Origin of the sequence: Kitasatospora sp. NPDC048239 (assembly GCF_043202015.1) — a bacterium.
Taxonomy (GTDB): Bacteria; Actinomycetota; Actinomycetes; order Streptomycetales; family Streptomycetaceae; genus Kitasatospora.
Map to the genome: position 1 here is coordinate 453,124 of NZ_JBICZP010000001.1, position 55,500 is coordinate 508,623.

At 72.8% G+C, this 55,500-nt stretch carries 53 protein-coding genes and 3 riboswitches (1 of these 56 only partly in view); of the genes, 31 read left to right on the plus strand and 22 right to left on the minus strand.

Features of this window, described 5'->3' with window-relative positions:
- Window positions 1–51, plus strand: partial view of a pyridoxal phosphate-dependent decarboxylase family protein gene (locus ACGFZP_RS01980; RefSeq protein WP_392927603.1) — the final stretch only. Its footprint begins 1,317 nt before the window's first position; only the last 51 of its 1,368 coding nucleotides appear in the window; its start codon lies off the left edge, out of view; its stop codon occupies window positions 49–51.
- Window positions 52–136: 85 nt separating this feature from the next.
- Here ACGFZP_RS01980 and ACGFZP_RS01985 read toward each other — a convergent pair whose 3' ends face one another.
- Entirely contained in the window at window positions 137–1,006 is an 870-nt protein-coding gene (locus ACGFZP_RS01985) for a GNAT family N-acetyltransferase (RefSeq protein ID WP_392927604.1), read from the minus strand.
- A 245-nt stretch (window positions 1,007–1,251) separates the two neighbouring features.
- On the opposite strand from ACGFZP_RS01985, the gene ACGFZP_RS01990 reads away from it, so the two are divergent.
- Window positions 1,252–1,605, plus strand: a complete 354-nt coding sequence (locus ACGFZP_RS01990; RefSeq protein ID WP_392927606.1) for a HesB/IscA family protein — start codon at window positions 1,252–1,254, stop codon at window positions 1,603–1,605.
- 116 nt (window positions 1,606–1,721) lie between these two features.
- On the opposite strand, the gene ACGFZP_RS01995 is transcribed toward ACGFZP_RS01990, so the two are convergent.
- The gene (locus tag ACGFZP_RS01995) at window positions 1,722–2,462 is read right to left on the minus strand and encodes a hypothetical protein (protein ID WP_392927608.1); all 741 of its coding nucleotides are present in this window, start codon (window positions 2,460–2,462) and stop codon (window positions 1,722–1,724) included.
- A 114-nt stretch (window positions 2,463–2,576) separates the two neighbouring features.
- On the minus strand, window positions 2,577–2,774 hold the full coding sequence (locus tag ACGFZP_RS02000) for a hypothetical protein (RefSeq protein WP_392927610.1): 198 nt from the start codon (window positions 2,772–2,774) through the stop codon (window positions 2,577–2,579).
- 268 nt (window positions 2,775–3,042) lie between these two features.
- Between ACGFZP_RS02000 and ACGFZP_RS02005 the strand changes: the two genes are divergently transcribed.
- On the plus strand, window positions 3,043–4,020 hold the full coding sequence (locus ACGFZP_RS02005; protein WP_392927611.1) for a carbohydrate kinase family protein: 978 nt from the start codon (window positions 3,043–3,045) through the stop codon (window positions 4,018–4,020).
- Here the strand turns inward: ACGFZP_RS02005 and ACGFZP_RS02010 are convergent.
- A complete protein-coding gene (locus tag ACGFZP_RS02010) occupies window positions 4,013–5,458 on the minus strand; it encodes a cysteine desulfurase/sulfurtransferase TusA family protein (protein WP_392927613.1) in 1,446 nt (481 codons plus the stop codon). The two genes, ACGFZP_RS02005 and ACGFZP_RS02010, sit on opposite strands and share 8 nt — an antisense overlap.
- Before the next feature lie 337 nt (window positions 5,459–5,795).
- Between ACGFZP_RS02010 and coxB the strand changes: the two genes are divergently transcribed.
- From coxB to ACGFZP_RS02030, 4 genes are all read left to right on the plus strand, one after another.
- Window positions 5,796–6,650, plus strand: coding sequence for a cytochrome c oxidase subunit II (gene coxB / locus ACGFZP_RS02015; RefSeq protein ID WP_392927614.1), 855 nt, complete (start codon window positions 5,796–5,798; stop codon window positions 6,648–6,650).
- Window positions 6,647–8,425: a cytochrome c oxidase subunit I gene (ctaD, locus tag ACGFZP_RS02020; RefSeq protein WP_392927616.1), complete on the plus strand. Its 1,779-nt coding sequence runs from the start codon at window positions 6,647–6,649 to the stop codon at window positions 8,423–8,425. Before coxB ends, ctaD begins: the two co-directional genes overlap by 4 nt.
- Window positions 8,425–8,823 (plus strand): cytochrome c oxidase subunit 4, encoded by a 399-nt coding sequence (locus ACGFZP_RS02025; RefSeq protein WP_387940344.1) that lies wholly within the window; start codon window positions 8,425–8,427, stop codon window positions 8,821–8,823. Before ctaD ends, ACGFZP_RS02025 begins: the two co-directional genes overlap by 1 nt.
- 167 nt (window positions 8,824–8,990) lie before the next feature.
- Window positions 8,991–10,253 (plus strand): Ig-like domain-containing protein, encoded by a 1,263-nt coding sequence (locus ACGFZP_RS02030; RefSeq protein ID WP_392927617.1) that lies wholly within the window; start codon window positions 8,991–8,993, stop codon window positions 10,251–10,253.
- A gap of 17 nt (window positions 10,254–10,270) precedes the next feature.
- Here ACGFZP_RS02030 and ACGFZP_RS02035 read toward each other — a convergent pair whose 3' ends face one another.
- The 5 genes from ACGFZP_RS02035 to ACGFZP_RS02055 all read right to left on the minus strand — a co-directional run bounded on the left by ACGFZP_RS02035 (window position 10,271) and on the right by ACGFZP_RS02055 (window position 15,104).
- Window positions 10,271–10,654 (minus strand): GntR family transcriptional regulator, encoded by a 384-nt coding sequence (locus ACGFZP_RS02035; protein WP_392927619.1) that lies wholly within the window; start codon window positions 10,652–10,654, stop codon window positions 10,271–10,273.
- Window positions 10,655–10,758: 104 nt separating this feature from the next.
- Window positions 10,759–12,423 (minus strand): cytochrome bc complex cytochrome b subunit, encoded by a 1,665-nt coding sequence (locus tag ACGFZP_RS02040; protein WP_392927620.1) that lies wholly within the window; start codon window positions 12,421–12,423, stop codon window positions 10,759–10,761.
- Complete coding sequence (locus tag ACGFZP_RS02045) at window positions 12,420–13,478, minus strand: Rieske 2Fe-2S domain-containing protein (protein ID WP_392927622.1); 1,059 nt, start codon at window positions 13,476–13,478, stop codon at window positions 12,420–12,422. Before ACGFZP_RS02045 ends, ACGFZP_RS02040 begins: the two co-directional genes overlap by 4 nt.
- Window positions 13,479–13,486: 8 nt before the next feature.
- Complete coding sequence (locus ACGFZP_RS02050; protein WP_392927623.1) at window positions 13,487–14,296, minus strand: c-type cytochrome; 810 nt, start codon at window positions 14,294–14,296, stop codon at window positions 13,487–13,489.
- A gap of 187 nt (window positions 14,297–14,483) precedes the next feature.
- Complete coding sequence (locus ACGFZP_RS02055; RefSeq protein ID WP_387940355.1) at window positions 14,484–15,104, minus strand: heme-copper oxidase subunit III; 621 nt, start codon at window positions 15,102–15,104, stop codon at window positions 14,484–14,486.
- A 393-nt stretch (window positions 15,105–15,497) separates the two neighbouring features.
- Between ACGFZP_RS02055 and ACGFZP_RS02060 the strand changes: the two genes are divergently transcribed.
- The 3 genes from ACGFZP_RS02060 to ACGFZP_RS02070 all read left to right on the plus strand — a co-directional run bounded on the left by ACGFZP_RS02060 (window position 15,498) and on the right by ACGFZP_RS02070 (window position 18,759).
- Window positions 15,498–15,923, plus strand: a complete 426-nt coding sequence (locus tag ACGFZP_RS02060) for a hypothetical protein (protein ID WP_392927624.1) — start codon at window positions 15,498–15,500, stop codon at window positions 15,921–15,923.
- A 119-nt stretch (window positions 15,924–16,042) separates the two neighbouring features.
- The gene (gene trpD / locus ACGFZP_RS02065) at window positions 16,043–17,119 is read left to right on the plus strand and encodes an anthranilate phosphoribosyltransferase (protein ID WP_392927627.1); all 1,077 of its coding nucleotides are present in this window, start codon (window positions 16,043–16,045) and stop codon (window positions 17,117–17,119) included.
- 106 nt (window positions 17,120–17,225) lie between these two features.
- Window positions 17,226–17,343, plus strand: a riboswitch (SAM riboswitch).
- Window positions 17,344–17,394: 51 nt separating this feature from the next.
- Complete coding sequence (locus ACGFZP_RS02070; RefSeq protein WP_392927628.1) at window positions 17,395–18,759, plus strand: aminotransferase class V-fold PLP-dependent enzyme; 1,365 nt, start codon at window positions 17,395–17,397, stop codon at window positions 18,757–18,759.
- A gap of 9 nt (window positions 18,760–18,768) precedes the next feature.
- Here ACGFZP_RS02070 and ACGFZP_RS02075 read toward each other — a convergent pair whose 3' ends face one another.
- Window positions 18,769–19,050, minus strand: a complete 282-nt coding sequence (locus ACGFZP_RS02075; RefSeq protein ID WP_392927630.1) for an Lrp/AsnC ligand binding domain-containing protein — start codon at window positions 19,048–19,050, stop codon at window positions 18,769–18,771.
- A gap of 41 nt (window positions 19,051–19,091) precedes the next feature.
- Complete coding sequence (locus ACGFZP_RS02080) at window positions 19,092–19,874, minus strand: rhomboid family intramembrane serine protease (protein WP_392927632.1); 783 nt, start codon at window positions 19,872–19,874, stop codon at window positions 19,092–19,094.
- A gap of 235 nt (window positions 19,875–20,109) precedes the next feature.
- Between ACGFZP_RS02080 and ACGFZP_RS02085 the strand changes: the two genes are divergently transcribed.
- From ACGFZP_RS02085 to ACGFZP_RS02110, 6 genes are all read left to right on the plus strand, one after another.
- A complete protein-coding gene (locus ACGFZP_RS02085) occupies window positions 20,110–20,373 on the plus strand; it encodes a hypothetical protein (protein WP_392927634.1) in 264 nt (87 codons plus the stop codon).
- 131 nt (window positions 20,374–20,504) lie between these two features.
- On the plus strand, window positions 20,505–21,974 hold the full coding sequence (locus tag ACGFZP_RS02090) for an NYN domain-containing protein (protein WP_392927636.1): 1,470 nt from the start codon (window positions 20,505–20,507) through the stop codon (window positions 21,972–21,974).
- Between the two features lie 211 nt (window positions 21,975–22,185).
- A complete protein-coding gene (locus ACGFZP_RS02095) occupies window positions 22,186–23,226 on the plus strand; it encodes an NlpC/P60 family protein (RefSeq protein ID WP_392927637.1) in 1,041 nt (346 codons plus the stop codon).
- A gap of 370 nt (window positions 23,227–23,596) precedes the next feature.
- A riboswitch (cyclic di-AMP (ydaO/yuaA leader) is annotated at window positions 23,597–23,753 on the plus strand.
- A gap of 10 nt (window positions 23,754–23,763) precedes the next feature.
- A complete protein-coding gene (locus ACGFZP_RS02100) occupies window positions 23,764–24,927 on the plus strand; it encodes an NlpC/P60 family protein (RefSeq protein ID WP_392927638.1) in 1,164 nt (387 codons plus the stop codon).
- Between the two features lie 227 nt (window positions 24,928–25,154).
- Window positions 25,155–26,219 (plus strand): NlpC/P60 family protein, encoded by a 1,065-nt coding sequence (locus ACGFZP_RS02105; RefSeq protein ID WP_392927639.1) that lies wholly within the window; start codon window positions 25,155–25,157, stop codon window positions 26,217–26,219.
- A gap of 83 nt (window positions 26,220–26,302) precedes the next feature.
- Entirely contained in the window at window positions 26,303–27,460 is a 1,158-nt protein-coding gene (locus ACGFZP_RS02110; RefSeq protein WP_392927640.1) for a hypothetical protein, read from the plus strand.
- Window positions 27,461–27,595: 135 nt separating this feature from the next.
- On the opposite strand, the gene ACGFZP_RS02115 is transcribed toward ACGFZP_RS02110, so the two are convergent.
- Complete coding sequence (locus tag ACGFZP_RS02115; protein ID WP_392927641.1) at window positions 27,596–29,041, minus strand: glycosyltransferase 87 family protein; 1,446 nt, start codon at window positions 29,039–29,041, stop codon at window positions 27,596–27,598.
- Between the two features lie 245 nt (window positions 29,042–29,286).
- Here ACGFZP_RS02115 and ACGFZP_RS02120 point away from each other — a divergent pair, with 245 nt between their 5' ends.
- Window positions 29,287–30,423: a glycosyltransferase family 4 protein gene (locus ACGFZP_RS02120; RefSeq protein WP_392927643.1), complete on the plus strand. Its 1,137-nt coding sequence runs from the start codon at window positions 29,287–29,289 to the stop codon at window positions 30,421–30,423.
- Window positions 30,424–30,529: 106 nt separating this feature from the next.
- Here ACGFZP_RS02120 and ACGFZP_RS02125 read toward each other — a convergent pair whose 3' ends face one another.
- Window positions 30,530–32,323: an AMP-dependent synthetase/ligase gene (locus ACGFZP_RS02125; RefSeq protein WP_392927645.1), complete on the minus strand. Its 1,794-nt coding sequence runs from the start codon at window positions 32,321–32,323 to the stop codon at window positions 30,530–30,532.
- Between the two features lie 361 nt (window positions 32,324–32,684).
- Between ACGFZP_RS02125 and ACGFZP_RS02130 the strand changes: the two genes are divergently transcribed.
- From ACGFZP_RS02130 to ACGFZP_RS02150, 5 genes are all read left to right on the plus strand, one after another.
- On the plus strand, window positions 32,685–33,119 hold the full coding sequence (locus ACGFZP_RS02130; protein ID WP_392927647.1) for an SRPBCC family protein: 435 nt from the start codon (window positions 32,685–32,687) through the stop codon (window positions 33,117–33,119).
- A gap of 26 nt (window positions 33,120–33,145) precedes the next feature.
- Window positions 33,146–34,318: an ArsA family ATPase gene (locus ACGFZP_RS02135; RefSeq protein ID WP_392927649.1), complete on the plus strand. Its 1,173-nt coding sequence runs from the start codon at window positions 33,146–33,148 to the stop codon at window positions 34,316–34,318.
- 137 nt (window positions 34,319–34,455) lie between these two features.
- The gene (locus ACGFZP_RS02140) at window positions 34,456–34,815 is read left to right on the plus strand and encodes a DUF5304 family protein (protein ID WP_387940387.1); all 360 of its coding nucleotides are present in this window, start codon (window positions 34,456–34,458) and stop codon (window positions 34,813–34,815) included.
- A 192-nt stretch (window positions 34,816–35,007) separates the two neighbouring features.
- Window positions 35,008–35,952 carry an ROK family glucokinase gene (locus tag ACGFZP_RS02145; protein WP_392927651.1) on the plus strand — a complete coding sequence of 315 codons (945 nt, stop codon included), beginning with the start codon at window positions 35,008–35,010 and terminating at the stop codon, window positions 35,950–35,952.
- A 139-nt stretch (window positions 35,953–36,091) separates the two neighbouring features.
- Entirely contained in the window at window positions 36,092–36,898 is an 807-nt protein-coding gene (locus tag ACGFZP_RS02150; RefSeq protein WP_392927652.1) for an endonuclease/exonuclease/phosphatase family protein, read from the plus strand.
- A gap of 326 nt (window positions 36,899–37,224) precedes the next feature.
- Here the strand turns inward: ACGFZP_RS02150 and ACGFZP_RS02155 are convergent, their stop codons facing one another.
- Window positions 37,225–38,010 carry a hypothetical protein gene (locus ACGFZP_RS02155; protein ID WP_392927654.1) on the minus strand — a complete coding sequence of 262 codons (786 nt, stop codon included), beginning with the start codon at window positions 38,008–38,010 and terminating at the stop codon, window positions 37,225–37,227.
- A gap of 10 nt (window positions 38,011–38,020) precedes the next feature.
- A complete protein-coding gene (locus ACGFZP_RS02160; protein WP_392927656.1) occupies window positions 38,021–38,815 on the minus strand; it encodes an alpha/beta hydrolase in 795 nt (264 codons plus the stop codon).
- A 323-nt stretch (window positions 38,816–39,138) separates the two neighbouring features.
- Between ACGFZP_RS02160 and ACGFZP_RS02165 the strand changes: the two genes are divergently transcribed.
- The 3 genes from ACGFZP_RS02165 to ACGFZP_RS02175 are packed head-to-tail and all read left to right on the plus strand — an operon-like array spanning window position 39,139 to window position 41,910.
- Complete coding sequence (locus tag ACGFZP_RS02165) at window positions 39,139–39,990, plus strand: lysophospholipid acyltransferase family protein (protein ID WP_392928302.1); 852 nt, start codon at window positions 39,139–39,141, stop codon at window positions 39,988–39,990.
- A 29-nt stretch (window positions 39,991–40,019) separates the two neighbouring features.
- Complete coding sequence (gene macS / locus ACGFZP_RS02170) at window positions 40,020–41,216, plus strand: MacS family sensor histidine kinase (RefSeq protein ID WP_392927658.1); 1,197 nt, start codon at window positions 40,020–40,022, stop codon at window positions 41,214–41,216.
- Window positions 41,209–41,910: a response regulator gene (locus tag ACGFZP_RS02175; RefSeq protein ID WP_392927659.1), complete on the plus strand. Its 702-nt coding sequence runs from the start codon at window positions 41,209–41,211 to the stop codon at window positions 41,908–41,910. Before macS ends, ACGFZP_RS02175 begins: the two co-directional genes overlap by 8 nt.
- Before the next feature lie 44 nt (window positions 41,911–41,954).
- Here the strand turns inward: ACGFZP_RS02175 and ACGFZP_RS02180 are convergent, their stop codons facing one another.
- On the minus strand, window positions 41,955–43,889 hold the full coding sequence (locus tag ACGFZP_RS02180) for an anthranilate synthase family protein (protein ID WP_392927661.1): 1,935 nt from the start codon (window positions 43,887–43,889) through the stop codon (window positions 41,955–41,957).
- A 302-nt stretch (window positions 43,890–44,191) separates the two neighbouring features.
- Here ACGFZP_RS02180 and ACGFZP_RS02185 point away from each other — a divergent pair, with 302 nt between their 5' ends.
- Both ACGFZP_RS02185 and ACGFZP_RS02190 read left to right on the plus strand, forming a co-directional pair.
- Window positions 44,192–45,529 carry a class II 3-deoxy-7-phosphoheptulonate synthase gene (locus ACGFZP_RS02185; RefSeq protein WP_387940403.1) on the plus strand — a complete coding sequence of 446 codons (1,338 nt, stop codon included), beginning with the start codon at window positions 44,192–44,194 and terminating at the stop codon, window positions 45,527–45,529.
- Window positions 45,530–45,717: 188 nt separating this feature from the next.
- Window positions 45,718–46,011 (plus strand): bacterioferritin-associated ferredoxin, encoded by a 294-nt coding sequence (locus ACGFZP_RS02190; RefSeq protein WP_392927663.1) that lies wholly within the window; start codon window positions 45,718–45,720, stop codon window positions 46,009–46,011.
- Window positions 46,012–46,044: 33 nt separating this feature from the next.
- On the opposite strand, the gene bfr is transcribed toward ACGFZP_RS02190, so the two are convergent.
- Window positions 46,045–46,524 (minus strand): bacterioferritin, encoded by a 480-nt coding sequence (gene bfr, locus ACGFZP_RS02195; RefSeq protein ID WP_392927665.1) that lies wholly within the window; start codon window positions 46,522–46,524, stop codon window positions 46,045–46,047.
- A 217-nt stretch (window positions 46,525–46,741) separates the two neighbouring features.
- Between bfr and ACGFZP_RS02200 the strand changes: the two genes are divergently transcribed.
- Window positions 46,742–47,371 (plus strand): sulfite oxidase-like oxidoreductase, encoded by a 630-nt coding sequence (locus tag ACGFZP_RS02200; RefSeq protein ID WP_392927667.1) that lies wholly within the window; start codon window positions 46,742–46,744, stop codon window positions 47,369–47,371.
- 35 nt (window positions 47,372–47,406) lie between these two features.
- Here ACGFZP_RS02200 and ACGFZP_RS02205 read toward each other — a convergent pair whose 3' ends face one another.
- The 5 genes from ACGFZP_RS02205 to thiO all read right to left on the minus strand — a co-directional run bounded on the left by ACGFZP_RS02205 (window position 47,407) and on the right by thiO (window position 52,991).
- Window positions 47,407–48,774, minus strand: coding sequence for an FAD-binding oxidoreductase (locus ACGFZP_RS02205; RefSeq protein WP_392927668.1), 1,368 nt, complete (start codon window positions 48,772–48,774; stop codon window positions 47,407–47,409).
- Window positions 48,775–48,923: 149 nt separating this feature from the next.
- Window positions 48,924–50,696, minus strand: a complete 1,773-nt coding sequence (gene pknB, locus ACGFZP_RS02210; protein WP_392928303.1) for a Stk1 family PASTA domain-containing Ser/Thr kinase — start codon at window positions 50,694–50,696, stop codon at window positions 48,924–48,926.
- A gap of 106 nt (window positions 50,697–50,802) precedes the next feature.
- Window positions 50,803–51,621 (minus strand): thiazole synthase, encoded by an 819-nt coding sequence (locus ACGFZP_RS02215; protein ID WP_392927670.1) that lies wholly within the window; start codon window positions 51,619–51,621, stop codon window positions 50,803–50,805.
- A 3-nt stretch (window positions 51,622–51,624) separates the two neighbouring features.
- On the minus strand, window positions 51,625–51,834 hold the full coding sequence (gene thiS / locus ACGFZP_RS02220; RefSeq protein ID WP_392927672.1) for a sulfur carrier protein ThiS: 210 nt from the start codon (window positions 51,832–51,834) through the stop codon (window positions 51,625–51,627).
- Window positions 51,831–52,991: a glycine oxidase ThiO gene (gene thiO, locus ACGFZP_RS02225; RefSeq protein ID WP_392927673.1), complete on the minus strand. Its 1,161-nt coding sequence runs from the start codon at window positions 52,989–52,991 to the stop codon at window positions 51,831–51,833. The genes thiS and thiO overlap by 4 nt, the downstream gene beginning before the upstream one ends.
- Window positions 52,992–52,993: 2 nt before the next feature.
- Window positions 52,994–53,106: riboswitch (TPP riboswitch) on the minus strand.
- 120 nt (window positions 53,107–53,226) lie between these two features.
- Between thiO and ACGFZP_RS02230 the strand changes: the two genes are divergently transcribed.
- The 3 genes from ACGFZP_RS02230 to thiE are packed head-to-tail and all read left to right on the plus strand — an operon-like array spanning window position 53,227 to window position 55,488.
- Window positions 53,227–54,423 (plus strand): NAD(P)/FAD-dependent oxidoreductase, encoded by a 1,197-nt coding sequence (locus ACGFZP_RS02230; protein WP_392927675.1) that lies wholly within the window; start codon window positions 53,227–53,229, stop codon window positions 54,421–54,423.
- Between the two features lie 52 nt (window positions 54,424–54,475).
- Window positions 54,476–54,841, plus strand: coding sequence for an Rv2175c family DNA-binding protein (locus ACGFZP_RS02235; RefSeq protein WP_392927677.1), 366 nt, complete (start codon window positions 54,476–54,478; stop codon window positions 54,839–54,841).
- On the plus strand, window positions 54,841–55,488 hold the full coding sequence (thiE, locus tag ACGFZP_RS02240; protein ID WP_392927678.1) for a thiamine phosphate synthase: 648 nt from the start codon (window positions 54,841–54,843) through the stop codon (window positions 55,486–55,488). The genes ACGFZP_RS02235 and thiE overlap by 1 nt, the downstream gene beginning before the upstream one ends.
- The last annotated feature ends 12 nt before the right edge of the window (window positions 55,489–55,500 follow it).

A 55,500-nucleotide genomic window follows, 5' to 3' on the forward strand; every position in this document is an offset into this window, starting at 1 on the left:
CCGGGCACCACGATGGAGATGGTCCGGGAGATCCTGGACACCATGGTCTGACCGGGAGCCCCCTGCGGGCTCCGCGCACACCCCCGCCGGGCCCGCCCGGCGGGGGTGCCGCCGTCCGTCCAGGGCCGGACAACGCCTAGCACAGCGCGCCGTCCGGCAGGTACGGCGCCGGCGGCCGCATCCCGCGCAGCCCGAGGTAGCCCCGGGTCTGCGGGGTGAGGCCCAGCTCCAGGCCCACGTCCAGCGCCCACTCCTGTTCGGCGGTCAGGTGCTCCACCCGCGCCTCCACCCCGGCCGGCACCCGGGCCAGCGCCTCGCGCAGCAGCCGGGCCGCGATCCGCTTCGAGGTCGCGGCCAGCAGCCGCACCTCGCCGCCGTCCCGGTAGCAGTAGCCGCTGCCGGCCAGCGCGTCGGCGACCAGCAGCTCCTCGCAGTGGGCCAGCATCAGCTCGTGGTCCGGGCCGTGCGCGGCGCCGCGCAGCCGTCGGTCCACCGAGTCCAGCAGGTGCCGGTGGGCGCGGTTGCCGGGGTGCACCGGGATGTCCCCGGGGTCGAGCAGCCCGGAGCGGTCCACCTGCCCGCTCAGCCGCATCGCCGGGTACAGGGTGAACCCGGCCAGCCGGTGGCGGCGGGCCGCCGCAGGGGACGTCGAGCCGCACAGCATCCCGCGCAGACAGCCCCGCCCGTACGCGGCGGCCCGCTCCAGTAGCAGCCGCCCCACCCCCTTGCCCTGGACCTCGGGCCGCACCGCGAACAGCGCCAGGACCCACAGGCCCTCGCGGCGCAGCGACAGCACCGTGCCGACCGGCTCGCCGTCGCGCTCCGCCAGCCAGCAGCCCTGCGGGTCGGTGCCCACCAGGTGTCTCGTCCGGGCCAGCTGGTAGACCGGCGGCGCGTCCGCGGACGCGCCGCCGGGCGGATCCGCGAGCGGGGCCAGCGCGGCGCGGGCGATGGACTGGACGGCCTCCGCGTCGGCGGCGGTGTCCTGGACCTGGCGCAGGAGCATGCCGTCCATCCTGGCCGTCCGGGCCCCCGCGCGGGGCCGGTTCGCCCGGATCCGGAGCTCGGGCGGTGACCGTGCCCCGCCGGTTGTGCGAGCATGGGGAGCGTAGGGGAGCGGGTGGTACACCCGGCCCACGAGAAATTCCGCCGCCGAAGTCGTGCGAAACACACCCGCCGTCCGGGAAATGAATCCGGGCGGTCGTTGGTTGGCACTGGCGGCAGACCGTCGTCAAGACCGGGAGAAAGCAGATGACCGTCCAGGACGAGACCACCGTCGAGAGTGGCATCCTCCTTACCGATGCCGCCGCGGCCAAGGTCAAGGGCCTGCTGGAGCAGGAGGGCCGCGAGGACCTCGCGCTGCGCGTCGCCGTCCAGCCCGGTGGCTGCTCCGGCCTGCGTTACCAGCTGTTCTTCGACGAGCGTTCGCTCGACGGCGACGTGATCAAGGACTTCGGTGGTGTCAAGGTCGTCACCGACCGGATGAGCGCCCCGTACCTCGGCGGTGCCACCGTCGACTTCGTCGACACCATCGAGAAGCAGGGCTTCACGATCGACAACCCGAACGCCACGGGCTCCTGCGCCTGCGGCGACTCGTTCAGCTAGGCAGCCGACCAGCCTGGCGGCCGAGAGGCTGAAGGGCTGAGCGGTACGACGGAGGCGGCCCTGGGTGATCCCGGGGCCGCCTCCGTCGTTTCCGTCGTACCGTCGCGCGTCCGCCGCTACTGCGGCCCGCCGGCGACCTCGGGACCGACCGGGTCCGGGCCGATCCGCGGGTCGGCCTCCAGCGGGACGGGCTGGCCGGTCGACAGGTCGGTCACCGCCCGGCCCATCAGCGGCTGCTTCAGATCGGCGCTCACCGTCTGCCGCTTCGCGATCTCGTTGCAGGCCTGCCCGGCCGGGATCGGCGCCGCGATCACCACCCGGATGTCCACCCGGCCCGGGTGGGACTCGTCCGCCTTCAGCGCGTACTTCTCGCAGATCCCGCCGTAGAACCAGACCGTCAGCCTGCTGCCGTCCGCCCGGTAGGTGATCGCCGGATGGGTCGACGGCCCGTTCGGCGCCGGCTCGCCGACCGCGATGCCGTTGCCCGGGGGCGTGGGCGCCGGAGTCGGCGACTGGGGCGGCGTCGGTGGCACGGTCGCCGGTGAGGGGCTGGCCGGCCGCGGATCGGGGGTGGGCGCCGAGGGATCGGCCGGCGGGGTCGACACCGGCGGGGAGCCGGGGTCGGGCGTCGTGGCCGGTGCCGGGGCCGACGCCGAGCCCGAAGCAGAGGGCGTGGCGGCGGCGGACGCGGTCGCGCTCGCGGCGGCCGAGTCCGAGGCGGACTTGCCGTCCCCGTCACACCCGGCCACCGCGGTGACCGCGGCCAGCACCAGGGCGGCCAGTGCCGCCGCCCGCCGTCCGCGGGGCCGGCCGGCCTGCGGACGACCGGTACGCCGGGGCATCGTCTCCAGATCCATCTGAACATCCTCCCGAGGGTTCAGCGGCACCGCCTTCACGGCCGCACCGCGGGGATGTGACGTGCCCCGGACCATTCCGGTTCCCGCCGCGCCCCCGGACCCCCGGATCACGCCCTACAGCCCGTATTCGGCCATTCCCGCGACCACCCGCTGGGCCCCCGAGGACACCCGGAAACCGGGGCCGGCGGGCGCACTGGGCTCCGGCCCGGTCGCCAGCAGCGGCCAGAACCGCCGCAGCTGCCGGGAGGAGTCCACCAGCGCGTCGAGCGTCTCGCCGTCCGCGTCACCCCGCAGAGCTGCGGGAACACGCATCGGGTGCTGACTGGGCATCATCGGCCATCGCTCCGATCCACCGTGCCGTGGCCGTGGCGCCACGGTCCTGTGAGGGCTCGAACCGGCCCCTGTCAGCGACCCTAGGCCGCCCGTCGGGCCGCCACCAGGGCTACCCGGAGGTAGTACACCTTCGAGCCCCGGCAGTGCCGAAAGAGGCGGTCTTGCTGCCGCCCGCCCCCGGCCCGGTACCGTGGGTGGGTTCGCCCCCGCTGTCCAGTGGCATGCCGCCATCCTGAGGAGACCTTCCGTGCGTATCGCCGTTGCCGGCTCGATCGCGACCGACCACCTGATGACGTTCCCCGGTCGCTTCGCCGACCAGCTCGTCGCCGAGCAGCTGCACACCGTGTCGCTGTCCTTCCTGGTCGACACCCTCGACATCCGTCGTGGCGGTGTCGCCCCGAACATCGCGTTCGGCATGGGCGTCCTCGGACTGCGCCCGATCCTGGTCGGCGCGGCCGGCGCGGACTTCGCCGAGTACCGCGGCTGGCTGGAGCGCAACAACGTGGACTGCGAGTCCGTCCACATCTCCGAGACCCGGCACACCGCCCGCTTCATGTGCACCACGGACGAGGACCACAACCAGATCGCCTCGTTCTACACCGGTGCCATGGCGGAGGCCCGCAACATCGAGCTGAAGCCGGTCGTCGACCGCGTCGGCGGCCTGGACCTCGTGCTGATCGGCGCCGACGACCCGCAGGCGATGGTCCGCCACACCCAGGAGTGCCGCACCCGCGGCTACGCCTTCGCCGCCGACCCCTCCCAGCAGCTGGCCCGCCTGGAGGGCGACGACATCCGCGACATCGTCGACGGCGCCGCGTACCTGTTCACCAACGAGTACGAGGCCGCGCTGATCGAGAGCAAGACCGGCTGGGACGCCGACGAGATCCTCACCCGCGTCGGCACCCGGGTCACCACCCTGGGCAGCAAGGGCGTCCGGATCGACCGCAAGGGCGAGGCCCCGGTCGTGGTCGGCTGTGCCCCCGAGGAGACCAAGGCCGACCCGACCGGCGTCGGCGACGCCTTCCGGGCCGGCTTTCTGGCGGGCCTGTCCTGGGACCTGGAGCTGGAGCGCTCCGCCCAGCTCGGCTGCATGCTCGCCACCCTGGTGATCGAGACCGTCGGCACCCAGGAGTACGAGCTGCGCCCGAACACCTTCCTGGCGCGCTTCGAGGCCGCCTACGGCGCCGAGGCCGCCGCGGACGTCCGCGCGCACCTGGTCAAGTAGTCCGCCGCACCAGGTAGGCCGAGCCCCGGTCGCCGCCGAACTCGGCGGCCGGGGCCTCGCCCGCGTACTCCTGCCCGCGCATCCCGCACCAGGCGGGGATGTCCAGCCGGGCGGCCTCGTCGTCCGCCAGCACGGCGATCGTCCCGCCCAGCGGCACCGCGCCGATCCGCTTCGCCAGCTCGATCACGGGCAGCGGGCAGCGCTTGCCCAGTGCGTCGACCACGGTGACCGGCCCGTCCGCCCCGGGGCGCTCCTCCTCGGCGCCCCGCGGCGCCGCCGGCGACGGCAGGTCCAGCCCCAGCGGGGCGCGGATCCCGTCGACGATCCCGGGCAGCACGGCGAGGAAGCGCTCGACGTCGGCCTCGGCCGCGTCGAACGGCAGCGAGACCCGGATGTTCCCCTCGGTGAGCACGCCCATCGCGGCCAGCACATGGCTCGGCGTCAGCGTGGAGGAGGTGCAGGAGGATCCCGAGGAGACGGCGAAGCCGGCCCGGTCCAGCCCGGTCAGCAGCACCTCGCCGTCGACGTACAGACAGGAGAAGGTGACGAGGTGCGGCAGCCGCCGCGCCGGGTCGCCGACCACCTCCACCTCGGGCACCAGCTGCGGCACCCTGCTGCGGATCCGCTCGACCAGGGCGTGCAGGCGGGCGTTCTCCCGCTCGGCCTCGGCCCGGACCGCGCGCAGCGAGGCCGCCGCGGCGACGATCGCCGGGACGTTGACGTAGCCGGGGACCCTGCCGCCCTCCCGTTCGTCGGCCGGCAGCGGCGAGGCGTACCGGACGCCCTTGCGCACCGCCAGCACCCCGACCCCGGCCGGCCCGCCCCACTTGTGCGCACTGGCCGTCAGCAGTGACCAGCCGCCCGGCACGTCCAGCCGCCCGGCGCTCTGCGCGGCGTCCACCAGCAGCGGGACGCCGCCGCACAGCCCGGCCACCTCGGCCACCGGCTGGACCGTCCCCACCTCGTGGTTGGCGGACTGCAGCACGGCGAGCGCGGTGTCCGGCCGCAGCGCGGCGGCGAAGCCGTCGGGGGAGACCCGGCCGAGCCGGTCCACCGGGACGACCGAGACGCCGCCGCCGGCCGCCTCGTGCCGCTCGGCGGTGTGCAGCACGCTGGAGTGCTCGACGGCGGAGTGCACCAGGTGCCCGCCGCGCCGCCGGTTGCCGGCCAGCGCACCCAGGACGCCCAGCTGGACGGCCTGCGTCCCGCTCGCCGTGAAGGAGATCTCGTCGGCCCGGGCGCCCAGCACCCCGGCCACCGTCTCGCGGGCGGCGTCCAGCAGCATCCGGGCCTGCCGCCCGGAGCGGTACAGCCGGGCCGGGTCGGCCCAGCCCTCGTCCAGGGCGGCGGTCAGCGCCTGCCGCGCGACGGGGTGGAGCGGTGCGGTGGAGGCCACATCGAAGTACACGCTCACATTTAACGACACTCCCGGGTGCATTCCGGCCGCCGCGCGCTCTCACCGTCCGTCAGTCGATCACCCCGAATGTCCGTTTCATCCGCGTCCGACGGACCGTCACCCACGTTGTCCGAGGTCATCCCCCGATCGGGCGTACGGGCCTCGAATGGCTACGATGACCTGCGGCGCAGCCCTTGCGGGGCCTGATCGGGCGACCGGGCGGCGCGTTACCGGGACCTGCCCGTCAGCAGCGCATAAGGCTGGAGTAGGGTTTGGCCCGCATAAGCATTCAAACCGTGCCCGTGGACGGGTCGCCGGGGAGGCTCACAATCCTCCTCGGGGCGACGCGAAGGCGGGCGAGACTTCGGGAAGGCGCTACGTGAGTCCCAACGGCTCCGACCGCTCGCCGCGGCGCACGATGCGGCGGAAGCTGCCTCAGGCGCTGGCACTGGGCCTCGTCATCGCGACCGCTACCGGCTGCTCGGCCAACGACCTCCCCAGGCTTGGCCTCCCGAGTCCCGTCACCGAGGAAGGGCCCCTGGTCCTCCACATGTGGCAGGGCTCCTGGATCGCGGCTCTGGCAGTGGGCGCACTGATGTGGGGTCTGATCATCTGGAGCGTGATCTTCCACCGGCGCAGCCGCAGCGGTGTGCAGATCCCTCCGCAGACCCGGTACAACGTGCCCATCGAGGCGCTCTACACCGCGGTCCCCATCATCATCGTGTCGGTTCTCTTCTACTTCGTCGCCCGCGACGAGTCGAGGCTGATCTCCGTCTCCGAGAAGCCGCAGCACACCGTCAACGTGGTGGGCTTCCAGTGGAGCTGGGCGTTCAACTACGAGAACACCGAGAACCCCGACCCGGCCAACAAGGACGCGGCGTACGACGTGGGCACCCCCCAGGAGGAGCCCACCCTGTACCTGCCGGTCAACGAGTCGGTGCTGTTCCGGCTCACCTCGCGGGACGTCATCCACGACTTCTGGCCCATCAACTTCCTGATGAAGATGGACGTCGTGCCGGGTGTGGTGAACCAGTTCGAGGTCACCCCGAACGTCAAGGGCGAGTACCGGGGCAAGTGCGCCGAGCTCTGCGGCGTCGACCACTCGCGCATGCTGTTCAACGTCAAGGTCGTCGACCGCGCCGAGTACGACAAGCACCTGGCGGAGCTCCGGGCCAAGGGTCAGACCGGCGCGTTGCCCTCCGGCATCACGACCATGGGAAGTGAAGAGAAGTGACCATCCTCAACGAGCCCGCCGCGGCCGGCGGGGGCGCCGGGGCCGTCACGGTCGGCGGGGCGCAGCGGACCCGGAAGCCGGGTTCGACCATCATCAAGTGGCTGACGACCACTGACCACAAGACGATCGGCACCCTGTACCTGGGCACGTCGTTCGCCTTCTTCCTGATCGGCGGCATCCTCGCCCTGGTCATGCGCGCCGAGCTGGCTCGTCCCGGGACCCAGATCCTGTCGAACGAGCAGTTCAACCAGGCGTTCACGATGCACGGCACGATCATGCTGCTGATGTTCGCGACGCCGCTCTTCGCCGGGTTCGCGAACTGGATCATGCCGCTCCAGATCGGCGCCCCGGACGTGGCGTTCCCGCGTCTGAACATGTTCGCGTACTGGCTGTACCTGTTCGGCTCGACCATCGCGGTGGCCGGCTTCGTCACCCCGCAGGGTGCGGCCGACTTCGGCTGGTTCGCCTACTCCCCGCTGTCGGACGCCGTCCGCTCGCCGGGCATCGGCGCCGACATGTGGATCATGGGTCTGGCCTTCTCCGGCTTCGGCACGATCCTCGGTGCGGTCAACTTCATCACCACGATCATCTGCATGCGCGCGCCCGGCATGACGATGTTCCGGATGTCGATCTTCGTCTGGAACGTGCTGCTGACCGCGGTCCTGGTCCTGCTGGCCTTCCCGGTCCTGGCCGCCGCGCTGTTCGCGCTGGAGGCGGATCGAAAGTTCGGGGCACACGTCTTCGACCCGGCCAACGGCGGGGCGCTGCTGTGGCAGCACCTCTTCTGGTTCTTCGGCCACCCCGAGGTGTACATCATCGCGCTGCCGTTCTTCGGCATCGTGTCGGAGATCATCCCGGTCTTCAGCCGCAAGCCGATGTTCGGCTACTCCGGCCTGATCGCGGCCACCATCGCGATCGCCGGTCTGTCCGTGACGGTGTGGGCCCACCACATGTACGTCACCGGGCAGGTGCTGCTGCCGTTCTTCTCCTTCATGACCTTCCTGATCGCGGTCCCGACCGGTGTGAAGTTCTTCAACTGGGTCGGCACCATGTGGAAGGGCTCGCTGAGCTTCGAGACCCCGATGCTCTGGACGGTCGGCTTCCTGGTCACCTTCCTCTTCGGTGGTCTGACGGGCGTTCTGCTCGCCTCCCCGCCGATCGACTTCCACGTCTCGGACTCGTACTTCGTCGTCGCCCACTTCCACTACGTGGTCTTCGGCACCGTCGTCTTCGCGATGTTCGCCGGCTTCCACTTCTGGTGGCCGAAGATGACCGGCAAGATGCTCGACGAGCGCCTGGGCCGGATCACCTTCTGGACGCTGTTCATCGGCTTCCACGCCACCTTCCTGGTCCAGCACTGGCTCGGCGCGGAGGGCATGCCCCGCCGCTACGCCGACTACCTGGCCTCGGACGGCTTCACCACGCTGAACACCGTCTCCACCATCGGCTCGTTCCTGCTCGGTCTGTCGATCCTGCCGTTCCTCTACAACGTCTGGAAGACCGCCAAGTACGGCGAGAAGGTCGAGGTCGACGACCCCTGGGGCTACGGCCGTTCGCTGGAGTGGGCGACCTCCTGCCCGCCGCCGCGGCACAACTTCACCACCCTGCCCCGGATCCGCTCCGAATCCCCGGCCTTCGACCTCCACCACCCGGAGATCGCCGCGCTGGACTACCTGGAGAACCACGGTGAGCCGGCCAAGCACTTCGCCGGTGTGACCCCGGTGAAGTACGACAACCCGCAGCTCGGCAAGGGTAAGAAGGGTGGGGACGCCTGATGAAGGAACAGGGCAAGATCTTCCTGGGCTTCGCGGTCTTCATTCTCGCGATGGCCATCACCTACGGCCTCTGGTCGAAGGAGCCGGCCGGTACCACCGCGCTGTTCCTCTCCTTCGGTCTCTGCGCCTTCATCGGGTACTACCTCGCCTTCACCGCCCGCCGGGTGGACAGCGGCGCCGGTGACAACCCCGAGGCCGAGGTCGCGGACGACGCCGGCGAGCTGGGCTTCTTCGCCCCGCACAGCTGGCAGCCGCTCTCGCTGGCCATCGGTGGCGCGCTCGCCTTCTGCGGCGTGATCTTCGGCTGGTGGCTGCTGTTCTGGTCGATCCCGGTCATCCTGGTCGGCCTGTACGGCTGGGTCTTCGAGTTCTACCGGGGCGAGAACCAGAACCAGTAGGTCCTCCCCCTCGCACAGGGCCGGGCATCCCGCACGGGATGCCCGGCCCTGTTGCGTCCGCGGAGTGAGGGCCTCACTCCAGTGGTCCAACGGCGGGTCCCCCGGATGTCGCTCACCCTGAGCCGTTCCTACGATCTGATCAATCGTGCGAACCCTCGGAGGCGGTCATGGCCGACAGGCGTGGAATCGCAACCATCGGCGGCATCTCGCTGACCCTCGCAGTGCTGGCCCCCCTGGCCGCCTGCTCGTCCGACGGCCCCGACGACACGGTGGGCGCCGTCCACCGGGTCGACGCGGCGCCGCTGGTCCACCTCTCCGCGGAGGGGAAGGTGGACCCCTCCCAGTCCGTCACCGTGACGGCCGTCCCCGGCAGCCGGCTCACCGACGTCACCGTGGTCGGCCCGGACGGCAGGGTCGTGGCAGGCGTGCTCTCCGAGGACCAGCGCAGCTGGCAGACCACCGGGCGGCTGAAGGCCGCCGCCGACTACACCGTCCGGATCGCCGCGGACGACGGCAAGGGCGGCCGGGGCGAGACCACCGCCGGCTTCAGCACGGTGGCCGCGCAGCGCCTGCTCACCGCCAAGCTCGGCCCGGACTCCTCCGGCAGCGGCGTCTACGGCGTCGGCCAGCCGCTCACCGTCCAGCTCTCCGAGGCGGTAAAGGACCCGCAGGCCCGCCAGGAGGTGGAGCGGGCCCTGACCGTCACCTCCCAGCCCGCCGTCACCGGCTCCTGGTACTGGGTGGACGACAAGAACCTGCACTTCCGGCCGGAGGACTACTGGCCGGTCGGCACCTCCGTCGCGCTGGCCTTCGATGGCACCGGCAGCCGGATCGCGGACGGCCTCTACGGCGGCGACCGCGCCGCCCTGGCCGTGCGGATCGGCGAGCGGGTGGAGACGGTGGTCGACGCGGGCGCCCACGAGCTCACCCTCAAGCGCAACGGCGAGGTGGTCCGGACCCTCCCGGTGACCACCGGCAAGCCCGGCTTCGACACCCGCAACGGGATCAAGGTGGTGCTGGGCCAGGAGCGCCAGGTGCGGATGAGCGGCGAGACGATCGGGATAGCCGCCGGCAGCTCGGAGTCCTACGACCTGAACGTCGAGTGGGCCACCCGGGTGACCTGGAGCGGCGAGTACGTGCACGCCGCCCCCTGGTCGGTGGGCGCGCAGGGCGTGGCGAACGTCAGCCACGGCTGTACCGGTATGAGCACCGAGAACGCCAAGTGGTTCTACCAGAACACCCGGGTCGGTGACCTGGTGACGGTGGTCAACAGCCAGGGGCCGGGCATGGAGCCCTTCGGCAACGGCTTCGGGGACTGGAACGTCACGTGGGCCGACTGGGTCAAGCACAGCGCCCTGGGGCAGCCCGTGAACACCACCGTGCCGCCCTCCCAGTCCCGGGCCACCGGGATGATCCGCCCCGAGCTCTGAGGCCCGCTCAGGCCCGCTCAGGCCTCCTCGCCGGCCTCCTGGTAGGCCAGCCCCAGCGCGGTCGCCACGGCCGCGAGGGCGTCCGCCGACGACACGCCGAGACGCCGGGCCCGCTCGGCGTACTCGGTGGCGGCCGCCGCGGCCAGCCGGTGCGCGGTGTCCCCGGTGGCGGCGATCAGGGTGCCGCGCCGGCCGTGGGTCTCCACCACCCCGTCCGCCTCCAGCTCCCGGTAGGCGCGGGCCACCGTCCCCGCGGCCAGGCCCAGCTGTTCGGCCAGCGCCCGGACGGTCGGCAGCCGCAGCCCGGTCGGCAGCCCCCCGCTCCGGGCCTGCTCGGCGATCTGCTCCCGGATCTGCTCGTACGGGGGAGTGGCGGCGGCGGGGTCGACGGACAGCTGCACGGGAGGCTCCTGAGGGGCGGTCGGACGGGGAAAGCCCGAGGGCCGCCGACCAGTGGAACTCTGGTCGGCGGCCCTCGGGGGTGACGCTTGGGGTGCGTACGGGATCAGTGGTGGCCGTGGCCGCTGGTGATCTCGTGGTGCTCCTCGGCGGTGGGCTTGGCGATCTGGCTGCCCTCGCCGAAGTAGCCGCGGGAGAGCTTCGCCCGGGTACGGGTGAGGATGCCGGCCTTGCGGGCCACGCCGTTCTCGTCCGTCTCGGCCGGGAGCTCGAACGGCTCCGGCTGCTCGTGCGAGGTGAGCGTGTGCAGGTCCTTCTGCGGCAGCTGCGCGTGCACCTCGATGAACTCGCCGTGCGGCAGGCGCTTGATGACGCCCGTCTCGCGGCCGTGCAGCACCTTCTCCTTGTCCCGGCGCTGGAGGCCGAGGCACCAGCGCTTGGTGATGATGAAGGTGAGCACCGGGATCACGAAGAACCCGACCCGGACGGCGTACGTGACGTCGTTGAGCGACAGGTGCAGGTGGGTGGCGAACAGGTCGTTGCCACCCGCGATCAGCAGCACCAGGTACAGGCTGATCCAGGCCGCGCCGAGCCCGGTGCGGACCGGGGCGTTGCGAGGGCGGTCCAGGATGTGGTGCTCGCGCTTGTCGCCGGTGATCCAGCCCTCGATGAAGGGGTAGGCGGCGATGGAGACCAGCACCAGCGGGAAGACCACCATCAGCGGGATGAACACACCCATGTTCAGGGTGTGGCCCCACAGGCTGATCTCCCAGCCCGGCATGATGCGGATCAGGCCCTCGGAGAAGCCCATGTACCAGTCCGGCTGGGCGTCCGTGGACACCTGGTCGGGGCGGTACGGGCCGTACGCCCAGATCGGGTTGATCGAGGCGACCGCCGAGATGGCGGCGATGACGCCGAACACCAGGAAGAAGAAGCCACCGGCCTTGGCCATGTAGACCGGCATCAGCGGCATGCCGACGACGTTCTTCTCGGTCTTGCCCGGGCCCGCCCACTGGGTGTGCTTGTGGTAGAAGACCAGGATCAGGTGGGCCGTCAGCAGGCCCAGCATGATGCCCGGGATCAGCAGCACGTGGATGGTGAAGAACCGCGGCACGATGTCGTGGCCGGGGAACTCGCCGCCGAACAGGAACATCTGGACGTAGGTGCCGATCAGCGGGGTCGCCAGGACGGCGCCCTCCATGAACCGGATACCGGTGCCGGACAGCAGGTCGTCGGGCAGCGAGTAGCCGAAGAAGCCGTCGAACATGCCCAGGACCAGCAGCAGGAAGCCGAAGACCCAGTTGATCTCACGCGGCTTGCGGAACGCGCCGGTGAAGAACACGCGCAGCATGTGCACGAGCATCGCGGCCACGAAGACCAGCGCGGCCCAGTGGTGGATCTGGCGGACCAGCAGGCCGCCGCGGATCTCGAAGCTGATGTCCACCGTCGACGCGTACGCCTCGGACATCGGGATGCCCTTGAGCGGGACGTACGAGCCGTCGTAGATGATCTCGCCCATGCTGGGCTTGAAGAAGAGCGTCAGGTAGACGCCCGTCAGGATGATGATGATGAAGGTGTAGAGGCAGATCTCGCCCAGCATGAAGGACCAGTGGTCCGGGAAGATCTTCCGCAGGTTGGCCTTGGCGAGGGAGTAGATCCCCAGCCGGCCGTCCGTCCAGTCAGCAGCCTGCTCCCACTTGTTGGCGGGCTTGGCACGCGTGCTGCCGGTCGGCTTCGCGGCACCGGAGGTGGTGCTGCTCGCGCTACTCATCGAGCACGCTCCCAGTAGCTCGGGCCGACGGGCTCGTCGAAGTCGCCGGTGGCGACCAGGAAGCCCTTCTCGTCAGTGGTGATCTTCAGCTGCGGCAGCGGGTGGCCGGCCGGGCCGAAGATGACACGCGCGCCGTCCGCCAGGTCGAAGGTCGACTGGTGGCAGGGGCAGAGCGCGTGGTGCGTCTGCTGCTCGTACAGGCTGATCGGGCAGCCGACGTGGGTGCAGATCTTGGAGTAGGCGAGGATGCCCTCGAAGCCCAGCTCCCGGGACTTGTCGTCCTTGATGTCGTCTGGCGAGATGCGGACCAGCATCAGGGCGTCCTTGGCGATCTGCTGCTGGAAGTCCTCGTCGTGGGTGTGCAGACCCTGCGGCATGGCGAAGGTCAGCGAGCCGACGGTGATGTCCTCGGCCTTCATCGGCAGGTTGGTGTTCATGTTGATGAGCGCCAACGGCTCCGCCGGGGTGGCCTCGGCCCACCCGGTGTGCTCCAGCTTGTCCTCGGGCAGCGGGCCCAGGTCGCGCAGCAGCACGACACCGGAGAGCGGCACCAGGGCCATCGAGCCGATGAGGGTGTTGCGGATCATCTTGCGGCGGCCGAAGCCGGACTCGGCGGCGCCGGTCCTGAACTGCTCGATGACGTCCGCGCGGACCTCGTCGTCGGCCTCGATCGGGTGGCGCTCGGCCGGGATCTCGTGGTCCGACATCAGGGTGCGGGCCCAGTGGACCGCACCCGCGCCGATGCAGAACAGCGCGACACCGAGCGTCATGCCCAGCGCGAAGTTCATCGCGCTGATGTTGCCCAGCGGCCAGACATAGACGATCTTGTCCGGGTCGATGGCCACGTAGGAGGCGATGAAGCCCACCGTGGCGAGCATCGAGACCACGAACATCAGCGAGACCTGGCGCTCCGCGCGCTTGGCGGCCCGCTCGTCGATGTCGGTGCGACGCGGTTCGTGGGCCGGCAGGCCCGGGTCGGCGAACGGATCGCCCTGGGCGGCCACCTCGTGGTGCCCGGCGGAGCCGTGCGACTCCGGAAGGTTCTCTTCTGACATGTCCTGGCTCATGACTTCTTGGCCTTGGTGGTGTGGGCGGCGACCCAGATCGCGACCGCGATGAGCGCGCCGAGACCGAAGATCCAGCCGAACAGGCCCTCGGTCACGGGACCGAGGCTGCCGAGCGTGAGACCACCGGGGTTCGGCTCATCGTTGGTGGTGTGGCGGACGAAGGCCACGATCTGCTTCTTCTGCTCCTCGGGCATGGTGGTGTCCGGGAACGACGGCATGTTCTGCGGGCCGGTCTGCATGGCCTCGTAGATGTGCTTGGCGTCCACGCCCTCCAGCGACGGGGCGTACTTGCCCTGGGTCAGGGCACCGCCCTGGCCGGCGAAGTTGTGGCACTGGGCGCAGTTGGTGCGGAACAGCTCGCCACCCTTGGAGATGTCCTCGGGGTTGGTCGAGGTGTACTGCTCCGAGGTCGGCGTCACCGGGCCGGGGCCGAGCGAGGCCACGAAGGCGGCCATCTGGTCGATCTCGGCCTGCGAGTAGATGTTCTTCTTGCTCGGCACCTGGGCGCCGGGCTGCTGGGCCGGCATGCGGCCCGTCGCGACCTGGAAGTCGACCGCGGCGGAACCGACGCCGACCAGGCTCGGACCGTCGCTGCTGCCCTGGCCGTTCAGGCCGTGGCAGGAGGAGCAGCCCACGGCGAAGAGCTTCTTGCCCTCATCGATCGCGAGCGACTGCGCGGCGACGTCGGCCTGCGCCTTGTCGGCGGGCGCGAACGCGGCGTACAGCCCCCCGGTTGCCGCCAGGGCGAGAAGTAGGACGACCAGCGCCGCCAATGGGTGGCGCCGTCGTGCGGAGAGCTTTTTCACGGAATAACCCCGGTGTCAGGATCTGGTCGACTGGTGGGTGCACCCGGCGGCCGGTCTGGCCGGCACGAGGCTGCCTGTTCTAGGGCTGCGCGCGCGGTCGGTCGGTGGGAGCGTCGCCACCGGCAAATCGGGCCGTCGCCGGTGAGGGCGGGACCCGGGGCCGGTGGCCAGCGACCTGATCAGCTGGTTACTTGATCAGGTAGATGGTCGCGAAGAGGCCGATCCACACGACGTCGACGAAGTGCCAGTAGTACGACACCACGATCGCGGCGGTGGCCTGCTCGTGCGTGAAGCGCTTGGCTGCGTACGTCCGTCCCAGGACCAGCAGGAAGGCGATCAGACCACCCGTCACGTGCAGACCGTGGAAGCCGGTGGTCAGGTAGAACACCGTGCCGTACGGGTCGGAGGACAGCGAGAGGCCGTCCTTCTTGACCAGCTCGGTGTACTCGAAGACCTGGCCGCCGATGAAGATCGCGCCCATCACGAAAGTGATGACGAACCACGAACGGAGCTTCTTCACGTCCCCGCGCTCGGCGGCGAACACGCCGAGCTGGCAGGTCAGTGAGGAGAGCACCAGGATCGTGGTGTTGACCGAGGAGAAGGGCACGTTGAGGGCGTGCGCCTTCTCGCTCCAGAACTCGGCTCCCTTGACGGAGCGGAGCGTGAAGTACATCGCGAAGAGGGCCGCGAAGAACATCAACTCGGAACTGAGCCAGACGATCGTTCCGACGCTGACCATGTTCGGCCGGTTGACCGATCCGTGCGCGTGCCCGGTTTCTACTGCTGTTGCTGTCGCCACGACGGACATTATGTCGGTCCCTTATTCCGTCTTCACGCCGGGGGGTGTCCCTCGGAGTGTCCGGTGCGTGCGGTATGCCCCCCTGGGGGCCGACGGGGCCTCCGGATAGTGGCTGAGCAGCGGCGTGTCCCTTTTCTGACGGTTCCTCGGAGGGCCCTACGACCCTGATGCCCTGCGTGTCGCTGCACCCCTCCAGGGCCCGCCGGGGCTATGGGGGAGGCCGGATATCGGCCGTACGGGTGGAGTGCGCGGGTCGGGGTGACGGGGTGTCCTCCGCTCGGGTGAGCCGTGGGCGCGGCGGCTTGAGAACGATCGCGCGGGACGGCCTCGGCGGCGGGGGAACGGGAGTAGCATCCGGATCAGGCGAACGTGGTCCGGATCACACTTGAGGGAGCAGGGTCCATGGCGTACACGACCGACGAGACGCTCACCGTCCTCGTCTACAGCGATGACCGCAACACCCGTGAGCAGGTGCTGACGGCGCTCGGCCGGCGGCCCGCGTCGGATCTGCCGGAGCTGTCCTACCTGGAGTGCGCGACCACCCCCGCGGTGCTGCGCGCGCTGGAGAAGGGCGGAGTGGACCTCTGCATCCTGGACGGCGAGGCCGTCCCGGCCGGCGGGCTCGGGCTCGGGCGGCAGCTGAAGGACGAGATCTACGGCTGCCCGCCGGTGCTGGTGCTGATCGGCCGGCCGCAGGACTCCTGGCTCGCGGCCTGGAGCCGGGCGGACGCGGCGATCTCCCGCCCGGTGGACCCGATGGCGCTGGCCGAGGCCGCGGCGACCCTGCTCCGGGCCCGGTTGGAGAAGCGCGCCCCGGCCGCTCGCTGAGCGCCGTCTCATTACTAGAGAAGTAGGGCCAGGGCGGGCCGGGGGCACCCCGCCGCTCGATAGGCTGACTCCAGTCCCGGGGACACCCCCCGGGGAACCGAGCAGAGCTGGAGTCGGCCATGGTGAACGTGAACCCTGCGAACGGCGGCAACGACCCCGTGCAGGTGGTCCGCACCTGGCCGGACATCCTGACGGCGCTGCTGCGCGGTGAGGACCTGGACCGGGCCGACACGGCCTGGGCGATGGACCGGATCATGAGCGGCGAGGCCTCCCCGGTCCAGATGGCGGGCTTCATGGTGGCGCTGCGGGCCAAGGGCGAGACGGTCGACGAGATCGTCGGCCTGGTGGACTCGATGTACGCGCACGCCGAGCCGCTGTCCATCCCCGGTCCGGCGGTGGACATCGTCGGCACCGGCGGCGACCGGGCGAAGACCGTCAACATCTCCACCATGGCCGCGATCGTCGCGGCGGCGGCCGGCGCCAAGGTGGTCAAGCACGGCAACCGGGCGGCCTCCTCGGCGAGCGGCTCCTCGGACGTGCTGGAGAAGCTGGGCGTCAACCTGGACCTCTCCGCCCGGCGGGTCGCGGAGGTCGCCGAGGAGGTCGGGCTGACCTTCTGCTTCGCGGCGAAGTTCCACCCCGCGATGCGGCACACCGCCCCGGCCCGCAGCGGCCTCGGGGTGCCCACCGCGTTCAACACCCTCGGCCCGCTGACCAACCCGGCCAAGGTGACCGCGCACGCGATCGGCTGCTTCGACACCCGGCTGGCCGGGCTGATCGCCGGGGTGCTGGCCCGGCGCGGCGCCAGCGCACTGGTGTTCCGGGGTGACGACGGCCTCGACGAGTTGACCATCACCACCACGTCCCGGGTCTGGATCGTGCGCGACGGCGCCGTCACCGAGACCGTGTTCGACCCGCGCGACCTCGGCATCGAGCTGGTCGGCATCGAGGCGCTGCGCGGCGCGGACCCGGCGTACAACGCGGAGGTGGCGCGCCGGCTGCTGGCCGGGGAGCGCGGGCCCGTCCGGGACGCCGTCCTGCTGAACGCCGCGTCGGCGCTGGTGGCGCTGGACCTGACCGACGCGCCGCTCGTCGAGCAGCTGGCGGTCGGCCTGGAGCGGGCCGCCGCGGCCGTCGACTCGGGCGCCGCCCAGGATGTGCTGAAGCGCTGGTCGGAGGCCACCAGCCGGGTGTGAAGCGATGGTTGGGGCCCGCGCCGGACAGTCGGTGCGGGCCCTTCGGCTTGTCCGAATGGCGGACCCCTGTTTGACCATCGGGTGGACGCGACCTAGAGTCGTGCCAGGTCATGAGTGACAGCGACAAGCCCCAGCTTGCTGTCCGGCAACCCTCCTTCCGTGGCGGGGTGCCCTGGGTGAGGACCGGGTCACGTGGCGAACCGTCCGCGTGGCAAGCGCGGACACCCGGCATACACGCACTCCCGGGGTCCTTGACCCCGAAGGAGTGCATCCCCATGTCCGTCACCACCGAAATCTGCGCCCCGCTCGCCGTCCTCGGCCAGGACGTCGAGGTCCCGCTGGCCAGCGGCGAGAAGGTCACCTACGCGGCACTGGACTACGCCGCCAGCTCGCCGGCGCTGCAGCGGGTCTGGGACGACGTCGCCGCCTACGCCCCCTACTACGGCAGCGTGCACCGCGGCGCCGGGTACCTCTCCCAGCTCTCCACCGACCTGTTCGAGCAGAGCCGCCGGACCGTCACCGCGTTCCTGGACCTGCGCGAGGGCGACCAGGTGGTCTTCACCCGGGCCACCACCGACTCGCTCAACCTGCTGGCGGGCGCCGTCCCGGCCGGCACCCGGGTGTTCGCCTTCGAGACCGAGCACCACGCCTCGCTGCTGCCCTGGCGGCACGCCGGTCTGGAGGTCGACTACCTGCGGGCCCCCCGCTCGCACGCCGAGGCGGTCGCCGCGCTCGACGCCGCGCTGGCCGAGGCGCCCGAGGGCCCCAAGCTGCTCTGCGTCACCGGCGCCTCGAACGTCACCGGGGAGCTGTGGCCGGTCGCCGAGCTCACCCGGGTCGCGCACCGGCACGGCGCCCGGGTGGTGCTGGACGCGGCGCAGCTGGCCCCGCACCACCGGGTCTCGGTGCGCGAGCTGGGCGTGGACTGGATCGCCTTCTCCGGACACAAGCTGTACGCGCCGTTCGGCGCCGGGGTGCTGGCCGGCCGGGCCGACTGGCTGGACGCGGCCGAGCCGTACCTGGCCGGCGGCGGTGCCACCCGCACGGTGGCCCGGGAGGCCGACGGCTCGGTGGCCGTGCAGTGGCACACCGGCCCGGCCCGGCACGAGGCCGGCTCGCCGAACGTGATCGGCGTCTACTCCATCGCCTCCGCCTGCCGGGCGCTCACCGAGGCCGGCTTCGACGCGCTGGAGGCCCGCGAGCAGCAGCTGATCGACCGGCTCAAGGCGGGTCTGGCGGACGTCCCGCAGGTCAAGGTGCTGAACCTGTTCGGCGCGGACTCGGCCCGGGTGGGCGTGCTCTCCTTCGTCGTCCAGGGCTGGAACAGCTCGCACTTCTCGGCGGCGCTCTCCGCCGAGTACGGCATCGGGGTGCGCGACGGCCTGTTCTGCGCGCACCCGCTGGTGCGGACCCTGCTCGGGGACGAGGACGTGGCGCCGTCCGAGTGCGGGGCGCCGGAGCCGTCGCTGCCGGGCGAGCGCAGCCTGAACGCGATCCGGGTCAGCTTCGGCGCCGGGACCCCGGACGAGCACATCGACCGCTTCCTGACCGCCGTCCGCGAGCTGGTCACGGACGGCGCGGCCTGGACCTACCGCAACGAGGGCGGCCGCTGCGTCGCCGACAGCCGCCGGGACGCCTAGAGAGAGGCCCTAGCCGTCCAGGCCGAGGGCGAAGGCGGCCTCCAGGTCGTGCTGCGAGTAGGTGCGGAAGGCGATCTGGGTCTCGGTCTGGGCCACCCCCGGGACCTTGTTCAGCCGGCCGGGGATCACCTCGGCCAGGTCGTCGTGCCGCCGTACCCGCACCATCGCCACCAGGTCGTAGCCGCCGGTCACCGAGTAGACCTCGCTGACACCCTCGATGGCCGCGATCGCCTCGGCGATCTCCGGGATGCGGTCGACGCTGGTCTTGATCAGGACGATGGCGGTGATCACTTTTCGGGCTCCTTTGTGGGGTCCCGCCAGCGTATCGGGCGTCAGTCGGGGCGTCGCGGGGGGCGGGTGGCCAGGGTGCAGGCGTAGAGGAAGCCGGCCGAGAAGCCGATGACGTGGACGAGGTAGGCGACGCCGGGGCCCGCCGAGTGGACCGACCACCACTGGAGGGCGAACCAGAGGCCGAGCACCAGCCAGGCCGGGAACCGCAGCGGAAGGAAGAGCAGCAGCGGGACGAGGGTGGTCACCCGGGCGCGCGGGTGCAGCCGCAGATACGCGCCGAGCACCGCGGCGATCGCCCCGGAGGCGCCGATCAGCACCCGGGTCGAGTCGGCGGAGTGCGCCTCCGCGAGCGCGTAGCCGTAGGTGGCCAGCGAGCCCGCCGCCAGATAGAAGAGGGCGAAGCGGCCCCGGCCCAGCCGCTCCTCCACGGTGGCGCCGAAGACCTGGAGGAAGAGCAGGTTGCCCAGCAGGTGCAGCCAGCCGGCGTGCAGGAAGAGCGCGCTGAGGACCGACAGGGCCGGGTGCTTGCCCGGGGTGGGGGCGGCCGGACAGCCCGGCACCGGATCGGGGGCCTCGGCCAGCTGCTCGGCGTCCAGCGGTCGCCCGGCCAGCAGTTCGACCGGTACCGCTCCCCAGCGCTGCTCGTACCGCTGCTCGGCGCAGACCCGGCTCTGGCCGGTCCCGTAGAGCGGGTTGAGCCCGGCGGCCGGACCGCACAGGAAGACCAGGGTGTTGAGCGCGATCAGGGCGTAGGTGACGGCGGGACGACGGCCGGCCGGGCGCCCGCCCAGTGCTCCGGTGTGGTCCAGGACCGGGATCGCCATGCGGCCCAGCATCGCGCCGCCCGGCGCGGGCGGCACCGCGCGGTACGGCATGTGGCGTAGGGCCCGTCCGGCCGGTCCGGCGGCGGAAGCGCACCGGGGGATCGCCCTGACCGGTGGTCGGGACGGTTGCCCCAGGCAATAGGCTTGGGGCGGGCATTCCCGCCTCCCGCCGCCGACGCCGGGGCCTCGGGGGGAGCGCCTGAGCCCATCCAGGGACCACCCGAGAGGACCCCCGATGACCGTCCCCGCCCTGACCGCCGAGACGCGGTGGCGCTGCACCCTGTGCGGCAACCTGACCCGCTTCGACGTGACCCGCACCGCACGGGTGACCGAGTTCCTGCACTTCGACCTGGCCGGCGACTCCAAGGTCGAGGAGACCGAGGTGCACAGCGAGACCGTCGAGTCGGTGCGCTGTCGCTGGTGCAACGCGGTCGACCAGGTCGAGCTGGTGGCCCGCCCGGGTGCCGAGGGCCCGGAGGCCCCCGCCGAGCAGGCCTGACGCCCGACCCGTGTGGTGGGCGGTGCGCGGCGCGGCCGTCCACCGCACGGGACAATGCAGACAGAGTGCACGGAGTGTGACGCGGGCGGCAGCGGGCCGTACCCCGCTGGACGAGGATCGGAGCCGAGGACGTGGTGGACGCAGCGAAGGAGCCCGCCGGGCCGCAGCGGCAGCCCGCTGTGGACGGGCGGGCGCCGGACGCGGTCGAGGCCGTCCCGCCCGGTGCGGATGCGTCGGCCGAGGCGGCCGCCGCGGACGAGTCCGGTGGTGACGAGTCGGCGGCAGGACGCTCCGAGCGGCTCGACCGGCCGCTGCCCGAGGGTGTCCGGCGCCGGGTGGTCGGCCTGGCCGCCGACGCGCTCGGCGGGCTGCCCGCCGCGGAGCTCCCGCAGTCCCTGCGTCAGTACGCGAAGTTCACCCCGGCCCGGCGGGCCAAGTACGCGGCCACCGCGCTGGCGGCCGCGCTGGAGTCCGAGCCGGCCTTCCGGGTGCGGATAGCGGAGCGGCTGCGGCTGGGCCAGCCGGATCTGGTCAAGGCGCTGGAGTCGGGCAGCGTCCCCGGCGCCGCCGACCCGATGGACGTGGCCGCCGCCGCCTACCTGGTGCGCTCGGCGGGTTGGAGCCGACTGGTCGCCGAGGCCGGCGAGCAGGCCGAGCGGGCCGGCGCCGAGGGCGCGGCCGCCGAGGCGGGCCGACTGGTGGAGAAGCTGCAGGCGGAGCTGGCCGAGGTCAGGGCCGCCGCGCGGGTCGACCTGGACCGGCAGCGGGCCGAGTCCGAGGACGTCCGCAAGGAGGCCGACTCGCTGCGCAAGAAGGTGCGTTCGCTGGAGAGCGACACCCGCCGGGCGCAGGCCGAGACCCGCCGGGTGGCCGCCGAACTGGAGGCGCTGAAGGCGCAGACGGCGGCCGAGCGCGGCACGGGCGAGAGCGAGGCCCGGCGGCTGCGGCACCGGATCTCCGAGCTGGAGACCGCCGCCGAGCAGGGCCGCCGCTCGGCCCGCGAGGGCCGCAGCGTCGAGGACATGCGGCTGAGGCTGCTGCTGGACACCGTGCTGCAGTCGGCCCAGGGCCTGCAGCGGGAGCTGGCGCTGCCGGTCTCGCAGATCCGCCCGGCGGACCTGGTGGAGGCGGTGGTGCCGAGCTCGGCCTCGCCGCACGACGTGGCCCGGCGGGGGCTGGCGGAGGACGACCCGGCGCTGCTGGACCAGCTGCTGGCGATCCCGCAGGTCCACCTGGTGGTGGACGGCTACAACGTGACCAAGACCGGCTATCCGGCGCTGCCGCTGGAGCAGCAGCGGATCCGGCTGCTGGGCGGGCTGGCCATGCTGGCCCAGCGCACCCAGGCGGAGGTCACCTGTGTGTTCGACGGCCAGGACCTGGACGTCCCGGTGATCATGGCGCCGCCGCGCGGGGTGCGGGTGCGGTTCAGCCGGACCGGGGAGACGGCGGACGAGCTGATCCGCCGACTGGTCAGGGCCGAGCCGCAGGGCCGTCCGGTGGTGGTGGTCTCCACCGACCGGGAGGTCGCGGAGGGCGTGCGGAAGGCGGGCGCGCGCCCCGTCGCCTCCGTCCTGCTGCTGAACCGGCTGGCCCGACCCTGAGCCCTGCAACGGCCGGGGAGAGCGGAGTGACGCCTGGTCAGCCGCCGGTTTGCGAGGGTGTGGCGGTCTTGTGAAGTCATGGCGGTGGACGAGGGTTCACGCCATCGGGGGAGTGGCGCAAAGCCGTGATCTTCACTAGGGTCTGGCGTCAAACCTATTTTCCGGATTCTCACTCAATCGGGTGAGGCCGATGGAAGAAGGAGCAGTCCCCTTGGCCTCCCACCGCCGTCCCAAGCAGGCGAGCCGCGCGCGGATCTCCGTGCTCACCGCCGCCGCAGCGACCGCGGTCGCCCTCTCCGCCCAGGTCAGTGCCCACGCTGCGCCCAACCCCTCCAAGAAGGAGGACGTGAAGGCGCAGATCGACCAGCTGAACGAGGAGCAGGAGCAGGCGGCGGAGAAGTACAACGGCGCCAAGGAGCGGACGGACCAGCTGCGCAAGCAGGCGGACCAGCTCCAGGACCAGGTGGCCCGGGGCCAGGACCAGATGACCCAGCTTCAGGCCGGCCTGGCCGAGGTGGCGGGTGCGCAGTACCGCACCGGGGGCATCGACCCCTCCGTGCAGCTGATGCTCTCCTCCGACCCGTCCGGTTACCTGGACAAGGCCTCCAGCGTGCAGCAGGCCAGCTCCAGCCAGGCCGAGGCGCTCAAGGGGCTGCAGGACCAGCAGCGCCGCCTGGACCAGCAGAAGACCGAGGCCGCGGCCGTCCTCGCCTCCCTGGACAACACCACCAAGGAGCTGAACCAGGCCAAGGCGGACGTCAACCAGAAGCTCAGGGACGCCCAGGCGCTGCTGAACTCGCTCAGCGCCGCCGACCGGGCCGCCCTCAAGGCCGCCCAGCAGCAGACCGACCGCGCCTCGCGCGACGCGGCCCGGGCCGACCTCGGCACCCTGCCGCAGGCCTCCGGGTTCGCCGGCGCGGCCGTCACCAACGCGATGAGCAAGCAGGGTTCGCCGTACGGCTGGGGCGACGTCGGCCCGAACACCTTCGACTGCTCCGGGCTGATGGTCTGGGCGTACGGGAAGGCCGGCGTCTCGCTGCCGCGCACCTCGCAGGCGCAGGCCAACTACGGCTCGCGGGTGCCCTCGCTGGCCGAGGCCCAGCCGGGCGACCTCATCATCTACCGCGACGACCGCAGCCACGTCGGGATGTACATCGGCAACGGCATGGTGGTGCACGCGCCGCACACCGGTGACGTGGTCAAGGTGATGAAGGCCGACGCGATGAAGATCAACGCGATCCGCCGGGTCTGACGATCCTTCGGGCATTGCAGGGCCAATGCCCTGCAATGCCTTCAATTCGGACATTTACTGACGGACCGACACGCCCACTCCCATGTCGGGCTCCTGTGATGTGGAACACGCCATCGACGGGGCCGGTCGACCACATGGTGAGAATCGATCAGCTCCGCGTATGCCGGCGATCACGCCCGGTCATATTCACAAATGAACTTGGGACTTGTTCCGTCTTTTTTCTGACAAGGATTTGAACGGATCACGGTTCTGTCACTAGGGTCGGGATTCGAACCACCGCACAGTCGATCACCCACTCAGGGTGGCGGCGGGGGTTACCGCCGAGTTCGTGAAGCAGCGGGGCAGGTCTTCTGCCCGACGGGGAGCCCAGTAGTCGGGGGCGCTGTGGACCGGAGCCGGGGAACCACACGTTCCTCCGGGGTGAATCGGCGCCAGGTCGACCGGTGGAACGGTCGGTGAGGCGTCGTAGGGCACGCTTCCAGCCCGAACCCGTCAGCTCACCCGGTAGGCGGATGTAGGAAGAAGGAGTCCGCCTTCGTGGCGTCCCATCGTCGTCCCAAGCCCGCCGGCCGCGCCCGCGTCTCGATCCTGACCGCCGCCGCCGCCGCGGCCGTCGCCCTCTCCGCGCAGTCCGGTGCCCACGCCGACCCGACGCCGACCAAGGACCAGGTCAAGGAGCAGGTCGACCAGCTCAACGACCAGGCCGAGGTCGCCACCGAGAAGTACAACGGTGCGCAGGCCAAGCAGCAGGAGCTGCAGAAGCAGGTCGGCGAGCTCCAGGACAAGGTGGCGCGTCAGCAGGCCTCGGTGACCGAGGCCCAGGGCGGCCTCGCCGAGCTCGCGGGCGAGCAGTACCGCAACGGCGGCATATCGCCGACCGTCCAGCTGATGCTCTCGACCAGCCCGGACAACTTCCTCAACCAGGCCGGCGCGCTGACCCAGGCCAGCAGCACCCAGTCCGGTGCGCTGAAGGACCTGCAGGAGCAGCAGCGCAGGCTCGACCAGGACCGCAACGAGGCTCAGGGCAAGCTCGGCGAGCTCGAGGCCACCACCCAGCAGCTGAAGGCGTCCAAGGAGGACGTCCAGGCGAAGCTGGCCAAGGCCCAGGACCTGCTCAACACGCTGACCGAGCAGGAGCGCGAGGCGCTGCGCCAGGCCGAGATCAAGGCCGCCGCCGACGCGAAGGCCAAGGCGGACGCCGCCAAGGCCGAGGCGAAGGCGAAGGCGGACGCCGAGCGGGCCTCCCGCGACAGCGCCCCCCGCAGCGACATCGGCGCGCCGTCCGCGCCGGCCTCCCCGGTGGCCAAGCCCGCCGCGCCGGCCAAGCCGGCCGCGCCCGCCGCCAACAGCTCGCGCGCCGCCGCCGCGATCGCCGCCGCCGAGAGCAAGCTCGGTGCCCCGTACGTGTACGGCGCCGCCGGTCCGAGCTCCTTCGACTGCTCGGGCCTAACCAGCTGGGCGTACGCCCAGGCGGACGTGTCGCTGCCGCGCACCTCGCAGGCGCAGGCCAGCGCCGGCACCCGGATCGGCTCGAACATCGCCGACGCCCAGCCGGGCGACCTGGTGATCTTCTACAACGACAACCACCACGTGGGCATCTACGTGGGTGGCGGCCAGGTCATCCACGCCCCCAAGCCGGGTGCCTCGGTCCGCTACGAGGCGGCCTCCAACATGCCGGTCTCCGTCATCGTGCGCCTCTGATCCCCGATCGGCTCCGACGGGCCCGGCCTCCCCTCGCGGGAGGCCGGGCCTGCGGCTTTTCCGGCGGGTCGAGCTGATGTCCGATTAGGGGTCAAATATTCGGGTTGGGAGGGGTTTGGACTCGATCGCCGGGACTCGCTAACGTCTGCCACCGGACTCCCGCTTCCCGAGCCGCCCGTTCCGGGGGTGGCGGCGGGGCCGGACCGCAGGATTGGAACCGCCACCGCATGGCCGTGCACCGCCGTCCCCAACTGTCAGGTGTACACGTCCTCGCCCGTGCGCTGGTGCTCACCGCGGCGGCCACCACCGCGCTGGGCGTGACGGCCGGCGGCAGCGCCCAGGCCGCCCCGGGGCCGCCGGACGGGCCGTCGAGCCGCAAGGACGTCAAGGCGCAGGTCGAGCAGCTGTACGAGGAGGCCGAGCAGGCCTCCGAGAAGGTCAACGCGGCCCAGGACGTCCAACAGCGGCTGCAGGGCGAGACCGGCGCCCTCCAGCAGCAGATCGCCGTCGCCCAGGACGAGCTCAACCAGCTGCGCGGCGACCTCGCCACCGTCGCCGGCGCCGAGTACCGGGGCGGCGGCATGGCGCAGACCGTCCAGCTGATGCTCTCCACGAACCCCGAGGGCTACCTCACCAAGGCCCGCACCCTGGACCTGGCCGCCGAGCGGCAGAACGAGACGCTGCACGAGGTGGTGGCCCGTCAGCGCCGGCTGGACCAGCGGCGCACCGAGACCTCCGCCAAGCTGGCCGAGCTGGAGCAGACCCGGCGCGCCCTCGCCGAGAGCAAGCAGCAGATCCAGCAGCGGCTGGGCAAGGCGCAGCGGCTGCTCAACAGCCTGGGGGCCACCGAGCGGGCCCGGATGGCGGCGCAGGACGCCCGGGAGGCCGAGCAGCGCGCCACCCGGGGGACGGACCGGCTCGACCTCGGGACGGCGCCGCCCGCCTCCGAGCGGGGGGCCGCCGCGCTGGCGGCCGCGGTGCGGATGATCGGTTCGCCCTATGTGTACGGATCCACCGGCCCCCGCGCCTTCGACTGCTCCGGTCTGATGTACTGGAGCTGGCGGCAGGCCGGAGTGACCCTGCCGCGCACCTCGCAGGCCCAGGCGTCGGCCGGCCAGCGGGTCAGCATCTCCGACGCGCGACCGGGAGACCTGGTGATCTTCTACCGGGACATGCACCACGTCGGCATGTACGCCGGCGGCGGGGTGATCGTGCACGCCCCCTACCCGGGCGCCAAGGTCCGCTACGAGAGCGTCAACGCGATGCCCGTCGCGGGGGTGGTCCGGCTCTGAGCCGTACCGATCCGACCCGGGCCGACGGCGCGGAGGGTGCCGACGGCGTCGCGGAGGGCTCCGCGGGCGTCGCCGATGCCGTCGTGCGCCGCCGCGGGCTCTCCCGGCGCGGCGCGCTGCTGCTCGCCGTGGGCGGGCTGGCCCAGCTCTCGCTGCCGCGGGCCGCTCCCGCCGCCTCCGCCCCCGTCCGCTCGGCCGCCGACGACCGCGCCGAGGTGGCCGCGCTGCTGGCCGGGCGCACACTGCCCGCGGGAGTGCCGGCGGCCGAGGCCGTCTACCGGAACGTGGTGCCCGGCCCGGCCGGCGAGCTGGGGCGGCTCGCCGTCTCCGCCGAGCTGGCGGTCCGGATCGACGGCTACGACGACCACCCGGTGGTGTACCCGCGCCGGCTCGCCCTGATCCGGGCCGCGGACGGCTGGCGGGTCGAGCACGAGGAGGGCGCGGGCGGCGCCCCTCCGATCTGGGACCTCGGCACCGTCCGTGCCGCCCGGGGGGCGCGCGCCCTCGTCCTCGGTCTGGCCGGCGGGCCGGACCCGGCGGAGCCGGCGGCCCTCGCGGACCTGGCCGTCCCGGCCGTGGAGGCGGTCTGGGGCACCGGCTGGGCGGGGCGGCTGCTGCTGGAACTGCCCGCCACCGAGGAGCAGTTCGCCCGACTGCTGGAGGCCGGGGCGGCGGACTGGGCCGGGATGGCCGCCGTCACCACGGCCGCCCCCGGCGCGCCCTTGGACACCCCCGCGGACCGCATCCTGGTCAACCCGGAGGCGTACGGGCGGCTCAGCGCCTTCGGCCGGCAGGTGGTGGTCACGCACGAGGCGGTGCACGTCGCGACCCGGGCCGACACCCGGGCCTGGACACCGCTCTGGCTCTCCGAGGGCGTCGCCGACTGGACGGGCTACCTGGGCTCCGGGCGCACCGCGCGGCAGATCGCCCCCGAGCTGGCCCGGGACATCGCCGCCGGGAGGCTGCCCACCGCGCTCCCCGCCGACCGGGACTTCACCGCCGGCGCCGGCGGCATCGCCCAGGCGTACGAGCTGTCCTGGCTGGCCTGCGACCTGATCGCCCGGCGGCACGGGCCCGAGCGGCTGGTCGCCCTCTACCGGGCGGTCGGCGCGGCGGACGGGACGCAGGAGCGCGACCGGCTGCTGGACCGGGTGTTCGGGGCCGAGCTGGGCCTCGGGCTGGAGGCCTTCACCAGGCTGTGGATCGCCGAGACGGCAAGGCTGCTCGGTCCTGCCCGCTAGGTGCCCGGCGAGCGGCCCTCAACGGTTCTCCGGAGAGGCCCGGAGGTGTCTGCAAAGTCGGGCTCGGACCCGGCGGGACCTTGCAGAGTGCGCCGGCGTCGGAGGTGAGGGCCGGTGTTGAGGGCCGGACAAGCCCTAGCGCCGCCGCTGGGGCGGTGGCGCGGTCTGGGTGGCCGGCACGGTCGGCCGCTCGATGCCGTCCAGCAGGTCCTGCTCGTACGCGATACCGGGCCGCACCGGGTAGCCGCCGACGGAGGCCGGCTCGGGGCGGGCCAGCACGATGGTCGGCGGCAGCTGGGCCGAGCCCCGGGTGGAGCGCCAGAGCCGGACGCAGGAGAGCACGGTGGCGGCCAGCAGCAGCCCGTTGCGCAGGCCCAGGACCGTCACGCCCCCGGCCTGGCTGTTGTACACCTGGCTGAACATCAACGGGAACTCGGCCGTGGTCAGCGGGGTCGCGATCAGGACGAGCACCGCCACCGGGCGCTGGCTGGTGCCGCGCACGGTCAGGCAGACCGCCGCGACGCCGACCAGCCAGACCAGGTACTGCGGGCTGATCACCCGGCTGGTCACCGTGAAGATCAGCAGCGCGGTGAGGCCGGCGTCGTACATGGTCGCGGCGTTGCGGCGCTTGGCGGTGAAACGCCACAGCAGCAGCCAGCCGAAGCCCAGCAGGGTGCCGGCCATCATCACCTTGGTGATCACGGTGACCCACGGCCCGAGCATCTCGACCGAGCCGTAGTTCATCATCACCTTGCCGTCCCAGGCCCCGGCCATCCGGGCGAAGTGCAGCGGCAGCGCGCCGACCGACTCCACCTCGATGCCGCGGTCCTTCTGGAACGTCAGGAACTCGAACGCGCCGTTCATGCCGGCCGCCAGCAGGAAGCCGATCGAGGCGGCGGTGGCCGCGGCCGACGTCCAGGCGCGGCGGGTGCGCCGGCCGGAGGGCGTACCGATCAGGCCGAGCAGCGGCCAGATCTTGATGATCCCGCCCACGCCCAGCAGCAGCCCGCCCAGCGCGGGGCGGCGGACCAGCGCGATCAGGCCGGCCACCGCGATCGCGGTGACGATGATGTCGTACCGGTTGTAGATCATCGGGCCGAGCAGCGGCACGCCGGCCACCCAGACCCAGGCGCCGGTCAGCGCCCGCCCCCGGCGCAGCCCGGTCCGCACCAGCAGCGCCATCGCGACCACGTCGGCGACCCCGCAGAGCACCCAGAACGACACGATGTACGACCAGGGCAGCAGGCCGGGCAGCAGGATGATCAGCGCGGCGCCCGGCGGGTACTGCCAGGTCACGTCGTCCAGCGGGAAGGTGCCGGTCTGCAGGACTCCGTACCAGCCGTGGTAGATCACCGCGACGTCCGCGGTGACGTCCCCGCCGCCGACCTTCAGCACCCCGGTGACCAGGAGCAGCAGCAGCGCCCGGGTGGCCAGCCAGCTCGCGCCGAGCGCGCACAGGGCCCCGGCGCGCCCGGCGGGGCGGGCAGGGGGCTGCGGGGGCTCCTGGCGGACGGCCAGCGCCGTGCCGGTGCCGTCGGCGCCGCTGGAAGTACCGGACTCGGTGGCCGGGGCCAACTCCACTGCGCTCCCTCGTTCGTCTCGGACGTCCCACCGGAGGCGTCGTGCGACGGACGCCCGGGCCGTCGGTGTCGGGCGCGGCGCCAGTGTTCGGCCGGGCCCCACCGGCTGCCTAGGTACTAGGACAGACCCGGGGGTGAAACGGTTGCCGTGCGCGGATCCGTTCCCGGCGGGTCATGGTGTTGACCTATCGTACGGATCACCCAGCGGTACACCGAGCACCCCCCGACCGAGCGAGCCGTGGCCTGATGCACAAAACCTTGATCGTCACCAACGACTTCCCGCCGAGGCCCGGCGGTATCCAGGCCTTCGTCCACAACATGGCGATTCGTCAGCCTGCCGGAAGCGTCGTGGTGTACGCCTCGACCTGGCGTGACGGCACCGAGGTGGCCCGGTTCGACGCGGAGCAGCCGTTCCCGGTGATCCGGGACCGCACGAAGGTGATGGTTCCCACACCGCGGGTCACCCGGCGGGCCGCCGAGATCCTGAAGGCCGAGAAGTGCGACTCGGTCTGGTTCGGCGCCGCCGCGCCGCTGGGGCTGATGGCGCCCGCACTGCGCCGGGCCGGGGCCGGCCGGCTGCTGGGCATGACCCACGGGCACGAGGCCGCCTGGGCGCAGCTGCCGGTCGCCCGGCAGCTGCTGCGCCGGATCGGGGCGGGCACCGACACCCTCACCTACCTCGGCGAGTACACCCGCTCCCGGATCGCCGCCGCCGTCGGGCCGGAGGCGGCCGGGCGGATGGTCCAGCTGCCGCCGGGCGTGGACGAGAAGACCTTCCACCCCGACTCCGGCGGCGCCGAGCTGCGCCGGCGGCTCGGTCTGGCGGACCGGCCGGTGGTGGTCTGCGTCTCCCGGCTCGTCCCGCGCAAGGGCCAGGACACCCTGATCGAGGCGATGCCGCAGATCCTCGCGGACGTGCCGGACGCCGTCCTGCTGATCGTCGGCGGCGGCCCGTACCAGGGGGAGCTGGAGAAGCTCGCGGACGCCCGCGGGGTGCGCGGCTCGGTGCGCTTCACCGGTGCGGTGCCGTGGTCGGAGCTGCCCGCGCACTACGGGGCCGGGGACGTCTTCGCGATGCCCTGCCGGACCAGGCGGGGCGGGCTGGACGTGGAGGGCCTGGGCATCGTCTACCTGGAGGCCTCCGCGACCGGCCTGCCAGTGGTGGCGGGGGACTCCGGCGGTGCGCCGGACGCTGTGCTGGAGGGCGAGACCGGGTACGTGGTGGAGGGCGGCTCGCCCGCGGCGGCGGCCGAGCGGATCGTCCGGCTGCTGAACGACGAGGGGCTGCGCCGGCGGATGGGCGAGGCCGGGCGCCGCTGGGTGGACCGCTCCTGGCGCTGGGACCTGCTGGCCGGCCGGCTGACCTCGCTGCTGGCGGGGTGACGGCGGCGCCCCGGGGTTGACCCAGGACGTGAAGCGGCCCGCCCCCGGGTGACAGGGGGCGGGCCGCGTCATGCCCGGGCTGCACCCGGGGCGGCGGTTCGCGCGGTCAGCGCTGGTAGATCGCCTCGACGTCGGCGGCGAAGTCCTTCAGCACGAGGTTGCGCTTGAGCTTGAGCGAGGGCGTGAGGTGCCCGCTCTCCTCGGAGAACACGGTGTCCAGCAGCCGGAACTTCTTGACCGCCTCGGCGTGCGAGACGGCCGCGTTGCCGTCGTCCACGGCGGACTGGAGGGCGGCCAGCAGGTCCGGGTCCTCGCGCAGCTCGGCGAGCGTGGCGGTGGCCGGCTTGCCGTTCAGCTCCTTCCACTTGGGGAAGAAGTCCTCGTCGACGGTGATCAGGCAGGCGACGAAGGGCTTGCGGTCGCCGACCACCATCACCTCGCCGACCAGCGCGTGGGCCCGGATCCGGTCCTCGATCACCGCCGGGGCGACGTTCTTGCCGCCCGCGGTGACGATGATCTCCTTCTTCCGGCCGGTGATGGTCAGGTAGCCCTCGGAGTCGAGCGAGCCGAGGTCGCCGGTGGAGATCCAGCCGTCCTTCAGGGTCTCGGCGGTGGCCTCGGGGTTGTTCCAGTACCCGGTGAACACCTGCGGGCCCTTGAACAGCACCTCGCCGTCCTCGGCGATCCGGACCGCGGAGCCGGGGAGCGGCTGGCCGACGGTACCGATCTTCGGCTTGTCGTACGGGTTGAAGGCGGTGGCCGCGCAGGTCTCGGTGAGGCCGTAGCCCTCCAGCACGGTGAAGCCGATGCCCCGGTAGAAGTGGCCGAGCCGCTCGCCCAGCGGGGCACCGCCGGAGATCGCGTGGGTGGCCCGGCCGCCGAGCGCGGCGCGCAGCTTGCTGTAGACCAGCTTGTCGAAGACCGCGTGCTTGAGCCGCAGGACGAGTCCGGCGCCGCCGGCGTCCAGCGCCCGGCTGTACGCGATGGCGGTGTCGGCCGCCTTGTCGAAGATCTTGCCCTTGCCGTCGGCCTGGGCCTTGGCGCGGGCGGTGTTGAAGACCTTCTCGAACACTCTGGGCACGCCCAGGATGAGGGTCGGGCGGAAGGAGGCCAGCTCGGCGGTGACGTCCTTGATGTCCGAGACGTGGCCCAGCTTGATCGGGGCCATCGCCGGTGCGATCTCGACGATCCGGCCGAGCACGTGGGCCAGCGGCAGGAACAGCAGGACGGAGCTCTCACCGGTGCGGAACAGCGGGGCGAGGCGCTCCACCACGTTGCCGCACTCGGCGAGGAAGTTGCGGTGGGTGAGCTGGCAGCCCTTGGGGCGGCCGGTGGTGCCCGAGGTGTAGACGATGGTGGCGATCGAGTCGGCCGTCGCGACCGAGCGCCGCTCGGTGACGGTGGCGTCGGTGACCTTCTGGCCGGTCTCGGCGAGGGTGGCCAGGGCGCCGTGCTCGATCTGCCAGGTGTGCTTCAGCTCCGGCAGCCGGTCCCGGACCCCGGCGACCGTCCGGTCGTGCTGCTCGGTCTCGGTGAACAGCGCGACCGCGCCGGAGTCACCGAGGATCCACTCGACCTGCTCGGGGGAGGAGGTCTCGTACACCGGCACGGTGATCGCGCCGGCCGACCAGATCGCGAAGTCCAGCAGCGTCCACTCGTAGCGGGTGCGGGACATGATGCCCACCCGGTCGCCGGGCTCGATGCCGGCGGCGATCAGGCCCTTCGCGGCGGCGTGCACCTCGACCAGGAACTGGGCGGCGGTCAACTCCTGCCACTGGCCGTCCACCTTGCGGCTGAGCACCACGACGTCGGGGTGCCGCTCGGCGTTCTGGTGCACGAGGTCGGAGAGGTTACCGCCGCTCGGTACCTGGTAGAGGGCCGGAAGGCTGAAGTCGAGCAAGACTGCTCCTCGTTCGCGACGCTGCGGGACGGCAGGACGTTACTGCCCGGTAGGCAGATTCGACCAGGGGGGTCGGCTCCGGTGTTCGAAGTGTCACACCTGACCGGTCCGACCAGCCGGTTCCGACCAGGCAGTGACCGGGTCGTTCGAATGGCACCTTACGGCAGCCCCGCGGTGACCGGCCGGTAGCCCGCCCTGCCCCGCCCCGCCCGGCCCCGCCCGACCGCCTGACGGTGCGTGGACCCGCCCGGAGGCCCGTGGAACAGAGGGGATCGCCGGGCGCGATAGCCTGCTCCGGGCGCACCCGGCAGAGCAGGCTCGGCCGGACCAGCAGGCAAGGGACGACGCGGAGGGCCATTCCATGGCGGAGCACACCAGGTCGAGCATCACCATCGACGCGACCCCGGCCGAGGTGATGGCCGTGATCGCCGACTTCGCCGCCTACCCGGCCTGGACCGGCGAGGTCAAGGAGATCGAGGTGCTGGAGACCGCCGAGAACGGCCGCGCCGCCCAGGTGCGCCTGCTGCTCGACGCCGGCGCCATCCGCGACGAGCACGTCCTCGCCTACACCTGGGACGGCGACCGCGAGGTGGGCTGGACGCTGGTCCGCAGCCAGATGCTGCGCTCGCTGGACGGCTCGTACACCCTCGCCCCGCTCGGCAGGGGCGGCACCGAGGTCACCTACCAGCTCGCCGTCGACGTCAAGATCCCGATGCTCGGGATGATCAAGCGCAAGGCGGAGAAGGTCATCATCGACCGCGCGCTGGCCGGCCTGAAGAAGCGCGTCGAGGGCTGACACCGAGAAACGGGGACGGGTCGGGTATGACGGCACAGCGCACCATCCTGGTCAGCGGCGACGCGGCGGCGCCCACGGTGGCCGCCGCCACCGCCCTGCACGCCGCCCGGCAGGGCCACCGCACCCTGCTGCTGGCCGCCGACGACCCGCACCGCACCCTGGACGCCGTCCTCGGTACCCGGGTGGAGGCCGAGCCGACCGGGTACGCGCCCGGGCTCACCGTGGCCCGGATCGACGAACAGTCCGCCTTCCGGCACGCCCTCGGCGAGATCGGCGGCCGGCTGAAGCCCGCCCTGGACCTGCTCGGCGCCGAACCGCTCGACCCGGAGGAGCTCACCGCGCTCCCCGGCACCGCCCGGCTGGCCCTGCTGCGCGCCCTGCCGGCCGCCGACGCGGACGTCCTGGTCGTCCTCGCGCCGCCGCCGGCCGACCTGATCGCCGCGCTCGCCCTGCCCGAGCAGCTGGAGCGCTACCTCGCCAGGCTCGTCCCCGAGCAGCGCCAGGCCGCCCGCGCCCTGCGCCCGCTGCTGGCCGGCCTCGCCGGGGTCCCGATGCCCGCCGACTGGCTGTACGAGGCCCGCGGCACGGCGGGCCGGGTGCTCGCCGAGGCCAGGGCCGCGATCACCGCGCCCGGCACCTCCGTCCGACTGGTGGTCGGCGCCGACGCCCACCCGTACGGGGAGCTGCACCGGGTCCGCGCCGGGCTCGCGCTGCACGGACACCGGCCGGACGCCGTCGTGGTGCACGGCGCGCTGCCGGCCGCCGCCGTCGAATCGCCGGACGGGTGGCTGGCCGCGCTGGCGCACCGCCGGCAGGAGGAGCTCTCCGCGCTCACCGCCGCGAGCGACGTCCCCGTGCTGGTCACCGGCCTGGCCGAGATCACCCTGGAGGCCGTCGCCGACCGCCTCTACGGCGCGGGGCCCGGCCCGCGGCCGCTCACGGCCGAGCCGTGGGCCGTCGAGGACCGCCTCGCCGAGGACGGCCTGCTGGTCTGGCACCTGCCGCTGCCCGGCGCGGAGCGGGCCGACCTCGACCTGGTCCGGCGCGGCGACGAGCTGGTGGTCGGGCTCGGTGCCCACCGGCGGGTCCTGGTGCTGCCCTCGGCGCTGCGCCGCTGCACCGTCGCGGGGGCGGGGCTGCACGACGGGGTGCTCGCGGTGCGGTTCGCGCCCGATCCGGCGCTCTGGCCCAGGGGCTGAGCGCAGCACCTCGGGGCCGGGCGCGGTACGGAGTACCGGGAGCCGGGCAGCGGCGGCCGACCCGGGGGGTTGCGGCCGGTCCGGTAGCGTCGGGGCCGGTGGCCGCGGGTGCGGCCACAGCTGAGGAGGCGCCCCCGATGACCACTGCCGACGACCGCACCGAGCAGGCCGCGGAGCACCCGTTCGGGCCGGAGCTGGGCCCGCTGGTGGACGAGGTCCGCCGGTTCGCCACCGTCGTCGGGCAGAAGGCCCAGGAGGCGAGCGCCGACACCCTGATCTCGCTGGCCGGCCTCGCGGACCGCCTGCGCGAGCAGCAGCCCGACGTCTACGGCCACCTGGCCGCCGCGGGCAGCGGACTGGCCGCCGCCGGGAGCGAGCTGGTGGCCGCCTACCGCGCCGCCGTCACCGGCCACGAGCGGCGCTGGACCGCCGGCGAGGGCGCGCGCAGCGAGCGGATCGACCTCGACACGCCTGACGGGGCGTCCGACAAGGAGTGAAAACACCGCCACGGGCTGGTGAGGTCGTTGTCACTTCGCGTGACGGACGGGTGGTTAATGTACGACTTTTGAAGCGTCCCGGCCGGGCTTTCCTCAAATTGTCTTCGGATAATGTATGCGACGGTGTGTACGGGGGCGTGGTTGGGCGGTACCGTTCCGTCCAGCGGGAACGAGTGAATAGCTGAGGGACACATGGCTCTGACCATCGGCGTCGACGTCGGCGGGACCAAGATCGCGGCAGGCGTGGTCAACGAGGCGGGCGAGATCCTCGCCCGGACGAGGGTGCCCACCCCGGCCGACCCGCAATGGGCGGTCGACGCCATTGCGCAGGCCGTGCGCGAGCTCAGGGAGCAGTACCCCGATGTGGTGGCGGCCGGTGTCGGCGCCCCCGGCTTCGTGGACCGCGACCGCTCGACGGTGATCTTCGCCCCCAACATCGACTGGGAGGACGAGCCGCTGCGCGGGCGCATCGAGGAGCTCACCGGCCTGGACACCGTGGTGGAGAACGACGCCAACTGCGCCGCCTGGGCCGAGTTCCGCTTCGGTGCCGCCGCCTCCCACGACGACATGGTGCTGATCACCGTCGGCACCGGCATCGGCGGCGGGATCGTCCTGGACGGGCGGCTGCACCGCGGGCGGTTCGGCGTGGCCGGGGAGATCGGCCACCTCAACATGGTCCCGGACGGTCTGGACTGCGGCTGCGGCGGCAGGGGCTGCTGGGAGCAGTACGGCTCCGGCCGGGCGCTGCGCCGCTACGGCCGGGAGAAGGCCGCCGCCGACACGGTCCGCGGCCACCGGATGCTGGAGCTGAACGACGGCGTCGCCGAGACGATCCGCGGCATCCACATCACCGAGGCCGCCGAGGAGGGCGACCCGCTCGCCCTGGAGTGCTACGCCGAGCTGGCCGACTGGCTGGGCCGCGGCATGGCCGACCTCGCCGCGCTCTTCGACCCGGGCGTCTTCGTGCTCGGCGGGGGCGTCTCCGACTCCGGGCGGCTGCTGCTCGACCCGGTCGCCAAGGCCTTCGAGCACTACCTGACCGGCGGCGTGCACCGTCCGCGTGCGGAGGTCGTGCTCGCCTCGATGGGCTCGGCCGCCGGGATCGCCGGCGCGGCCGACCTGGCCCGGACCGTCTGACCCGCAGCGTCCGACCCGGACTGTCCGATCCGGACGATCCGATCCGGGTCCCTGTACCCCTGCGGCCTGAACCGGCCGCGCCGCCGAGGCCCGGTCCTCCTCCTGTCGTACGGTCGTCACCGGACGAAAGGGGAGGGCCATGGCCGTCGACGAAACACTGCCGCCGTCCGGTCCGGGACCGGACGGCCGCCGGGTGCGGCTGCTCAGCTACAACATCCGCTCGTTGCGTGACGACCGGCACGCCCTGGTCCGGGTGATCCGGGCCTGCCGGCCGGACCTGGTCTGCATCCAGGAGTCACCGCGCTACTGGCGGCCCGGGGGACAGGCGGCCTGGCTGGCGCAGCAGACCGGCACCGTGATCCTGGCCGGTGGCGGCCGGATCGCGGCGGGCCCGCTGCTGCTCGGCCGGCTCGGCACCGAGGTGCTCGCCGTCCACGACCGGCTGCTGCCCAAGACCCGCGGCCTGCACGCGCGCGGCTTCGCGAGCGCACTGGTCCGGGTCGCCGACTCGGCGCCGTTCACCGTCACCAGCTGCCATCTCAGCCTGGACGCGGACGAGCGCCACACCCAGTTCGAGCTGCTCCTCGACCAGCTCGCCTTCGCCGAACTCGGCGTCATCGCGGGTGACTTCAACGAGCACCCGGACGGCCGGGGCTGGCGGCTGCTGTCCGAGCGGCTGCAGGACGGCCACCTCGCCGCGCCCTGGGGCGGGACTTTCACCTCCGTGCCGGAGAACCCCTACCAGCGGATCGACGCGGTGTTCGCCACCGTCGGCATCCGCGTCCTCGGCTGCGGGGTCCCGCACGAGCTCCCCGGCGTCACCGACGCCGACCTCCGGGCCGCCACCGACCACCTGCCGGTCCTCGCCGCCCTGGAGATCCCGCCGGCCCGGGCGACCACCGGGGCCGCGGCCCGTGCGGCGGGCTCGGCGCCCACCGAGGGCTAGGGCCTGTCTGACAATTCCCGCCGCGCGCACGACGCCGGGCATCCTCCCCCAGCCTCCGGCCGGAGGTACCCCCACCTGGACGCACCGCCGAATCATCCAAGTACGTCCAGTACGAGGACGATCCGGGCGCGCGACGCCGGGCATCCCGCGCCGCGCGCTGATCCGCCAAGATCGACCGGACAGGGCCTGAGCCGCGCCGGAGTAGACGTCGGCCCGGCCGACTTCCCGTGCGCCGACCGGTCGCCGGTCAGGGCGTGGCGCCGGACGACCGTGGAGTGGGACGTCGGACCGGCCGACTTCCCACTCCAGGGGCGCTGGCCCGGCCGTCAGACGACCGCGCCGCCGTGCGGGTCCTCGGGCTCGTCCTCGTCGCGGTCCTTCATCCGGGCGACGAGGGTGGCGAAGCCGCCGAGGAAGGCGGTGACGCCGACCCAGGCGGGCCAGCCGGAGACCTCGCGCCAGACGACCGCGTCGAACAGCAGCAGCGCCGGGCCGCCGAGGACGGCGAGCCAGGCGAACTTGGCGGTGGTGTCGGCGGGCGGCAGCGGCGGGGGCTCCGGCGGGACGAAGTGGCCCTCGTCCGGGTCCTCGGTCAGCTCGAAGTCGCGCGGACCGGTGCCGGCCGCCGGCATCACGGGCCGGGTGGAGCGGGGGCGGGGCTGCGGGGCCAGATCGGCGAGGTCACCCGGGTCGGCCGGGCCGGTGCCCTGCTCGGACCCTTCCTTGTAGCCGCCCTTGAGCTCGCCGCGCGCCCGCAGATCCTCGATTTCCGGCCAGTTCGGATTGTTGAGGTCGACGGGGTCGTCGAACTGGGCGACCAGCGCGGCGAAGATCTCGTCCTGCTCGGCCTGGCTGCGCTCGGGCGCGCGTCGGAGCCGGGGCTCCTCGGCAGCCGGGCCTGAGCCGCCGCCCGTGCCGGAGCCGGTGCTTGAGCCGGAGCCGGTGCCCGGGCCCGCGTCGGGTCCGGAGCCGGTGCCCGGGCTCGCAGCGGAGTCGGGGCCCGCGCCGGACCCCGAGCGCGGGCCCGGGTCCTTCCGGCCGGTGGGCTCGCCCTTTGCGCCGTCCTCGCGGGGTGCCTCGTCCTCGCCGCCCGCCGTGCTGCTCTCGTGCACTTCCGGCCCTTCAGCCTTGGTGATCGTCGGATTCGACCCGGGTGACGCCCGCCGCATGCGCGGGAGCCAGCCGTCGGATGAAGTCCTGGCTGGCCTCGAATATTTCCGCCGCGTCGTGGTCCAGCGTCGCGACGTGGTAGCTGCGCTGGCACAGCCGCTCCGTCACATCGGTCGAGGATATCCGGGCCAGCACCAGTTCCGAGTTGGCCGGCGAGACGACGTGGTCCTGCGGGCTGTGGAACAGCAGCACCGGTTGGGTCACCTGCGGCAGCCGCCCCTGGACGTCCTTCCAGAGCCGGGCCAGTGACCAGGCGGCATGCAGCGGTGTGCGGTCGTAGCCGACCTCGACCGAGCCCGCGCGGGCGATGTCGTTGGCCACTCCCGGCAGGCTCGGCAGCACGTGCCGCAGGGCCGGAAGCAGCACACTCGCGGGGTTGTCCGAGCGCACCGACGGGTTGACCAGCACCAGTCCGGAGATCGCCGGGCCGTGCAGCGCGGCCAGTCGCAGCGCCAGCGAGCCGCCCATCGACAGCGCGCAGACGAAGACCTGCTCGCACTCGGCGGCCAGCGCCAGCAGCTCCCGCTCGACCTCCGCGTACCAGTCCTCCCAGCGCGTCAGCTGCATGTCCTGCCAGCGGGTGCCGTGGCCGGGCAGCAGGGGCAGCGAGACGGTGAACCCGGCGGCGGCCAGCTCCTCGGCCCACGGGCGAAGCGACTGCGGCGAGCCGGTGAAGCCGTGGCAGAGCAGCACGCCGACCGGTCCGCCCCGGTGGCGGTACGGTTCGGCACCGGGCAGCAGAGGCATGGCGGGCTCCTTAGCGGGCAGGGGCGCTGGAGAGGAAAACGCTGTGGGGGCAACGCGGTTCACCGCAGAAGTGCGGGAAACACGCGGGAAAACCGCATCGTCCCACGGGTCCTGCCACGTCGTACACCCCTGCCGAGCAGCGGTTGGACCCCCTTGCGGATGCCCGGGCCGGGCACCCGCAGACCAGGCCTCGGGCGGTCGCCGTACGCCCGTCGGACGCCTCGTCGGAGATCCGGCGGGGCGGGGCGGGCGCGGGCGGGCGCCGCGGGGCATTAGGATCGACCGGTCCGCATAACAGGAGGCCCCGGTTGTTCTACCGACTGATGAAGATGATCGTCGCGCCACTGCTTCGGATCTTCTTCCGGCCGTGGATCGAGGGTGAGGAGAACATCCCCACCGAGGGTGCCGCGATCATCGCGAGCAACCACCTGTCCTTCTCGGACTCCTTCTTCTTCCCTGCCCTGATCAGGCGCCGGGTGACCTTCATCGCCAAGGCGGAGTACTTCAACACGCCCGGCATCAAGGGCAAGTTGACCGCCGCCTTCTTCAAGGGCGTCGGCCAGCTGCCGGTGGACCGGTCGGGTGTGCGCGGCGCGGGCGAGGCGGCGATCCGCAGCGCGATCGCCGTGCTGGAGCAAGGCGAGCTGTTCGGCGTCTACCCGGAGGGCACCCGCTCGCCCGACGGCAAGCTGTACCGGGGCAAGGTCGGCGGTCTGGCCCGCGTCGCGCTGGCCACCGGTGCGCCGGTCATCCCGGTCGCCATGATCGACACCGAGAAGGTCCAGCCCCCCGGCCAGGTGGTCCCGAACTTCGGCATCCGCCCGGGCATCCGGATCGGCCGCCCGCTGGACTTCTCCCGCTACCACGGCATGGAGAACGACCGCTTCATCCTCCGTTCGGTGACGGACGAGGTGATGTACGAGATCATGCGGCTCTCCGGCCAGGAGTACGTGGACATCTACGCGACCGCCGCCAAGCGGCAGATCGCCGACGACAAGAAGCGCGCCGACGCCGAGCGCAAGGCGGTCCAGAAGGCCGAGCAGGCCGCCGCCAAGGCTGAGAAGGCCGAGGCGGACAGGATCGAGAAGGCCGAGAAGGCGGCGGAGGCGGAGAAGGCCGAAGCCGCCAAGGCCGCCGAACAGGGCGAGCAGGGACAGAAGGACGGCTCGGCCTAGACCCGGCCGCCGGGGGAGGGGCAGCGCAGATGTCGGACGGCAGCAGAACCGGGGCGGTCGGCGGGACCCTCGCGGCCGGCGGCATGTCCGTCGAACTGCCGCTCTGGCGCGCCATCTCCTACTTCCGGGTCCTGGCGCTCTGTTACGCGGTACTGCGCTACCTCAACTCCTACCTGCACTTCCTGCACCCCGTCGCGGGCTGGATCTACCTCGGCGCACTGATCCTCTGGACGCTCGCCAGCACCCGCGCCTTCGCGGGACCGCAGCGCTGCACCTGGTACGTGCTCGGCACCGACCTCACCCTCGCCGTCACCGGCATCGTGATGAGCGGGATGACCGACGACCCGGCCAGGATCAGCCACGGCGCCCCCACCCTGCCCACCATCTGGGCGGCCGGCACCGTGCTCGGCTTCGCGGGCAAGGGCGGCTGGCGCTGGGCGGCGGCGGCCGGTTCGGTGATAGGCCTGGCCAACATCCTCGGCCACGGCGGCCCGACCGGTGACAACATCCACAACATCGTGCTGCTGATGGTGGCGGGCTGCGCCATCGGCTACGTCATCGAGATCGCCCGCGCCAGCGAGGCGACGCTCACCCGGGCCCTCCAGGTGGAGGCGGCCACCCGCGAGCGCGAGCGGCTCTCCCGGGACATCCACGACGGGGTGCTCCAGGTGCTCGCCCTGGTCCAGCGCCGCGGCGGGGAGCAGGGCGGGGGCCGCCCCGGCGGCGCGGACTTCGCCGAGCTCGGCCGCCTCGCGGGCGAGCAGGAGCGGGCCCTGCGGACGCTGATGAGCGGCGGACCGCTGCCCGCCCAGCGCCGGCCGCTCGAACCGCAGGACCTGCGCACCCTGCTGGGCGGGTACGCGGGGGAGCGGATCACGCTGTCCGCCCCCGGCACCCCGGTGCTGCTGCCCGCCCCCGCGGCCGGCGAACTGGCCGCCGCGGTCGGCGCGGCCGTGGACAACGTCCGCAGGCACGCCGGTCCGCAGGCCAGCGCCTGGATCCTGGTCGAGGACGAGCCGGAGGCCGTCACGGTCAGCATCCGCGACGACGGTCCGGGCTTCGCACCGGGCCGGCTCGGCGAGGCGGAGCAGGCCGGCCGGCTCGGGGTCTCCCAGTCGATCCGCGGGCGGCTGCTGGACCTCGGTGGCACGGCCGAGCTGTACTCGGTGCCCGGAGAGGGCGTCGAGGTCGAACTGCGCGTCCCGAGAAGGGGTTCTGATGACTGACCAGCAGGCTGCCCGGCCGACCGACCAGCCGACCGGCCAGCCGGTGCGGGTCATGGTCGTGGACGACCACCCGATGTGGCGCGAGGCCGTCTCACGCGACCTCGCCGAGGCCGGGCTGGACGTGGTGGCCACCGCGGGCGACGGCGAGGAGGCCGTCCGCCGGGCCCGCGCCTGCAGCCCGCAGGTGGTGGTGCTGGACCTCAACCTCCCCGGCCTGTCCGGTGCCGAGGCGTGCCGCCAGGTGGTGGCCCAGGACCCGTCGGTGCGCGTGCTGGTGCTGTCCGCGAGCGGCGAGCACGCGGACGTACTGGAGGCGGTGAAGTCCGGTGCGACCGGCTACCTGGTCAAGTCGGCCGGGCGGGAGGAGCTGCTGGACGCGGTGCGCCGCACCGCCGTCGGCGACGCCGTCTTCACCCCGGGCCTGGCCGGCCTGGTCCTCGGCGAGTTCCGCCGCCTCGCCGCCGAGCCCGCCGCCCCGACCGCGCCCGCCGTCCCGCAGCTCACCGCCCGGGAGACCGAGGTGCTGAGGCTCGTCGCCAAGGGACTGTCCTACCGCCAGATCGCCGACCGGCTGGTGCTCTCGCACCGCACGGTGCAGAACCACGTCCAGAACACCCTCGGCAAGCTCCAGCTGCACAACCGGGTCGAGCTGGTCCGCTACGCCATCGAGCAGGGCCTCGACGACGAGATCTGAGCGGGCGCGCCGGCCGGCGCGCCCGCCCGCGGTGGAGCGGCGGGTCAGCCGCGCAGCGCCGCCGCCTCGCGCAGCACCCCGGCGACGATGTCGACGCCCTCCCGGGTGAGCACCGACTCCGGGTGGAACTGCAACCCGGCGAAGCCCGCGCCGCGCAGCGCGTGGACGTCGCCGGTCAGCGGGTCGCGGGAGACCTGTACGCCCTCGGCGGCCAGCCGGGCCGCGTCCTCGTCCGAGCAGCGCGCGGTGAAGGTGTTGTAGAAGCCGACCGTGCGCTTGGTGCCGAACAGGTCGACCGTCTCCTGCGCCCCCTGGTAGGGGACGGCCTTGCGGGCCAGCGGCAGGCCGAGCGCGTCCGAGAGCAGCTGGTGGCTGAGGCAGACGGCGAGCAGCGGCGCGGTCCGGGCGCCCGAGCGCACGGCAGCCAGCGCGTCGGCGACGATCGGGCGCAGCACGGCCATCTTGGGGTCCTCCGCGGCGGCCGGGTCGCCCGGGCCGGGGCCGAGCACCAGCGGGCCGCGGTGGGCGGCGACCCGCTCGCGCAGGCCCGGCTCGTCGAAGCGGACGACGGAGACCCGGTGGCCGAGCGAGGTCAGCAGGTGGGCGAGCATCGAGGTGAAGGTGTCCTCGCCGTCCACGACCAGGGTGGGTTCGGGCTCGGTGACCTGGGCCGGCTCCTGCATCCGCAGCCAGAACGGGGCGAGGTTGGCGCGCCGGGCGTCGAGCGCGGCCTGGACGCGGTGGTCGTCGGCCAGCCGGGGGCCGCTCGGACCGGGCACCCGGGCCGGGGTGGGGCGGGCGCCGATCGCGGTGAGCACTCCGGCGGCCTTGGCGTGGGTCTCGGCGACCTCGGAGTCCGGATCGGAGTGGCGGACGAGGGTCGCGCCGACCCGGACCACCAGTCTCCCGGTGGCCGGGTTGATGTCGGCGGTGCGGATGCAGATCGGGGAGTCCAGCAGTTGGCCGCCGCTGGCGGAGCGGCCGATCAGGGCCAGCGCGCCGGAGTAGTAGCCGCGCCCGCCGCGTTCGTAGCGCTTGATCACCCGGGTGGCGTTCTGCACCGGGCTGCCGGTCACGGTGGCGGCGAACATCGTCTCCTTGAGCACCTCGCGCACGTCCAGCGAGGTGCGCCCGCGCAGCTCGTACTCGGTGTGGGCGAGGTGGGCCATCTCCTTGAGGCGCGGCCCGAGCACCTGGCCGCCGAGGTCGCCGACGGTGCACATCATCTTGAGCTCCTCGTCGACCACCATGGTGAGCTCCTCGAGCTCCTTGGGGTCGTGGAGGAACTCGAGCAGCGAGTCGATGTCGGAGCCGCCGGCCGGATAGCGGTAGGTGCCGGAGATCGGGTTCATCACGACCGTCCCGCCGCTCTGGCGGACGTGCACCTCGGGGGAGGCGCCGACCAGGACCCGCTCCCCGGTGTGCACCAGGAAGGTCCAGTAGGCGCCGCGCTCCTGCTCCAGCAGCCGGCGGAACAGCGAGAGCGCGAGGGCGGGGGAGAAGCCGTCGAGGGTCGCGGTGAAGTCCCGGCGGATGACGAAGTTGGCGCCCTCGCCGCGTCCGATCTCGTCCTCGATGACCCGGCGGACGATCCCGGCGTACTCCCGGTCGTCGATGTCGAAGGCGCCGCCGGACAGCGAGACCGGCAGGTGCGGGAGTTCGGGGGCCAGCGCGGCGAGCGGGAAGGCGTACTGCTCGTCCACCGAGAGCGCCTGCAGCGGGGTGGCGTCGTCGTGCGCCTCGAAGCCGCGCTCGCGGATCTGCCGGTACGGGACGAGGGCGAGCAGGTCGTGCACCGGTCCACCGGCCGGGACGCCCGAGCGGACCGGTAGATCGGCCAGCTGCTCGTACGCGCCGACGGTGCCCACCAGCACCTCGACGGTGTCCGGGGCGAGGCGGGGGGTGCGGCGGTGCAGCAGTGCGAACGCGGGTGCGTCGGGGCCGGTCAGTCGGGCGAGCAGGTCGGCGGGGGTGGTCACGGTGGCGGCTTCCTTCCGGGTGGAATGCGGGGTGCGGTGCTGTGCTCCGCTCCCGGGAGGGCCGACTGCTCAGACGCCGACGGCCGCCCCGAGGGGCGGCCGTCGTGTTCGTCTAGGAACGCGAGATCTGTGGGCCACCCTTGGGGTTGGCCCACCACCAGGAGTGGTTGTGCGGCGCGTTCATGCGTCGAGCCTAGCGGATGCCGCAGACCGGGTGAGCCGGGTCACGTGATTGTCCGAGATGTGTCTCACCCATCGGGCGGTGGTCACAAATTGGTTGCCGCACCCCGTAGCCTTGCCGTGTGACCGTGACAAATCCCCACTCCTGGCAGTCCCTGCCCGCGGCGCAGCAGCCTGAATGGCCGGACCAAGAGGCTCTGCGCAAGACCCTTGCGGAGCTCGCCTCCTATCCGCCGCTCGTCTTCGCGGGCGAGTGCGACCAGCTGCGCGCCCGGCTCGGTGCCGTGGCGCGTGGTGAGGCGTTCCTGCTGCAGGGCGGCGACTGCGCCGAGGCGTTCGACGGCGTGTCCGCGGAGCACATCCGCAACAAGCTGAAGACCCTGCTCCAGATGGCGGCCGTGCTGACGTACGCCGCCTCCGTCCCCGTGGTGAAGGTCGGCCGGATCGCCGGCCAGTACTCCAAGCCGCGTTCGAAGTCGACCGAGACCCGCGACGGTGTGACCCTTCCGGTCTACCGCGGCGACTCGGTGAACGGCTTCGACTTCACCCCCGAGTCCCGGATCCCGGATCCGGAGCGCCTCAAGCGGATGTACAACGCCTCCGCTGCGACGCTCAACCTGGTGCGTGCCTTCACCACCGGTGGGTACGCGGACCTGCGCCAGGTGCACGCCTGGAACCAGGACTTCGTGCGCAACTCGCCGGCCGGTCAGCGCTACGAGCAGCTGGCGCGTGAGATCGACAACGCGCTGGCGTTCATGAACGCCTGTGGCGTGGCGCCGGAGGAGTTCAAGACCGTCGAGTTCTACTCCTCGCACGAGGCGCTGATCCTCGACTACGAGACTGCGCTGACCCGCGTGGACTCGCGCACCGGCGACCTGTACGACGTCTCCGGCCACATGGTCTGGATCGGCGAGCGCACCCGTCAGCTGGACCAGGCGCACATCGAGTTCGCCTCCAAGATCCGCAACCCGATCGGCGTGAAGCTGGGCCCGACCACCTCGGTCGACGAGGCGCTCACCCTGATCGAGCGGCTGGACCCGGAGCGCGAGCCCGGTCGGCTCACCTTCATCACCCGGATGGGTGCGGGCAAGGTCCGCGACCACCTCCCCACCCTGGTGGAGAAGGTCACCGCCTCCGGCGCCCAGCCGGTGTGGATCTGCGACCCGATGCACGGCAACACCTTCGAGGCCTCCAGCGGCCACAAGACCCGCCGCTTCGACGACGTGCTCGACGAGGTCAAGGGCTTCTTCGAGGTGCACCGCGCCCTCGGCACCCACCCGGGCGGCATCCACGTGGAGCTGACCGGCGACGATGTCACCGAGTGCGTCGGCGGCGGCGACGAGGTGCTGGTCGACGACCTGCACCAGCGCTACGAGACGGCCTGCGACCCGCGCCTCAACCGCAGCCAGTCGCTGGACCTCGCGTTCCTGGTGGCGGAGATGTACCGCGGCGGTCACTGACCTCGCACCGGCCCCGCGCGTGCACCAGGCGTTGATGTGACGAAAGCCCCTCCGGATTCGGGACTCCCGAGCCCGGAGGGGCTTTTTCATGTCCGGATCGCCAGGTAAGGTGAGGCTCAGTGAACTAAGGCAAGCCTTAGTCAAGATCACTTGGCCGACCAGCTCGCACCACCCCGGGAGAGACCGCGATGTACGTGTGCATGTGCCATGCGGTCACCGAGGCCCAGGTGAAGCAGGAGATCGACGCGGGTGCCAACACCCCGCGCCAGATCGCCAAGGGCTGCAAGGCCGGCACCGACTGCGGCTCCTGCGTGCGCCGGATCCAGGCGCTGCTGGGCGAGCACGGCGCGCGCCCCTGCCCGACGGCCCGGCTGGCGGCCCGGCTGGGCCTGGCCGACCCCGAGGCCGAGGAGCTCCAGGCCCCGCAGCCGCAGCCGCACGCCCCGCTCCCGGCCGTCGCGATACCGCTGCGCGCGGCCTGAGCGACCGCGTCCGGCCTGGGCGACCGTGCTCGGCTACGACTCCGGCTGCTCGATCAGCTGGGCGAGGTAGAGCGGCTCCCCGAGCTTCTCCAGCAGCTCCAGCTGGGTGTCGAGGTAGTCGATGTGGTGCTCCTCGTCCGCCAGGATGGACTCGAAGATGTTCGCCGAGGTGACGTCGTTCTTGGCCCGCATCACCACGATCCCGCGCCGCAGCCGGTCGATCGCCTCGACCTCGACCTGGCGGTCCGCGTGGAACATCTCCTTGACGGTCTGGCCGATCCGGACGTGGAACAGCCGCTGGTAGTTGGGCAGTCCGTCCAGGAACAGGATCCGGTCGGTGAGCACCTCGGCGTGCTTCATCTCGTCGAACGACTCGTGCCGCGTGTACTTGGCGAGCTTCGTCCAGCCGAAGTTCTCCTGCATCTTCGCGTGCAGGAAGTACTGGTTGATCGCGGTCAGCTCGGCGGTGAGCTGCTCGTTGAGGAACTCGATGACCTCTGCGTCGCCCTTCATGGCGGTGCCTTCCTGCTCTGCGTCCGGGAATCACGGCCGTACCCACCGGCTTCCCGCATCCTGGCACCGGGATGGGACGAAATTCCAGTAAGTTCACACTCAGTCGGACATGTGTCGGAATATCCGATTTGGTCCTCTATTAACCCGTTCAGGCGGGCGCACACCACCTCAAAGGGGCGCGCGCTGGGCGCCGTCCGCCGTCTGTCACCATGGAGCCATGGGTCAGTCCGAACAAGAACCGCTTCCGCCGTCTGACCCGAGGCTCCCTCCGGGCCAGCGCCCGCAGCGCGGCTGGCCCGCCCTGCACTACGGGCCCGTACCCCGCTTCAAGCCGCTGACGTGGGACTTCCAGGTGTTCGGCGCGACCGCCTCGGCGGAGAAGCACAGCTGGGACTTCGCCGGCTTCACCGCCCTGCCGCGCGCCACCGTGCACGCCGACTTCCACTGCGTGACCAGGTTCTCGATGCTGGGCAACGAGTGGACTGGGGTGTCGGCCTCGCTCGTCCTCGAACGGGTGCCCCCCGCGCCCGGCGTCACCCACGTCATGGTCTGGGCGGAGTACGGCTACAGCGCCAACCTGCGGCTCGCCGACTTCGCCGACCCCCGGACGATCTTCGCCACCCACCGCAACGGCGAACCGCTCACCGCCGAGCACGGCTTCCCCGTCCGCCTGGTCGTCCCGCAGCTGTACGCCTGGAAGGGGCCCAAGTGGGTCCGGGCGGTGGAGTACATGCGGGCCGACCGGCGCGGCTTCTGGGAGGAGCGCGGCTACCACAACCTCGCCGACCCCTGGAGCGAGCAGCGCTACTCCTACCAGGAGGAACCGGGCGACGGCCCGCTCCGCTAGGGCCAGGCTTGAAGACGGGACCTGGGGGCCCGTGCCTACCGGATGTTCTGGTTGAGGTGGAACAGGTTGTCCGGGTCGTAGCGCTGCTTCAGCTCCACCAGCCGGTCGTAGTTGCCCCGGTAGTTGGCCCGGATCCGGTGCTGGTCGTCGTGGTCCATGAAGCCGATGTAGCCGCCCGACTCGGAGTGCGGTGCGAGGTCGGCGTAGTAGTCGCGGACCCAGGCGGTGTTCGCGGCGTCGTCGGCCGGGTCCGGCCAGACCCCGACGATCACGGTGGCGAAGGTGGCGTCGCGGTAGGCGAAGGCCGTGCCGTCGGCGGGCACCCGGTGGCAGGCGCCGTTGATCGGGTAGATGTGCACCCCCGAGTTGACCGTCGGCACCAGGCCGCCGTGCGCCAGGTGGGTTTCGATCGCCCCGTCGGTCAGCTCGCCCGCGAAGACGCCCTTCCAGTACTGCTGCAGGCCCGGCGGAAGCAGCGGGTCGAAGGCCGCGCCGAACGCCGGGTACGGCACCGGGCCGACGCCCTCGGCCAGCATCGGGGCGGCGTCCCGCAGCGGCGCCAGCACCTTGTCGGCGTCCTCCGGGGGACCGGACCAGCAGGGCACCAGCAGGATGAAGTTGTCGCCCACCCGGTCCTCCGGGACGAACGGCAGCGGCGGTGCGATGTGGAAGCCGGGGAAGAGGCCCAGCTGCTCCGGGGCGTCCTTGATGAACTCGCGGTAGAACCGCAGCACGTCGCCGGCGTACTCCAGCTCGAAGACCATCGGTCCGGCGATCACGTCCTTGACCGGGCTCAGCCGGAACTCGAAGGACGTCACCACGCCGAAGTTGCCGCCGCCGCCGCGGAGCGCCCAGAACAGGTCGGGCTCCTGCTCCGCACTCACCGTGTGGAACCGTCCGTCCGCGGTGACGACGTCCGCCGAGATCAGGTTGTCGCAGCTCAGGCCCAGTCCGCGGGCCAGATGGCCGAAGCCCCCGTTCAGCGTGAGGCCGGCGATCCCGGTGGTGGAGATGATCCCGCCGGTGACGCCGAGGCCGAAGGCGTACCCGGCGGAGTTCAGGTCGCCCCAGGTGACGCCGCCCTCGCAGCGGGCGGTCCGGCCCTGCGGGTCGATCCGGACGCCGCGCTGACCGGAGAAGTCGATCACCAGGCCGTCGTCGCAGGTCCCGAAGCCCGGCGCGCTGTGGGCGCCGCCGCGCACGGCGAGCTCCAACCCGGTCTCCCGGGCGTACTGCACGGCCGTGATCACGTCCCCGGCGTTGGCGACCCTGACCACCGCGGCCGGCCGCCGGTCGATCATGCCGTTGTAGACCCGTCGGGCCTCTTCGTACCCCTCGTCCGCGGGCGTGGTCACCACACCCCGCACGCGCTCCCTCAAGTCCTCGACGGTGGGCCCGCCCATGGCGACCACACTCCTCGGGTAGCGGCCGCCGCGCAGCCCCGTCCGGAGGTCCCGGCGCAGCCCGCGGGGCGGCACGCGGGGCCGGGCAGGCCTGGTTCCACGCTACGCCCGGGCCCGGCACCCCGCCGGACAGGACCTCGGGCCCTGTCCTAGAGGAACGGGAAGGTCACCGTCACCACGGTGCGCTGCGGCCGTCGTTCACCCGCCGCGGGGGACTGGCTGGAGACCTTGCCGGTGCCGAACAGGTTGACGCCGCTGCTCTGCATCGAGAATCCGGCGGCCTGCAGGGCCTTGGCCGCGTCGTCCTTGGACATCCCGGTGACGTCCGGGACGGGCACCATGCCCTTGCTGACCACCAGCGCGACCGCCGTGTTCTCCGGCACCTGCGCCCCGGCGACGGGTGAGCTGCTGATCACCGAACCCTCCGGCACGGTGTCGTGGTAGGTCTCGGTGGTGGCACCCGTGGACAGCTGGGCGCCGGCCAGCAGGGACGCCGCCTGCTCGGCCGGCTTGCCGGTGACGTCCGGTACGGCGATCCGCTTCGGCCCCCGGGAGACGGTGACGGTGACGGCGTCGCTCTTGCGGGCCCGGGTGCCGACCCCCGGATCGGTGGAGATCACCTGCCCGGCCGGCACGCTCTCGCTGTACACCTCGGTGAACCGCCCGTGCATGCCCGCGCCGTCCAGGATCCGCTGCGCCTCGGTGCGGTCCTTGCCCAGCACGCCGGGCACCGCCGCGTACAGCGCCCCGGAGAGCGCGTAGGTGGTGCCGCCGACCAGCAGCACCAGGGCGGCCAGCACGGAGACCCAGACCAGCGGCTTGCGCGGCAGCCGGCGCAGCAGGCCCGCCGCGCGGGGGGTGCGCACCGGCGCCGGCTCGTCGTACGGGCGCGGCTCGGTGAGCAGCTGCTCCATCAGCTCCGGCGGCACGTCCAGCACGCTGGTGCGTTCGGTGGGCGGCCGGACCACCGCGCCCGGCTGGATCACCGAGGTCGGCTCGCTGGTCGGGAACCGCGGGCTGGGCCGGGTGGAGGCGGGCGGCTCGGCGTCCAGCTGGGCCGCGGTGAGCGTGCGGCGGACCCGCTGGAGGGCGGCCAGCAGCTCGACCGCGTCGTACGGGCGGGCCTGCGGGTCGCGCGCACAGGCGCCGGCCACTATCGCGTCCAGCTCGGGGACGACCCCGGGCACGGTGAGCGAGGGCGCGGGCACGTCCTCGTTCAGGTGGCGGTACATGACCTGGACGGGGTTCTCGCCGGTGTGCGGACGCCGGCCGGTGAGCATCTCGTACAGCAGGATGCCGGCCGCGTAGACGTCGACCCGCTGGTCGGTGTCGGCGCCGGGGCGGATCTGCTCCGGGGCGAGGTAGGAGACCGTGCCGAGCACCGTGCCGGTGGTGTCGGTGGCGGAGGTGACGGCGCCGTCGGCGGTGTTCAGCACCCGGACCAGGCCGAAGTCGGCGACCTTGACCAGGCCGTCGTCGGTGATCAGCACGTTCTCCGGCTTGACGTCCCGGTGGACCAGCCCGGCCCGGTGGGCGGCGCCGACGGCGGCCAGCACCGGCTCCAGGATGTCCAGGGCGGCCCGGATGGAGAGCGCGCCGCGGTCGCGCAGCAGGTCGCGCAGGGTGCGCCCGGGTACGTACTCCATGGCGAGGAAAACGTTTCCGCGGTCGGCGCCCTGGTCGAAGACGTTGACCACGTTGGGGTGCGCGAGCCGGGCGACCGCCTTGGCCTCGCGGATGAACCGGCTGGTGAAGCCGTCGTCCCCGGCGAGCGAGGGGTGCATCACCTTGAGCGCCACGACCCGGTCGAGCCGGGTGTCGGTGCCCCGGTAGACGGTGGACATCCCGCCGGTCGCGACGCGCTGCTCGACCCGGTACCGGTTGTCGAGCAGGGTACCGATCAGGGGGTCGTGCAATGCCATGTCCACCCGGCGAGTGTAGTGGCGCGGCCGGGCACGGGTCCCGGGAGACACCGCCCCCGGGGGCTCTGTGCCCGGCTTGTGACACGCCCGACGGCCGGGTGGGGGGTCAGAAGGCGGGGCGCTCCCGGGTGTCCAGGTCGGCCCGGCCGGCCATCGCCGAGGAGGCCTCGGCGTGGAAGCGGCGCGGGATCCGGCCGGCCCGGTACGCGAGGCGCCCGGCCTCGGTGGCGTGGCGCATCGCGTCGGCCATCAGCACCGGGTCCTGAGCACGCGTCACCGCCGAGGCGAGCATCACCGCGGAGCAGCCCAGCTCCATCGCCAGGGCCACGTCCGAGGCGGTCCCGGCGCCCGCGTCCAGGATCACCGGGACGCCGGCGCCCTCCACGATCAGCTGGAAGTTGTGCGGGTTGCGGATGCCCAGGCCGGAGCCGATCGGGGAGCCCAGCGGCATGATCGCCGCGCAGCCGACGTCCTCCAGCTTGCGGGCCAGCACCGGGTCGTCGTTGGTGTAGGGGAGGACGGTGAAGCCGTCGTCGACCAGGGTCTCGGCGGCGTCCAGCAGCTCGATCGGGTCCGGCAGCAGGGTGCGCTCGTCGGCGATCACCTCCAGCTTGACCCAGTCGGTGCCGAGCGCCTCGCGGGCCAGCCGGGCCGTCAGCACGGCCTCCCCGGCGGTGAAGCAGCCGGCCGTGTTGGGCAGGATGCGGATGCCGTTGCGGGTGAGCACGTCCAGGACCGAGCCCTGGGTGGTGGCGTCGACCCGGCGCATCGCGACGGTGGTCAGCTCGGTGCCGGAGACCCGCAGGGCCTGCTCCAGGACCTCCAGGCTGGGGGCGCCGCCGGTGCCCATGATCAGGCGCGAGCCGAAGGCGGTGCCGGCGATCGTCAGGGTGTCCTTGTCGTCGCCGAGGCGGGCGTCGGTCATCGCTCAGCCCCCCTGGACGGCGGTGAGGATCTCCACCCGGTCGCCCGCCGAGAGCCGCGTGAGCGGCCACGAACCACGGGGCACCACGGCTTCGTTGAGTGCGGCGGCGACGCCGGAGTTGGCCTGGCTGAGGGCGGCCACCACCTCGGCGAGGGTGGTCGCGGCGGGCACCTGGCGGGGCTCGCCGTTGACGGTGAGTTCGATCTCGCTCATGCGGGGACCTTCGTGGTGAAGCGGGTGGGGGAGAACGGTCCGGCGAGCTCGGGCATCGTGCCGGTGGCCAGGTACTCGGCGACCAGGTCGGCCGTCACCGGGGTGAGCAGGACGCCGTTGCGGTAGTGCCCGGTGGCGGCGACCAGGCCGGGCAGTGCGGTCGGACCGATCAGCGGCGCGTTGTCCGGCGAGCCCGGGCGCAGGCCGGCAGAGGTCTCCACCAGCGGCAGCTCGGTGATGCCGGGGACCAGCTCGTGGGCGTCGCGCAGCAGCTCGTACACCCCGCCGGCGGTGACGGTGGTGTCGTAGCCCTGCTCCTCGCTGGTCGCGCCGATCACCAGCTCGCCGTCCTCGCGCGGCACCAGGTAGAGGTGCCGGCCGCGGACCACCGCGCGGACGTTGCGGGAGAGGAACGGCCGGTAGGGCGCGGGGACGCGCAGCCGCAGGATCTGGCCCTTGACCGGGCGGATCGCGGGCAGCACGCCCGCGGGCAGACCGGGCAGCAGATGGCTGTGGGGGCCGGCGGCGAGCACCGTCCGGTCGGCGGTCACCGTCTCGCCGGTGCTCAGCCGGGCACCGACCGCCCGGTCGCCCTCGACCAGCAGCTCGACCGCCTCGGCACGGTGGCCGGCGACGCCCGCGGCCTCGCCGGCCCGCAGCAGCGCCGTCAGCAGCCGGCGGCCGTCCACCTGGTGGTCGTCGGTGACGTGCAGGCCGCCGCGGACCCCGGGGGCCAGCATGGGTTCGAGCCTGCGGGCCTCGCGGCCGGTCAGCCAGTGCGAGTCCAGGCCGAGCCGCCCGTGGAAGGCGTGCAGCTCGCGGAGCTCCTCGCGGTCGTCGGAGTCGAGGGCGACGGCGATGGTGCCGCACCGGCGGTAACCGGTGTCCTCGCCGCCGCTCGCCTCGGTGAGCTCGGCCGCGAAGGCGGCGTACCGCTCGTTGGAGGCCATCCCGAGGCGCAGCAGCGGCTCCTCGCCGTACTGGAGTTCGGTGACCGGTGCGAGCATGCCCGCCGCGACCCGGGCGGCGCCGCCGCCGGGGTGCGGGTCGACCACGACGATCCTGCGCAGTCCGCGCTGTGCCGCCCGCCAGGCGACGGCGAGGCCGATGACGCCCCCGCCGATCACCAGGACGTCGGCGTGGGTACCCGGAGCCAAGCGTGTCAAGGTCGCTCTCTCCCTTCGCCGGAATGACCCGGATCAGGTTCGGACGGTCGCGGGCCGTGCCAGCCCGCCTCTCAGCCCGGTTCGCCGGGCTCCCGTGATGGTGCCCCCACCTTAACTCCGGGGGTTGCCGCCGCCGAAGGCGCGTACGAAGGGTGGACGGCGCCCGCACCCCGGGCCCGTCCGGGGGCCGGTTCGGGCGTCCGGGACGGCTGGGTACAGTGACGGCGTGGGAGAGCTGAGCGGGACGGATCGGGTGGTCGTCGTCGGTGCCGGACTGGCCGGGGCGCAGTGCGCCGCGGGGCTGCGGCGGGGCGGCTGGCAGGGGCGGATCACCCTGGTCGGCGAGGAGGCGCACGCGCCGTACGACCGGCCGCCGCTCTCCAAGGAGGTGCTGCTCGGCAAGGCCGACGCCACCACCCTCGACATCGACCTCGCGCACCTGGGCGTCGAGCTGCTCACCGGCCGCCGCGCCACCGGCCTCACCCCCGGCACGCTGCACACCGACGGCGGCGACCTGCCGTACGGCGCCCTGGTGATCGCCACCGGGGCCGCCCCGCGCGCCCTGCCCGGCGCCGAGCGCGCCCATCTGCTGCACACCCTGGACGACGCGCTGGCGCTGCGCGCCCTGCTCCGGCCCGGCCTGCGCCTGGTGCTGGTCGGGGCGGGCTGGATCGGCGCCGAGGTGGCCACCGCCGCCCGGACGGCCGGCTGCGAGGTCACCGTGGTCGAGACGGGCCCGGCACCGGTGCCCGCCGCGCTGCCCGTCGAGATCGGCCGGGCGATGGCCGCCTGGTACGCCGAGGCCGGGGTCGGGCTGCGCTGCGGCGTCGGCGTCGCGGCCGTGGAGCCTGGCGCGGTCCTGCTGGAGGACGGCTCGCACCTGCCCGCCGACGAGGTCGTGGTCGGGATCGGGGCCCGCCCGGCGACCGGCTGGCTGGCCGGTTCCGGGGTCGCACTGGACGCCGCCGGCGCCGTCCTGGTGGACGAGCGGCTGCGCACCGGCCTGCCCGGGGTCTTCGCCGCGGGGGACTGCATCAGCTACCCCTCGGTGCGCTCCGGCGCCCGGTTGGCCGTCCGGCACTGGGACCACGCGCTGCAGTCCGGCGAGGCGGCGGCCGCCTCCGTGCTCGGCTCGGACGCGCCGTACGACCCGGTGCCGTACTTCTGGTCGGAGCAGTTCGGCCGGATGGTGCAGTACGCCGGACAGCACGGCGAGGGCGACGAGATCGTCCGCCGAGGCTCCCCGCAGGACCCGACCTGGGCGGTGCTCTGGCTGCGCGACGGCGTGCTGCGCGCCCTGCTCACGGTGGACCGCCCGCGCGATCTGACCCAGGGGCGGCGGCTGATCGAGCGCGGCACGGCACTGGACGCGGCCCGCGCGGCGGACCCCGCCGTACCGCTGAAGTCGGCCGTCGCGGGGTAGCGCGGACGGCCGTTTGGTGCGCGGCGGGCCGCGGAGGTGGCAGTCTGGTGGCGTGAGTGAGATCGAAAGCAAGATTGAATCCCTGGTCACCGAGTGGATGTACCTGCCTGACATCTCGGAGCAGTGGGGGGTCCGGGTCACCGAGGTGCGCGACCTGGTCAAGAACGGCGGCCTGATCGCCGTCCGGCGCGGCCCCAACAAGTCGCTCCAGGTGCCGGCCGCGTTCATCGACGGCGCCGGGCTGGTCAAGCACCTGTCCGGCACCCTGACGGTGCTGCGCGACTGCGGGTACAACGACGTGGAGATCCTGGAGTGGCTCTTCACCGAGGACCCGTCGCTGCCCGGCAGCCCGATCCAGGCGCTGCAGGAGAACCGCGGCACCGAGGTGAAGCGCCGCGCCCAGGCGATGCTGATCTGATGGCGGCGGACACCCTGCGCCGGCGGGTCGCCGACGCCCGGCTCTACCTGTGCACCGACGCCCGTCGCGAGCAGGGCGACCTGGAGCAGTTCCTCGACGCGGCGCTGTCCGGCGGCGTGGACATCGTCCAGCTGCGGGACAAGGGCCTGGAGGCCCGGCAGGAGCTCGCGGCGCTGGAGGTCTTCGCCGACGCCTGCCGTCGGCACGGCCGGCTGCTCTCCGTCAACGACCGCGCCGACGTCGCGCACGCGGCCCGCCCCGAGGTGCTGCACCTCGGGCAGGACGACCTGCCGGTGTCGGCCGCCCGGGCGATCCTCGGCGAGGACGTGGTCATCGGACGGTCCTGCCACGCCGAGTCCGAGGTGGACGCGGCGATCGCCGAGCCCGGCGTGGACTACTTCTGCACCGGCCCGGTCTGGCCCACCCCGACCAAGCCGGGCCGCCACGCGCCGGGCCTCGGCCTGGTCTCGTACGCGGCTCGGCAGACCACCGACCGGCCGTGGTTCGCCATCGGCGGCATCGACCTGGGCAACCTCGACGAGGTGCTGGCGGCCGGGGCGAGCCGGGTCGTGGTGGTGCGCGCGATCACCGGCGCGGACGACCCGCAGGCGGCCGCGGCCGAGCTGTCCCGGCGGCTGCGGGCCTGACCGCCCGGCCGC

Coding starts and splice junctions, on each gene's coding strand:
- ACGFZP_RS02030 (WP_392927617.1), top strand. CDS start 8,991: ATGGCCGACAGGCGTGGAATCGCAACCATCGGCGGCATCTCGCTGACC.
- ACGFZP_RS02130 (WP_392927647.1), top strand. CDS start 32,685: ATGGCGGAGCACACCAGGTCGAGCATCACCATCGACGCGACCCCGGCC.
- ACGFZP_RS02010 (WP_392927613.1), bottom strand. CDS start 5,458: ATGCACCCGGGAGTGTCGTTAAATGTGAGCGTGTACTTCGATGTGGCC.
- ACGFZP_RS02045 (WP_392927622.1), bottom strand. CDS start 13,478: ATGTCAGAAGAGAACCTTCCGGAGTCGCACGGCTCCGCCGGGCACCAC.
- ACGFZP_RS02160 (WP_392927656.1), bottom strand. CDS start 38,815: ATGCCTCTGCTGCCCGGTGCCGAACCGTACCGCCACCGGGGCGGACCG.
- ACGFZP_RS02165 (WP_392928302.1), top strand. CDS start 39,139: ATGAAGATGATCGTCGCGCCACTGCTTCGGATCTTCTTCCGGCCGTGG.
- ACGFZP_RS02080 (WP_392927632.1), bottom strand. CDS start 19,874: ATGGCGATCCCGGTCCTGGACCACACCGGAGCACTGGGCGGGCGCCCG.
- ACGFZP_RS02060 (WP_392927624.1), top strand. CDS start 15,498: ATGGCGTACACGACCGACGAGACGCTCACCGTCCTCGTCTACAGCGAT.
- ACGFZP_RS02205 (WP_392927668.1), bottom strand. CDS start 48,774: ATGGGCGGGCCCACCGTCGAGGACTTGAGGGAGCGCGTGCGGGGTGTG.
- ACGFZP_RS02145 (WP_392927651.1), top strand. CDS start 35,008: ATGGCTCTGACCATCGGCGTCGACGTCGGCGGGACCAAGATCGCGGCA.
- ACGFZP_RS02190 (WP_392927663.1), top strand. CDS start 45,718: ATGTACGTGTGCATGTGCCATGCGGTCACCGAGGCCCAGGTGAAGCAG.
- ACGFZP_RS01990 (WP_392927606.1), top strand. CDS start 1,252: ATGACCGTCCAGGACGAGACCACCGTCGAGAGTGGCATCCTCCTTACC.
- ACGFZP_RS02215 (WP_392927670.1), bottom strand. CDS start 51,621: ATGACCGACGCCCGCCTCGGCGACGACAAGGACACCCTGACGATCGCC.
- ACGFZP_RS02135 (WP_392927649.1), top strand. CDS start 33,146: ATGACGGCACAGCGCACCATCCTGGTCAGCGGCGACGCGGCGGCGCCC.
- bfr (WP_392927665.1), bottom strand. CDS start 46,524: ATGAAGGGCGACGCAGAGGTCATCGAGTTCCTCAACGAGCAGCTCACC.
- thiS (WP_392927672.1), bottom strand. CDS start 51,834: ATGAGCGAGATCGAACTCACCGTCAACGGCGAGCCCCGCCAGGTGCCC.
- thiE (WP_392927678.1), top strand. CDS start 54,841: ATGGCGGCGGACACCCTGCGCCGGCGGGTCGCCGACGCCCGGCTCTAC.
- ACGFZP_RS02040 (WP_392927620.1), bottom strand. CDS start 12,423: ATGAGTAGCGCGAGCAGCACCACCTCCGGTGCCGCGAAGCCGACCGGC.
- ACGFZP_RS01985 (WP_392927604.1), bottom strand. CDS start 1,006: ATGCTCCTGCGCCAGGTCCAGGACACCGCCGCCGACGCGGAGGCCGTC.
- ACGFZP_RS02055 (WP_387940355.1), bottom strand. CDS start 15,104: ATGTCCGTCGTGGCGACAGCAACAGCAGTAGAAACCGGGCACGCGCAC.
- ACGFZP_RS02070 (WP_392927628.1), top strand. CDS start 17,395: ATGTCCGTCACCACCGAAATCTGCGCCCCGCTCGCCGTCCTCGGCCAG.
- ACGFZP_RS02105 (WP_392927639.1), top strand. CDS start 25,155: ATGGCCGTGCACCGCCGTCCCCAACTGTCAGGTGTACACGTCCTCGCC.
- ACGFZP_RS02200 (WP_392927667.1), top strand. CDS start 46,742: ATGGGTCAGTCCGAACAAGAACCGCTTCCGCCGTCTGACCCGAGGCTC.
- ACGFZP_RS02085 (WP_392927634.1), top strand. CDS start 20,110: ATGACCGTCCCCGCCCTGACCGCCGAGACGCGGTGGCGCTGCACCCTG.
- ACGFZP_RS02025 (WP_387940344.1), top strand. CDS start 8,425: ATGAAGGAACAGGGCAAGATCTTCCTGGGCTTCGCGGTCTTCATTCTC.
- ACGFZP_RS02000 (WP_392927610.1), bottom strand. CDS start 2,774: ATGCGTGTTCCCGCAGCTCTGCGGGGTGACGCGGACGGCGAGACGCTC.
- ACGFZP_RS02140 (WP_387940387.1), top strand. CDS start 34,456: ATGACCACTGCCGACGACCGCACCGAGCAGGCCGCGGAGCACCCGTTC.
- macS (WP_392927658.1), top strand. CDS start 40,020: ATGTCGGACGGCAGCAGAACCGGGGCGGTCGGCGGGACCCTCGCGGCC.
- pknB (WP_392928303.1), bottom strand. CDS start 50,696: ATGGCATTGCACGACCCCCTGATCGGTACCCTGCTCGACAACCGGTAC.
- trpD (WP_392927627.1), top strand. CDS start 16,043: ATGGTGAACGTGAACCCTGCGAACGGCGGCAACGACCCCGTGCAGGTG.
- ACGFZP_RS01995 (WP_392927608.1), bottom strand. CDS start 2,462: ATGGATCTGGAGACGATGCCCCGGCGTACCGGTCGTCCGCAGGCCGGC.
- ACGFZP_RS02175 (WP_392927659.1), top strand. CDS start 41,209: ATGACTGACCAGCAGGCTGCCCGGCCGACCGACCAGCCGACCGGCCAG.
- ACGFZP_RS02120 (WP_392927643.1), top strand. CDS start 29,287: ATGCACAAAACCTTGATCGTCACCAACGACTTCCCGCCGAGGCCCGGC.
- ACGFZP_RS02150 (WP_392927652.1), top strand. CDS start 36,092: ATGGCCGTCGACGAAACACTGCCGCCGTCCGGTCCGGGACCGGACGGC.